General features: G+C 41.8%; 56 protein-coding genes and 2 pseudogenes (2 of these 58 cut by a window edge). 29 read left to right on the forward strand and 29 right to left on the reverse strand.

Features of this window, described 5'->3' with window-relative positions:
* The 6 genes in view from B2727_RS16810 to tssH are tightly spaced (at most 25 nt apart) and all read right to left on the reverse strand, a layout consistent with a single transcriptional unit that may run on beyond the window.
* On the reverse strand, nt 1-368 hold the beginning of the coding sequence (locus B2727_RS16810) for a M15 family metallopeptidase (protein ID WP_162180569.1). 601 nt of this gene lie to the left of the window's left edge; the window shows 368 of its 969 coding nt (coding positions 1-368); its start codon is at nt 366-368; the stop codon falls past the left edge of the window.
* 3 nt (nt 369-371) lie between these two features.
* A complete protein-coding gene (locus B2727_RS16815; RefSeq protein WP_033133150.1) occupies nt 372-992 on the reverse strand; it encodes a hypothetical protein in 621 nt (206 codons plus the stop codon).
* A 10-nt stretch (nt 993-1,002) separates the two neighbouring features.
* Complete coding sequence (gene icmH, locus B2727_RS16820) at nt 1,003-1,809, reverse strand: type IVB secretion system protein IcmH/DotU (protein WP_033133149.1); 807 nt, start codon at nt 1,807-1,809, stop codon at nt 1,003-1,005.
* Between the two features lie 10 nt (nt 1,810-1,819).
* Complete coding sequence (gene tssK / locus B2727_RS16825) at nt 1,820-3,184, reverse strand: type VI secretion system baseplate subunit TssK (RefSeq protein ID WP_005205118.1); 1,365 nt, start codon at nt 3,182-3,184, stop codon at nt 1,820-1,822.
* A gap of 16 nt (nt 3,185-3,200) precedes the next feature.
* The gene (tssA, locus tag B2727_RS16830; RefSeq protein ID WP_033133148.1) at nt 3,201-4,298 is read right to left on the reverse strand and encodes a type VI secretion system protein TssA; all 1,098 of its coding nucleotides are present in this window, start codon (nt 4,296-4,298) and stop codon (nt 3,201-3,203) included.
* A 25-nt stretch (nt 4,299-4,323) separates the two neighbouring features.
* Nucleotides 4,324-6,990, reverse strand: a complete 2,667-nt coding sequence (tssH, locus tag B2727_RS16835; RefSeq protein ID WP_033133147.1) for a type VI secretion system ATPase TssH — start codon at nt 6,988-6,990, stop codon at nt 4,324-4,326.
* A gap of 375 nt (nt 6,991-7,365) precedes the next feature.
* Between tssH and B2727_RS16840 the strand changes: the two genes are divergently transcribed.
* The 15 genes from B2727_RS16840 to B2727_RS16910 all read left to right on the forward strand — a co-directional run bounded on the left by B2727_RS16840 (nt 7,366) and on the right by B2727_RS16910 (nt 23,824).
* Nucleotides 7,366-8,073: a hypothetical protein gene (locus B2727_RS16840; protein ID WP_033133202.1), complete on the forward strand. Its 708-nt coding sequence runs from the start codon at nt 7,366-7,368 to the stop codon at nt 8,071-8,073.
* 19 nt (nt 8,074-8,092) lie between these two features.
* Nucleotides 8,093-8,596, forward strand: coding sequence for a type VI secretion system contractile sheath small subunit (tssB, locus tag B2727_RS16845; protein WP_004805522.1), 504 nt, complete (start codon nt 8,093-8,095; stop codon nt 8,594-8,596).
* Complete coding sequence (gene tssC / locus B2727_RS16850) at nt 8,589-10,070, forward strand: type VI secretion system contractile sheath large subunit (protein ID WP_005190398.1); 1,482 nt, start codon at nt 8,589-8,591, stop codon at nt 10,068-10,070. Before tssB ends, tssC begins: the two co-directional genes overlap by 8 nt.
* A gap of 51 nt (nt 10,071-10,121) precedes the next feature.
* Nucleotides 10,122-10,625, forward strand: a complete 504-nt coding sequence (locus B2727_RS16855) for an Hcp family type VI secretion system effector (protein ID WP_004654761.1) — start codon at nt 10,122-10,124, stop codon at nt 10,623-10,625.
* Nucleotides 10,626-10,702: 77 nt separating this feature from the next.
* Complete coding sequence (gene tssE / locus B2727_RS16860; protein ID WP_004654759.1) at nt 10,703-11,179, forward strand: type VI secretion system baseplate subunit TssE; 477 nt, start codon at nt 10,703-10,705, stop codon at nt 11,177-11,179.
* A 12-nt stretch (nt 11,180-11,191) separates the two neighbouring features.
* Nucleotides 11,192-13,000 carry a type VI secretion system baseplate subunit TssF gene (gene tssF / locus B2727_RS16865; protein WP_033133146.1) on the forward strand — a complete coding sequence of 603 codons (1,809 nt, stop codon included), beginning with the start codon at nt 11,192-11,194 and terminating at the stop codon, nt 12,998-13,000.
* Nucleotides 12,964-13,959: a type VI secretion system baseplate subunit TssG gene (gene tssG / locus B2727_RS16870; protein WP_033133145.1), complete on the forward strand. Its 996-nt coding sequence runs from the start codon at nt 12,964-12,966 to the stop codon at nt 13,957-13,959. Before tssF ends, tssG begins: the two co-directional genes overlap by 37 nt.
* Nucleotides 13,959-15,383, forward strand: a complete 1,425-nt coding sequence (locus tag B2727_RS16875) for a hypothetical protein (protein ID WP_033133144.1) — start codon at nt 13,959-13,961, stop codon at nt 15,381-15,383. Before tssG ends, B2727_RS16875 begins: the two co-directional genes overlap by 1 nt.
* A 28-nt stretch (nt 15,384-15,411) precedes the next feature.
* Nucleotides 15,412-19,233, forward strand: a complete 3,822-nt coding sequence (gene tssM, locus B2727_RS16880; RefSeq protein ID WP_033133143.1) for a type VI secretion system membrane subunit TssM — start codon at nt 15,412-15,414, stop codon at nt 19,231-19,233.
* A gap of 37 nt (nt 19,234-19,270) precedes the next feature.
* Complete coding sequence (tagF, locus tag B2727_RS16885; RefSeq protein ID WP_033133142.1) at nt 19,271-20,230, forward strand: type VI secretion system-associated protein TagF; 960 nt, start codon at nt 19,271-19,273, stop codon at nt 20,228-20,230.
* Nucleotides 20,227-21,000 carry an OmpA family protein gene (locus B2727_RS16890; RefSeq protein WP_081406941.1) on the forward strand — a complete coding sequence of 258 codons (774 nt, stop codon included), beginning with the start codon at nt 20,227-20,229 and terminating at the stop codon, nt 20,998-21,000. The genes tagF and B2727_RS16890 overlap by 4 nt, the downstream gene beginning before the upstream one ends.
* Nucleotides 21,001-21,033: 33 nt before the next feature.
* Entirely contained in the window at nt 21,034-21,297 is a 264-nt protein-coding gene (locus tag B2727_RS16895) for a PAAR domain-containing protein (protein ID WP_004654745.1), read from the forward strand.
* Between the two features lie 442 nt (nt 21,298-21,739).
* Nucleotides 21,740-22,510 (forward strand): molybdate ABC transporter substrate-binding protein, encoded by a 771-nt coding sequence (gene modA, locus B2727_RS16900; protein ID WP_033133140.1) that lies wholly within the window; start codon nt 21,740-21,742, stop codon nt 22,508-22,510.
* Nucleotides 22,511-22,514: 4 nt separating this feature from the next.
* On the forward strand, nt 22,515-23,210 hold the full coding sequence (gene modB, locus B2727_RS16905; protein WP_033133139.1) for a molybdate ABC transporter permease subunit: 696 nt from the start codon (nt 22,515-22,517) through the stop codon (nt 23,208-23,210).
* Complete coding sequence (locus B2727_RS16910; RefSeq protein WP_033133138.1) at nt 23,207-23,824, forward strand: ATP-binding cassette domain-containing protein; 618 nt, start codon at nt 23,207-23,209, stop codon at nt 23,822-23,824. Before modB ends, B2727_RS16910 begins: the two co-directional genes overlap by 4 nt.
* Here the strand turns inward: B2727_RS16910 and B2727_RS16915 are convergent.
* Nucleotides 23,819-24,085, reverse strand: coding sequence for a metal/formaldehyde-sensitive transcriptional repressor (locus tag B2727_RS16915; RefSeq protein ID WP_004805533.1), 267 nt, complete (start codon nt 24,083-24,085; stop codon nt 23,819-23,821). The two genes, B2727_RS16910 and B2727_RS16915, sit on opposite strands and share 6 nt — an antisense overlap.
* A gap of 56 nt (nt 24,086-24,141) precedes the next feature.
* Between B2727_RS16915 and dmeF the strand changes: the two genes are divergently transcribed.
* Nucleotides 24,142-25,089, forward strand: a complete 948-nt coding sequence (gene dmeF / locus B2727_RS16920) for a CDF family Co(II)/Ni(II) efflux transporter DmeF (RefSeq protein WP_033133137.1) — start codon at nt 24,142-24,144, stop codon at nt 25,087-25,089.
* Nucleotides 25,090-25,135: 46 nt separating this feature from the next.
* On the opposite strand, the gene chrA is transcribed toward dmeF, so the two are convergent.
* The 11 genes and pseudogenes from chrA to B2727_RS16975 form a co-directional block, all read right to left on the reverse strand.
* Nucleotides 25,136-26,488 (reverse strand): chromate efflux transporter, encoded by a 1,353-nt coding sequence (chrA, locus tag B2727_RS16925; protein ID WP_033133136.1) that lies wholly within the window; start codon nt 26,486-26,488, stop codon nt 25,136-25,138.
* Between the two features lie 2 nt (nt 26,489-26,490).
* Nucleotides 26,491-27,414 (reverse strand): chromate resistance protein ChrB domain-containing protein, encoded by a 924-nt coding sequence (locus B2727_RS16930; protein ID WP_033133135.1) that lies wholly within the window; start codon nt 27,412-27,414, stop codon nt 26,491-26,493.
* 106 nt (nt 27,415-27,520) lie between these two features.
* Nucleotides 27,521-27,808: a DUF971 domain-containing protein gene (locus tag B2727_RS16935; RefSeq protein WP_033133134.1), complete on the reverse strand. Its 288-nt coding sequence runs from the start codon at nt 27,806-27,808 to the stop codon at nt 27,521-27,523.
* Nucleotides 27,798-28,790, reverse strand: coding sequence for a HEAT repeat domain-containing protein (locus B2727_RS16940; protein WP_033133133.1), 993 nt, complete (start codon nt 28,788-28,790; stop codon nt 27,798-27,800). Before B2727_RS16940 ends, B2727_RS16935 begins: the two co-directional genes overlap by 11 nt.
* A gap of 12 nt (nt 28,791-28,802) precedes the next feature.
* On the reverse strand, nt 28,803-29,624 hold the full coding sequence (locus tag B2727_RS16945) for an ABC transporter ATP-binding protein (RefSeq protein ID WP_033133132.1): 822 nt from the start codon (nt 29,622-29,624) through the stop codon (nt 28,803-28,805).
* Nucleotide 29,625: 1 nt separating this feature from the next.
* Complete coding sequence (locus B2727_RS16950) at nt 29,626-30,468, reverse strand: ABC transporter permease (protein ID WP_033133131.1); 843 nt, start codon at nt 30,466-30,468, stop codon at nt 29,626-29,628.
* Between the two features lie 129 nt (nt 30,469-30,597).
* Nucleotides 30,598-30,798, reverse strand: a pseudogene (locus B2727_RS16955) (nitrate ABC transporter substrate-binding protein); the annotation flags it as partial.
* Nucleotides 30,796-30,987: pseudogene (locus B2727_RS16960) on the reverse strand (4Fe-4S dicluster domain-containing protein); the annotation flags it as partial. The pseudogenes B2727_RS16960 and B2727_RS16955, both read right to left, overlap by 3 nt.
* A gap of 10 nt (nt 30,988-30,997) precedes the next feature.
* Nucleotides 30,998-32,737 carry a fumarate reductase/succinate dehydrogenase flavoprotein subunit gene (locus tag B2727_RS16965; RefSeq protein WP_033133130.1) on the reverse strand — a complete coding sequence of 580 codons (1,740 nt, stop codon included), beginning with the start codon at nt 32,735-32,737 and terminating at the stop codon, nt 30,998-31,000.
* Nucleotides 32,738-32,781: 44 nt separating this feature from the next.
* Nucleotides 32,782-33,534 carry a GntR family transcriptional regulator gene (locus B2727_RS16970; protein ID WP_033133129.1) on the reverse strand — a complete coding sequence of 251 codons (753 nt, stop codon included), beginning with the start codon at nt 33,532-33,534 and terminating at the stop codon, nt 32,782-32,784.
* 252 nt (nt 33,535-33,786) lie between these two features.
* Complete coding sequence (locus B2727_RS16975; protein ID WP_033133128.1) at nt 33,787-34,731, reverse strand: LysR family transcriptional regulator; 945 nt, start codon at nt 34,729-34,731, stop codon at nt 33,787-33,789.
* A gap of 92 nt (nt 34,732-34,823) precedes the next feature.
* Between B2727_RS16975 and B2727_RS16980 the strand changes: the two genes are divergently transcribed.
* Nucleotides 34,824-35,465, forward strand: coding sequence for a LysE family translocator (locus tag B2727_RS16980; protein WP_033133127.1), 642 nt, complete (start codon nt 34,824-34,826; stop codon nt 35,463-35,465).
* Nucleotides 35,466-35,511: 46 nt separating this feature from the next.
* Here B2727_RS16980 and B2727_RS16985 read toward each other — a convergent pair whose 3' ends face one another.
* The 4 genes from B2727_RS16985 to B2727_RS17000 form a co-directional block, all read right to left on the reverse strand.
* A complete protein-coding gene (locus B2727_RS16985) occupies nt 35,512-37,482 on the reverse strand; it encodes a family 2A encapsulin nanocompartment cargo protein cysteine desulfurase (RefSeq protein WP_033133126.1) in 1,971 nt (656 codons plus the stop codon).
* Nucleotides 37,457-38,389 (reverse strand): family 2A encapsulin nanocompartment shell protein, encoded by a 933-nt coding sequence (locus tag B2727_RS16990; RefSeq protein WP_004654714.1) that lies wholly within the window; start codon nt 38,387-38,389, stop codon nt 37,457-37,459. Before B2727_RS16990 ends, B2727_RS16985 begins: the two co-directional genes overlap by 26 nt.
* A 247-nt stretch (nt 38,390-38,636) precedes the next feature.
* On the reverse strand, nt 38,637-39,575 hold the full coding sequence (gene epsC, locus B2727_RS16995; RefSeq protein ID WP_004805539.1) for a serine O-acetyltransferase EpsC: 939 nt from the start codon (nt 39,573-39,575) through the stop codon (nt 38,637-38,639).
* A gap of 62 nt (nt 39,576-39,637) precedes the next feature.
* Nucleotides 39,638-40,147: a rhodanese-like domain-containing protein gene (locus B2727_RS17000; protein ID WP_005205084.1), complete on the reverse strand. Its 510-nt coding sequence runs from the start codon at nt 40,145-40,147 to the stop codon at nt 39,638-39,640.
* Nucleotides 40,148-40,552: 405 nt separating this feature from the next.
* On the opposite strand from B2727_RS17000, the gene tauA reads away from it, so the two are divergent.
* Genes tauA through tauD form a run of 4 tightly spaced genes read left to right on the forward strand, consistent with a single transcriptional unit; the run spans nt 40,553 to nt 44,134 of the window.
* A complete protein-coding gene (tauA, locus tag B2727_RS17005; protein ID WP_171248646.1) occupies nt 40,553-41,593 on the forward strand; it encodes a taurine ABC transporter substrate-binding protein in 1,041 nt (346 codons plus the stop codon).
* A 9-nt stretch (nt 41,594-41,602) separates the two neighbouring features.
* Nucleotides 41,603-42,394, forward strand: coding sequence for a taurine ABC transporter ATP-binding protein (locus B2727_RS17010; RefSeq protein WP_033133124.1), 792 nt, complete (start codon nt 41,603-41,605; stop codon nt 42,392-42,394).
* The gene (gene tauC / locus B2727_RS17015) at nt 42,391-43,272 is read left to right on the forward strand and encodes a taurine ABC transporter permease TauC (protein ID WP_033133123.1); all 882 of its coding nucleotides are present in this window, start codon (nt 42,391-42,393) and stop codon (nt 43,270-43,272) included. The genes B2727_RS17010 and tauC overlap by 4 nt, the downstream gene beginning before the upstream one ends.
* A 16-nt stretch (nt 43,273-43,288) precedes the next feature.
* Nucleotides 43,289-44,134, forward strand: a complete 846-nt coding sequence (tauD, locus tag B2727_RS17020; RefSeq protein WP_033133122.1) for a taurine dioxygenase — start codon at nt 43,289-43,291, stop codon at nt 44,132-44,134.
* A gap of 266 nt (nt 44,135-44,400) precedes the next feature.
* On the opposite strand, the gene B2727_RS17025 is transcribed toward tauD, so the two are convergent.
* Nucleotides 44,401-45,495, reverse strand: a complete 1,095-nt coding sequence (locus B2727_RS17025) for an AraC family transcriptional regulator (protein WP_033133121.1) — start codon at nt 45,493-45,495, stop codon at nt 44,401-44,403.
* A 62-nt stretch (nt 45,496-45,557) separates the two neighbouring features.
* Here B2727_RS17025 and B2727_RS17030 point away from each other — a divergent pair, with 62 nt between their 5' ends.
* Nucleotides 45,558-47,306 (forward strand): neutral/alkaline non-lysosomal ceramidase N-terminal domain-containing protein, encoded by a 1,749-nt coding sequence (locus B2727_RS17030; protein WP_005321902.1) that lies wholly within the window; start codon nt 45,558-45,560, stop codon nt 47,304-47,306.
* Nucleotides 47,303-48,589 (forward strand): D-arabinono-1,4-lactone oxidase, encoded by a 1,287-nt coding sequence (locus B2727_RS17035; RefSeq protein ID WP_033133120.1) that lies wholly within the window; start codon nt 47,303-47,305, stop codon nt 48,587-48,589. Before B2727_RS17030 ends, B2727_RS17035 begins: the two co-directional genes overlap by 4 nt.
* Before the next feature lie 6 nt (nt 48,590-48,595).
* Here B2727_RS17035 and B2727_RS17040 read toward each other — a convergent pair whose 3' ends face one another.
* Complete coding sequence (locus tag B2727_RS17040) at nt 48,596-48,835, reverse strand: hypothetical protein (RefSeq protein ID WP_032859721.1); 240 nt, start codon at nt 48,833-48,835, stop codon at nt 48,596-48,598.
* On the opposite strand from B2727_RS17040, the gene B2727_RS17045 reads away from it, so the two are divergent.
* Nucleotides 48,834-49,997 carry an alanine racemase gene (locus B2727_RS17045; protein WP_033133119.1) on the forward strand — a complete coding sequence of 388 codons (1,164 nt, stop codon included), beginning with the start codon at nt 48,834-48,836 and terminating at the stop codon, nt 49,995-49,997. The genes B2727_RS17040 and B2727_RS17045 overlap by 2 nt on opposite strands.
* A 63-nt stretch (nt 49,998-50,060) precedes the next feature.
* Here the strand turns inward: B2727_RS17045 and B2727_RS17050 are convergent, their stop codons facing one another.
* The 3 genes from B2727_RS17050 to B2727_RS17060 form a co-directional block, all read right to left on the reverse strand.
* Nucleotides 50,061-50,429: a hypothetical protein gene (locus tag B2727_RS17050; RefSeq protein ID WP_033133118.1), complete on the reverse strand. Its 369-nt coding sequence runs from the start codon at nt 50,427-50,429 to the stop codon at nt 50,061-50,063.
* A 145-nt stretch (nt 50,430-50,574) separates the two neighbouring features.
* Complete coding sequence (locus B2727_RS17055) at nt 50,575-51,816, reverse strand: OmpP1/FadL family transporter (protein ID WP_033133117.1); 1,242 nt, start codon at nt 51,814-51,816, stop codon at nt 50,575-50,577.
* 262 nt (nt 51,817-52,078) lie between these two features.
* Nucleotides 52,079-52,519, reverse strand: coding sequence for a universal stress protein (locus tag B2727_RS17060; protein ID WP_033133116.1), 441 nt, complete (start codon nt 52,517-52,519; stop codon nt 52,079-52,081).
* Nucleotides 52,520-52,767: 248 nt separating this feature from the next.
* Here B2727_RS17060 and B2727_RS17065 point away from each other — a divergent pair, with 248 nt between their 5' ends.
* Complete coding sequence (locus B2727_RS17065) at nt 52,768-53,058, forward strand: hypothetical protein (RefSeq protein ID WP_005321921.1); 291 nt, start codon at nt 52,768-52,770, stop codon at nt 53,056-53,058.
* A gap of 107 nt (nt 53,059-53,165) precedes the next feature.
* Nucleotides 53,166-53,657, forward strand: coding sequence for a DUF2505 family protein (locus B2727_RS17070; RefSeq protein ID WP_004654699.1), 492 nt, complete (start codon nt 53,166-53,168; stop codon nt 53,655-53,657).
* Nucleotides 53,658-53,700: 43 nt separating this feature from the next.
* On the opposite strand, the gene B2727_RS17075 is transcribed toward B2727_RS17070, so the two are convergent.
* On the reverse strand, nt 53,701-53,904 hold the full coding sequence (locus B2727_RS17075) for a hypothetical protein (protein ID WP_033133115.1): 204 nt from the start codon (nt 53,902-53,904) through the stop codon (nt 53,701-53,703).
* A gap of 132 nt (nt 53,905-54,036) precedes the next feature.
* On the opposite strand from B2727_RS17075, the gene def reads away from it, so the two are divergent.
* The 3 genes from def to B2727_RS17090 all read left to right on the forward strand — a co-directional run bounded on the left by def (nt 54,037) and on the right by B2727_RS17090 (nt 56,403).
* On the forward strand, nt 54,037-54,519 hold the full coding sequence (def, locus tag B2727_RS17080) for a peptide deformylase (protein WP_004805557.1): 483 nt from the start codon (nt 54,037-54,039) through the stop codon (nt 54,517-54,519).
* Nucleotides 54,520-54,635: 116 nt separating this feature from the next.
* A complete protein-coding gene (locus tag B2727_RS17085) occupies nt 54,636-55,913 on the forward strand; it encodes a glutaminase (protein ID WP_005190294.1) in 1,278 nt (425 codons plus the stop codon).
* A gap of 109 nt (nt 55,914-56,022) precedes the next feature.
* Nucleotides 56,023-56,403 (forward strand): endonuclease domain-containing protein, encoded by a 381-nt coding sequence (locus B2727_RS17090; protein WP_033133114.1) that lies wholly within the window; start codon nt 56,023-56,025, stop codon nt 56,401-56,403.
* A 370-nt stretch (nt 56,404-56,773) separates the two neighbouring features.
* Here the strand turns inward: B2727_RS17090 and metH are convergent, their stop codons facing one another.
* Nucleotides 56,774-57,671 carry the final stretch of a methionine synthase gene (metH, locus tag B2727_RS17095; RefSeq protein ID WP_033133113.1) on the reverse strand. It continues 2,789 nt past the right edge of the window, so only the last 898 of its 3,687 coding nucleotides appear in the window; its start codon lies off the right edge, out of view; it ends in the stop codon at nt 56,774-56,776.

Below are 57,671 nucleotides of genomic sequence, written 5' to 3' on the forward strand. Positions count from 1 at the left end.
GGTGGTGGACTCAGCATTTCACCATTGAGTAGCGTATAAATTTGCGGATCAGTTTCTTTTAAATATTCAGCTTCAATTCGTGTGGAATTGATTGGGCGAGTAAACGCAAAAATCAGGATGCTGGCGAATAAAAAGAAACCTGCAATTAAAATCCACCATTGTTGTAAGTGCCAATGCGATTGTAATTTTTCTGGCGAGGCCGCTTGATGCATATTCTCTGCAAACTGCATCGCATTGGCAATTTTCTTTTTGCTACTTGGAAGTAATGATTGCAACAACTGCTTGCATTTATAACGCAGCTCATATGACATGAGCAGGGTTAATCCGATCGCGACAGCGACAAAGCAAAAGAAAATAAGAAAAATCATGCTTTATTGCAGTTCATTCACAGCAAAAGGCTTTTGTGTGACTTTGATTTGTACCGTTGCCTCAGGTGCTTCCGCTTCTACCTCAGGTGTTTTAGCAGGCGCTGTAGTCTTTGTTGTTTGAGGAGCAGTTTTAACCACTTTATTTGTTGCCGCAGGGACTGCTTCATTCTTCCCTGAAACAGGTTTGGTTGGCGCTACAACTTGTGTGGATTTTGCATTTGGCTCATTGGCAAAAGGGGAAACGTGCTGTCCAGTCGGTGTTGGTGCAGCTGCTGGAGGTGTGCGTTGGAAGAATTTATTTAAATCATTACTACCGGGTTGAGTGAAATTATTATCCTCTACCGATTCGGCTGTTTCATGATGACTAGCTGTCGTTTCCTCTGAGCTTTGAGTTGTCGTTTTGGTATTATGGGCTTGAGCAGGATTATTTTCTTCTACAGCTTGCTCTGGTTGCGTTGTAGCTGTATTGGATCTACTCGAGTCGGTAACAAATAAGAGAAAGAAAACCAGTGCTGCAAAGATAACTCCTGAAAGAAATCCAATCAGTAAATAAATGACAGGCGATAAGGTTTTTTTCTTATTGGTCTGTAATATGCGTAAAGAAGTTGCTCTTTCCTGAGTCATACGTTATCAACTAAGGCAAATGGATGGTGATATGTGCTTCTTCAGCAGGTGCTGAAATCACATTTTGATAAGGAGCTAAAGCACTCTGATTCTGTTTGGATAGCATGAACTTTAAGCCTGCAAAAGTGAGTGCAGCAAACATGAGCAAGAAGATTAGAATCCAGAAAAAGGGTAACTCGTGATGAATAATGTGTTTAATATGGTCAGGAATTGCGGCAAAAGGAGAAAATGCTGCTTTTTTCCCTTTGAGATAATCAATTTCATCTCCAACACGAGCCACGAGGTGATTTAGACTTTCTACAGATTCCAGACGGTATTTGCCCTGAAAACCGAGTAAGAGACAGTAGTGGAAAACCTCAAGTGATGCTAGGCGGTCTTTGCCACGACTGCGCAGTTGTTCCAAGATTTCAAAAAAACGATAACCCGCCAGTTGAGAGCCAAACAGGCTCAATTGCAATGGGCTAATCAGCCATGAATTCTGTAAGTTAAAATAGGCAGCATCCTGTTGCGTCGCAATGGTTTCATCAATCAAGGCACAAAATGCATATTTGGCGTCGTGAATATCATCAGCAGAAAATTGTAAGCGTTTGGCTTGTTGCTCAAATCGGTTCAATAAATCGACAATTTTTTCACGAAAATCAGTTGGATTTGCAGGTATATAGCGATTGCGAAGTAAAAAAACCAGATAGAACCCATCATGTAATAGATCAATCAAGTTAGTCGCTTGCACTTTATTTTGTGGTTGGTCAGACGTAGGGAAGCCTGAACCAATTTTTCCATCATCAAATAAAGAGGGGATGCCTGTTGGTTGAGTCATTGTGATTCTCTTAACTATTCATTACGGCAATGAGTTCAATACTGATATCTTGGAATCCAGCTGGTACATAGACACAGATAGATTCTGACTCAAGCATACGTTGATACAATTCGTGATGTGGTTCGATTTCAAAATAGCTGACACCAGAACGTACTGGAATTGCAGTTGGCACCTGCATTAAATGATGGAGTGGAACCGCTGGAAGAGCGGCAATAACACGTTGTTCTACATCAATTGTACTACCCACTTTAAAGCGCAATGGAACGATCTGGATCAATTCATGGGTTTGCATCATGCTGCTTGAAACCGCAATATAGAGACGAGTGTCACGGGTAATTTTGTCAGACTCAAGACTACCAACCCAATACGATGGTCGTGTTTCTTTTAAAGCAATGCTGAAATAACGGCTCGAAATAATGGTGTCTAATAAATCTCTTAGAATCAGATCAAGCTGTTGGAAACTGTCTTGTAATTGGTGATGCTTATACTGTGGCAAATGATCCACATCATACGCAGTCGAAAAGGTCAGTAAAGATCCAGTTAAACGCAATAATTCTGAAAATAAACGCTCAGGATGGATCAATGGATATTGCAACAGGTGATTCAAGCCTGCATAAGCCGTATTTAAAGCATTGATTAACCAGAACGAAACGATATCACCCGAACGGAATTCAATGAGTTTCTGTTCATTTTCACGATTGTTGCTTTGAATGGTTTTAATTTTTGCCTTAATAACGTTGAGCGTACGCTTTAAATTATTAATTAAAGATTCAGAAGCCGCGATATGTAAAATAGGTGGAATAAACTTATTATCCAGCTCAAAATGACCTGAGCTTTGACGCTTAATCTTGGCGACTGGAATATATAAGAAGCCATCTAAATTTTGACTAGGTTGAATATGCTGTTCTAACAATTTGAATTCGGCACGACGACGTAACAAATTCAGTTCAGCAGGGCTAGCATCAGTAAACAGATCATGTGTTTCAGTCAAATAGTTATGATAACGACTAGACACTGAGCGTGTTTCATCAGCAATGTTTTTCTTATTGGCCTGCAAAATTGGTAGTGCCAGATAAACCGTCATTTCACCTTGTAGATTAAGGTCATCTAATAACAATGGTTCTGGCAATAAGTCTTGTGCAGGCGCATGATAAATTTCACCATCTTGCCAAATGATTTCGACTTCTTGCAAAGCTAGAATATGAGTAGAAAGTTGAACTTCATCGAACTTTAATTTCTGCACACCGTAGGCATGTGGAATCATTGCTCGAATCGTATGATTCAAGCGTTGCTCATGGTAGGTGTCTTGAATCTGGAAATGCTGAGGACGTAAAAATAAGCCTTCACCCCAAAGAATCTTTTCTGCTTTAAACATATTTATTTACCAACAATTATTCGTATTCATTCTTTGGCTGAACACCAAGGGTGTCCTGTAGCATTTGTAAAGGATGTTCATCCTTAATCACTTGGGTTAGCCATTCATGCAACGGCATTTGACTCCACTTGATGGTTTTCTGCAGCATATAGCTGACAGGACTATGCGGCTCATTCTTTTGAAAATAAGTGGCAATTTCTTGCAATACCCGCATTGCCTGTTCGCGATTTTCGACATGCGATTGAACTTGTGGCTGGAAAGACAGCTGGTTTTGGGGAGCAGAAGATTGTGTCGTCACGGGTTGTACCATCGGCGTTGTCGATGTTTCGATTTCAGTAATGACAGTTTGAGTCGGTTGCTCAAACAAATCGGTCTTATAAATCTTTTTCAGTGTGATATGAATGGTGTCTAAGCTTGAATCGATTGCCGCAAAACTCGGCGAGTCTAAACCAAGCAGACCATCTAAAACCTGTTTCAATGTTGCCCATTGTTGTAGGATCTCATTAAAACTTTGATAGTTTTGACGCTGAAAATTTTTATCTGTATTTGATAAGGCTTGTTCGAATTGCTCTAATTCTGTCGAACCACTTGAACCCTCATAATCATCGCTTTGTTTACGACGGATATTCTCGTGATAAAGAAAGTTGTCGTAGTCGAGCAAATGGTAATAAGGCGCATGATTGATCAAAGAAACTTTTTTGATCAATAGCGGCAGTTGGTTAATCAAGCCCTGTAATAAGCCAATACGTTGATCTAGATCCTCATCTTCAACTTCAGGGTGTAGGGTTAACCAATATTGTTCTAATAAGCGATGGCTAAGCTCGAGACTTTTGGAAATTCCTGCAAAACCATAAAGGTTTGCCCAAGCTTCTGAGAGCCAAGTGAGTAAACGGATATCTTTACTTTTCGATTGGAGTAAATCTATAGATGTCGTTGCAACAAAGTCCCAATCGGCCTGTTTAGGTTCAGTGACCCAGTCACCTTGATCAAGCAGTACATCATCTTGGGTCTTTGCTTTTTTAATCGCATGAAACTCATTTGAAAATGAGTAATCCTCACCACAAGGTGACTGCTCATTAATAGGCGTTAGTAAAGATAAAATATCCATATGCATCACAAATTTGGCTCAATCTTAAAATTTACACTTCAGCTTTGGTTTTTTTAGTTGAACGTTTCTTGGTTACTTTCTCAACTGGATCTAACTGATAGGTAATTTCATCATCTTTAGTATCAATCACAATTAGTTTTGGTAACTTATGTTCCGCGAGAGCCACTAAAATTTCAGTTGCCAATGCAGGAAGGACGGTTGAGTTGAGGATGTTGTCCACATTTCGTGCGCCGCTATCCACTTCGGTACAACGGCTTAACAATAATTCGATTAAATCATCAGAATACTGAACCTTGGTTGCATACTGCTTTTCAATACGATCAACAATTTTCCCAAGCTTGTGTTTAATAATCCGAACCAATAACTCATCATGCAGTGGGAAGTAAGGCACAATGCGCATACGACCAATAAAGGCTGGTTTAAACTGCTTATATAAACTTGGTTTTAGATGTTCGATTAAGTCTTCGGCATGTGGCCATTCTTCTACAGGTTGATTTAAGCATGCCTGCATAATTGCACTTGAGCCTGTATTAGAGGTCAGAATGATTGTGGTGTTTTTAAAGTCAATCACACGACCTTCGCCATCTTCAAGCATTCCCTTGTCGAAGACTTGATAGAATAATTCTTGAACATCACTATGTGCTTTTTCAATCTCATCTAATAGCACGACACTATAAGGATTGCGACGAACGGCTTCGGTGAGAACACCGCCTTGACCATAGCCGACATAGCCAGGAGGGGCACCCTTTAACGATGAGACCGTATGCGCTTCCTGATATTCAGACATATTGATGGTGATGAGGTGATTTTCGCCGCCATACAGCTCATTAGCGAGAGCAAGGGCAGTTTCAGTTTTACCCACACCACTTGGGCCAATCAATAGGAACACACCTTGTGGTTTGTTAGGATCTTCTAATTTTGCTTTAGAGGTTTTAATGCCTTGTACCAATTGAGTGAGCGCATAATCTTGACCCATGACGCGTTCGCCAAGCTTGTCCTCAAGGCTTAGAATTTGTTTGATTTCATCATTCACCATTTTCCCAACTGGAATACCTGTCCAATCTGAAATGATTTCATTGATGATTTGTGCATTGACACGTTCAAATACTAAAGGTGTTTGACCTTGTAATTGTGCTAAGTCCGCTCTTAGTGAAGCAATTTGTGTCTTATTGTCCTGTTCTGTATGTGCATTCAATTGCTGGATTTGTTTAACCAGCGCTAGTTCTTGCTGCCATTTAGTTTCAGTGTCTTGAATTTCTTTGTCTAAGTTTGCAAGTTGCTGATTAAGATCATCTAACCGTTCATGATGGATCGGGAACTGTTGATGTTCGTGGGTAATAATTTGATGTTCTAATTTAAGATTATGTTGTTGTGCTTTGAGTTGATCCAGAATTACAGGTTGTGCATTCTGGGTTAAAGCAACACGGGCAGAAGCGGTATCGAGTACGCTCACTGCTTTATCTGGGAGTTGGCGACCGCTGATATAGCGATGAGAGGCTTGAACTGCAGTAATAATGGCTTGATCTTCAATATGTAAATTGAAGTGACTTTGCATCACTGGAATCATGGCACGTAACATATCGATCGCCACTTCTTCGGTTGGCTCTTCAACTTTGACCACCTGAAAGCGACGGCTGAGGGCTGCATCTTTTTCAAAGTATTGTTTGTACTCAGCCCAAGTTGTTGCTGCAATGGTTCTTAATTCACCACGTGCTAATGCGGGTTTGAGTAAGTTTGCGGCATCATTTTGTCCTGCTTGCCCACCAGCACCAATCATGGTGTGTGCTTCATCAATAAATAAGATGATTGGGTGAGCAGAGGCTTGTACTTCTTGAATCACTTGTTTTAAACGATTTTCAAACTCACCTTTAACGCTTGCACCTGCTTGTAACAGACCCATGTCTAAACTATGCAGCTGTACATTTTTGAGCGCTTCAGGTACTAAGCCTTGTGCAATTTTTAAAGCTAATCCTTCAACAACTGCTGTTTTACCGACACCAGGCTCACCCGTCAAAATTGGATTGTTTTGACGACGACGCATCAAGATATCCAGCATGAGTCGAATTTCAAACTCTCGACCAATAACAGGATCGATACCACCATTTTGAGCTTTTTCAGTCAGATTAATCGTGTATTGATCAAGGGCAGGTGTTTTTGCAGCCGTGATAGTAGATTCAGTGTTTGTTGTTTGTTCAGTACTGTTCGAGGTGTTTTCTGTTTGTGGTTGTTCGCTACTTTTTTCACAAATATCGAGAAACTTATGTTTCATTGTATCGATTGGAAAACGTTCAAATAAGCTTGATGCTCTAAATGCGATTTGTTGTAAATCGGGCGCAGTTAACAATGCTATCAATAAATGACTACTACGTATTAAAGGCGTTTGTTCTGCAGAAGCGAGTAACCATGCTTGTTCAAATAACCGAATGATTGATTTTGCAAAGATGGGCGTACGGGTATTACCTTTAGGTAAAGAAGCAATGGTTTCTTTTAAATCAGTAATTAAGGCATCAGCAGAGATATTATTTTTTTTTAATAAAATGTGTAAATCATTGACTATGTTTTGATTTAATAATTCAACGAATAGATGTTCAATCTCAATTTCATAATTTAATTGGTTAATACAATAGTTTGCAGACTTTTCTAATGCAGTACGAGTAGGAGCTGATAGTTTTGTAATTAAAACTTTTAAGTTACTCATTTATTACTCACAGTAATTTTTAAATACCAAGTGCTATTTACTAACTTCTAACTTGGTATGGTTGTTTTTGCTAGAAATATTTTTTGAATAAAATCAAAAACTTAACATAACTCTGCTCGAGTATACAGATTATTCTACAACAAAAAATGTCACTTTTAAACAAAAAATGCACCAGTTTTAAATTTTTTTTTTACAGGAATGTCTGTCATTAAAATTTAATAATGTTAATAAACGTAACTAGTATTGACTTTGTATGTGTTTTTTTTGTTAAATTCGCGGAAATGATGTAAATGTACAAAAATTGACGAGTAAGAGGGTTTTTTAACAATAATTGTCAGCTCTTCAATTATAAGTTAAATAATGACGAGGCATATTTTGAAAAAAGGTATTGTAATATCAATTCTTTGTATAACAGCAGGTTTAATCGGTAATTCGGCTTTTGCTGATGATAAAGAAATAAAACCAATTAAGTTAAAAAGTAAATGTCTAAAACAGAATCCGTTGGCAGTAAACCAAACGGATCATGCTTTATTAGATATTTATCAACAAGTTTGTGACAAAGATAATGCTTCGCGTGTAAACGATTTATTGGCTCAAGCAGCAATGCGTATGTATGAATTAAAGCAACCGATGAATGCTTTAAAACTGGCAACGCAGTTACAAGAGCAAAATGTACGCGGTGCTACTTTAACGGATGTTACTTTTTTAGCCAGTGTTCAAATTGCCAATGAAGCATTGCAACATATGCGCTCAAGCGAAATGCGCTATTTGAGTAATGAACTCACTTATCCACCAGCAAAACAGCTCAGTGACAGCATCCGTGTTGCTTTACCTGCTCCAGATACCTCAACGAGCAAGGCGATCACCGATGAGTCAGTCAAAAATGAGATGCGAAATACGTCGACCAATAACACAACGCGACGCACAACGAACAGAAAAGTACGTACAACCCAACCAACACGTAGTACTGTTACTCAAACAGTTGCACCGGTGAAACGTCAAACGGCTGTAACACCAACAGTTAGCAAACAAGCAAATACTGTTCAAAAGGCAGGTTCGAATCCATTCGATTCGTTGAAATAATAATCAAGGGTGAAAAGTTATGGCAAAGAGAGAAAGCGTACAGAAGAAACTGCAACGCATACGTCCCCCTCGTGTACAGCTGACATATGATGTCGAAGTTGGTGATGGTAAAGAGTCAAAAGAACTCCCTTTTGTTGTGGGTGTGATGGGGGATTTCTCCGCTGCATCAGAGCTAGAAAAGACCAAATTGAAAGACAAAAAATTTATCAATGTTGATTTAGATAACATTGATGAAGTGATGGAATCTTTGGCTCCGCGTGCGGCTTTCCAAGTTGAAAATACTTTGACGGAAGAAGGTGGGCGCATGTCGGTTGACCTTACTTTCAACTCAATGGAAGACTTCCGCCCAGAGCAAGTAGTTCAACAAGTAGATCCATTACGTAAGCTGGTTGCAGCACGTGAACGTTTGACCGATTTACGTAATAAGATTTCAAACAGCGAACGTTTAGAAGATTTGCTGGATGAAGTATTAAAAAATACCGATCAAGTTCGCCAACTCAGTGCGGAGGCTGAAAATGAGTAATTTACAAGCAGCCGCTGCAGCGAGTGTTGAAGCTGAATCAGCAAATTTGTTGGACTCAATTGTTGAGCAAAGCCGTATTGCCCGTAATGACGATGAGCATGTTCGTGCAAAAAGCTTAATTGGTGAGTTGGCAAAAGAAGTCATGGCAGGAACCATTACTGTTTCTGAAAATATGACCTTGTCAATTGATAAGCGTATTGCGGAAATTGATGCATTAATTTCAAATCAATTGAGTGAAATTATGCACCATGAGCAATTCCAAAAAATCGAATCGACATGGCGTGGTCTTTATTATTTCTGCCAAGAAACACCGTCTAACTCAATGATTAAAATTCGTATGTTGAATACGACGAAAAAAGAGTTGGTGAAAGACTTCCAAGGTGCAACAGATTTTGATCAAAGCACCTTGTTTAAAAAGATTTATGAAGAAGAATATGGCTCATTTGGTGGTGCACCTTATGCAGCGTTGATTGGTGATTTCGAGTTCGATCGTACACCGTCAGATATGTATTTATTGGAACAAATTTCTCATGTTGCTGCAGCAGCACATGCGCCATTTGTTTCGGCAGCAAGCCCAAGCATTCTTGGTCTTGAATCGTTCACTGATATTGATCGTCCACGTGATGTTTCAAAAATCTTTGAAACAGCTGAATACGTGCAATGGCGTTCTTTCCGTGACAGTGAAGATTCTCGTTATGTTGCATTGACCATGCCACACGTCTTAGGCCGCTTGCCGTACCATCCGAAAGAAGGCACTGCAACTGAAGGCTTTAACTTCGTTGAAGATGTTTCTGGCGAAAACCATGATGATTATCTGTGGATGAATGCCGCTTATGCATTCGGAACACGTTTAACCAACGCGTTTGATATGCATGGTTGGTGTGCTGCGATTCGTGGTGTTGAGGGCGGTGGTTTAGTTGAAGGCTTGCCAGTACACACCTTTAAAACCTCAGATGGTGAAGTGGTGTTTAAATGCCCAACTGAAATTGCCATTACAGACCGTCGTGAAAAAGAACTCAGCGACCTTGGCTTTATTCCATTGGTTCACTGCAAGAACACAGATTACGCAGCCTTCTTTGGTGCGCAGTCTGCTCAAAAACCAAAGAAATATGACAGTGATACGGCGAATGCAAACTCTGCACTTTCTAGCCAAATCCAATACATCATGGCGGTATCGCGCATTGCACATTACTTAAAAGCAATGATGCGTGACAAAGTGGGAAGTTTTGCATCTGCAGGCAATGTCGAAGCATTTTTAAATGAATGGCTCTCGCAATATGTCTTGCTAGATGATGGTGCATCTCAAGAAGCAAAAGCACAATATCCGCTTCGTGAGGCATCTGTAAAAGTTGTAGAAGATCCAGCTCAACCGGGTCACTACAAGTCTGTGGTTTTCTTAAGACCACATTTCCAGCTGGATGAGTTGTCTGTTTCTTTACGACTCGTGACTGAACTACCTCAGTCCTCAAATTAACAATGAGATCAGCTAGATAATAACTTTAAATAAAATAGAGGTAATTTTTAAATGAAAGATATATATGTTGAGTTTCGTGGTAAGTACAAGGTAGACGGAGAATCTCGCGATTCTGAACACAAAGGTTGGCTAGAAGTTAACTCTTGGTCTCATAACATTCGTCAACCTAAATCTGCGACTTCTAGTAGCGTAGGTGGCCATACTGCTGAACGTGTTGAGCACTCAGACATGATCTTCGTTAAAGATTTGGATGCAACTAGTCCTAAACTTTGGGAAGCTTGTTCTGCAGGTTATACATTTGATGAAGTACAGATCGATTACTACCGTGCAAATGGTGATAAGCGCATCAAATACTTACAAATCAAATTGAAACACGTTCTTGTTTCTAGCGTAACGCCGACTGTAAACGAAGAAGGTGTTCCAACAGAAACATTTGGTTTGAAATACGCTGCTGTTGAGTGGACTTATAACCAACAAGACATTAACGGTACTGCGAAAGGTGCTGTTACTAAGAAATGGTCACTTTCTAATAACACAGCTTCATACGCTGCGTAATCAGTATCGTGATTTTCTGATAGAGGTTAATAGGTGCCTATTAGCCTCTATTTTTCCAAGATGCTGTTCTTATAAAAATGAATTTAGATCATCTATATCCTTATGGATTCAGATCAACATTATTTGATCGTTTAGTACCAGAGCAAGAAGATTATTTAAGAGGGATGTCGATTCAGCAGTTACGAGAGTCTGTTGCTCGTGATTTGGAAGACTTGTTGAATAGTCGGATCGCACAATTTGATCGAGATATGGATGAATTTCCGCTGGCAAAAAAATCAATTTTGCAGTTCGGAATTATCGATTTCGTAGGCTTGTCGACGGCGAATCCATTGGATCGAGATAAAATTTGTCAATCGATTGAGCAGTCTATTGCAGCACATGAGCCAAGATTGCGGCAGATCAAAGTTGAGATGCTATTAGATGGGCATAATATGGGATCGCTATGTTTAAGTATTCAGGCTTACTTAAATATCCACCCCTTATATGAACCTGTTTTTTTCGATGCTTTACTCAAACCAACAACACAACAATATGTTATTTCTGCCAGAACTTAGTGTGAGCGAACAGTGATAGAGCAACTTTTACCGTATTATGAAAAACAACTACAAGAATTCGGTCAACAATCTCGAGAGTTCGCGCAGAAATATCCAAAGATTGCGCAACGTCTATCACTCAACCAAGAACAAATTGATGACCCGCATATTGAACGCTTAATTCAGGCCTTTTCCCTGATTGCTGCGCGTATTGATAAAAAATTAGCCGATAGCTATGAGCTGTTTACTCATTCTTTATTTGAGGTGATGTTCCCGCAATATTTGCGTCATTTTCCAGCCTGTACTGTGGTCAGTTTTGAAGATACCAATAAACTTAAACAATTAACTGCAGTACATTTGATTCCACAAAAAACAGCGTTGAAGTCACGTAGTTTTAAAGGCGTGCAATGCGAGTTTAACACCAGTAATGAGGTTCGATTATTACCGATCGCATTGACGCATTTGGAGTTTCAAACTTCGCCTAGCACGCATATGCATTTGAATCAAAATGCGACCTTGAGTTTGAAATTTGAAATCTTTAATGATGCCCAACAATGGATTTTGGATGAAAAATTACCGATCTATTTAGATGCTATTTCAAATTTTCCACTGCAAGTTTTGGATAGTATTTTCCGTAAAGATACGGGTTTTGCAATTCGGGTAGGGCAGCGCGTCATTGAGGTAAGTAATCCTTTTGAGGTGATGGGCTTTAGTGAACAAGAAAGTTTATTGCCGATTGATCAGCATACCCATCATGCCTATCGTTTATTGATGGAATATTTTTGTTTCCCTGAGAAGTTTAATTACTTAAATTTGGATTTGAGTGTCCTCAAAGGATTATTGCAGCAGCACAACAGCTTTGAAATTTTGATCCATCTCAAACTTAATTTGAATGATCAAGCCGTGGTCCGTAATTATTCCGAGCTCAATATAGCCAACTTTAAATTATTTACCACACCGGCAATTAATCTGTTTGAAAAGCAGGCCGAACCGCAAAAGATTTCACATACCCAATTACAATATCCATTGGTCACGGATGCGCATCATCCTGAGTTGTATCAAGTCTATTCTATCCTTGAGATGAATATGGTGCGTGAAAAGACCAATCAAGAGCAAACGCATCTTCCTGTATTGCCTTTTTTTGCAATGAGTCATTATCACAATGATAAGGTTCAATTTTTCTATTCTTTAAATTATCTGCCTTCGCAGACGAAAATCATGCAAATGGGTTATTCGATTGTTTCCAAGCATTTGAAACCTTATGAAATCAAATCCGATTTTATTAGTACGCGGTTGCTGTGCTCCAATGGTGATTTGCCACATGAAGCATTAAGTCAGAGCAATAATATTCTGAATTTAAATGACAGTAGTTTGGCAAGACGTGCCTTGATTTTAAAGCGTCCGACATCGCCTTTTCATTTTGATAAAAACAGCAATGAGCAATGGCGCATTATTTCGCATCTTTCGTTGAATACCTTGGCATTGATGAAAGGGGATGCACTGAGTCATGTGAAGGAGCTTTTGGCTTTATATAACTTACCGCATTCCAAAGAAAACATTTTGTTGATTGATGCATTGAAACAGCTCAACTTCTCAACCACCAATAAATTGATGAATGCAAAACCTTTCCCGATGTTTATTCGTGGGGTTAAGGCTGAGCTCTCGGTGAATAAGAGCGTTTTCCGTGGACATAGTCTCTATATTTTTAGCCAGTTATTAAGCCATATTTTCAATTTAAAGGTTCAAATCAATAGTTTTGTTGATGTGGTCGTCAAAGACAGTCTTAACCAGCAGGAGATATACCAATGCGTACAGAACGTTGGTGGCAAGACTCTTCTGTAGTCGACCAAGTTTTTAAAAAGTCAGGTTCATTTGAATTTATTCAATCCACACGCTTGTTACGCCATCATCCACAGGCATCTCAAGTACAGGGTTGGTCTGAAGATTTTAAATTTGGCACCTCATTTAGTTTAAGTTTCCCTGCGACTGAAATTGAAGAACTCAGTTATCAAGATCAGCGTGTCTATTTAACCAATCTGGTGGTAGGACTCACAGGAACACAAGGGGCGCTGCCTTATACTTATACCAATAAATTAAAACAAAGTAGCCGACAGCAGCGACTCGAGATTAAAGAGTTTTTAGGTCTGTTCAATCATAAGCTGACGGCCAAATATGTTGATGCCAGCTTAGCCTATAACTTGGCAGTGCGTTATGAGATTGAACAAGACAATCATTATCTGGACATTCTGCATGCCTTAAATGGCTATATTCGTTCTCAGCATCAACAACAAGATCTAGATGAGTATTTTGCCGAATTTTCTGGTTTGATGCAGGGGCAAAACAATACCGCGCATGCGTTAAAAACAGTGTTGTCATGTGTGTTTAATCAACAGGTTCAGATCCAAGAATTTGTCAAAGAAACCTTTCATCTGGCTGATGAACAGAAGACCAGCCTAGGCGGTAGCAATCCAAGCCTACTGGGTGTGAATACCTTCTGTGGCGATACGGTCCAGCAAATTGATGGCAAAATCGAGATTCAAATTGGGCCATTACCTAGAGAACAATATTTAGCTTTTCTACCTGATCAGCCTTTGAATAAAAAGTTAAAGCACTTGATCCAGACATGGTGCAGCCCAACACTGTTTATTGATGTACGTTTGATTTTGGATAAACGTGAAATCAATCCAATCTGTTTGAATTCTGGGCATCAGGTAGGTCTGGGCCAAGGGGCATTTTTAATGCCATCCGAACAATTACAACATAACACGGAAACACGTTATGCACTTTTAGGAGCCGCATAATGGTGAAGAAAATTTTAGCCACACTCATCAGTTGTTTTATCTTGGTCGGCTTGGTGGTGGTTTATTACTGGCGTGATATTCAATACCAACCAGAATCTGCCGATTTAATTAATTATTTCCTGATTTTGCCAGTCGTGATGACCTTGGTGTTACTGTCACCTTGGCTGATCTATAAGGCATATCAACATTATAAAGAAAAAAAGCAACACGCTTTGCAGGCTGAACAAAATGCAGAGCAGAGCTCAACCGAGTCACAGCCGATTGTACTGGAGAGTAAGTGGTTAACACTGAATCTTTATGCGGCAGGCGCATATAGTGCACTGGGTGAAAATGATTCGATTTTGGAGGGAATCAAGCAGTTTACCAGTCCCCAGTTAGATCAGGATCTGGTGAATTTTCATGGCATCCCTATTCTTTCTTATCGCATTGCAGACTTAGATCAACAGGTCCAAAGCGAGGATGATGAGGAATTGCAGTTCTTGTCGGTTCGACAGCAACGCATCATGGCGCTGATCCATCAACAAATTGAACAGCACACGGAACTTTTGGCTTCGATTTCAGACCACTTAAAGCGGTCTAGTTTGTTTTATGAAAGTCAAAACCTACATGAATACCGGATGCACCCTGCGTGGATTGATCCAGGCTTTTCGGATGATGAAGCGCATGAATCGATTCAGGTGGAACAGGTCTATCGTTTGGATAAGTTAAATCTGCACATTTTATTGTCTGAAGATGTGGTGCATACCTGGAATGACCTGAGTAGCAATGAAAGTATTCAGGCCATTTTTTACGATCTTGGCATCATTCCCCAAAAGTTCCATATTGAATATCACTACCTCAGTGCGGCATCGACTGAGCAACATCTGCTGGAGTTGCTTGAGCGGATTCAAAACCAAGCCCATGAAATTTCATTGATCATTGCGGCAGATTCAGAAATTGATCAAGAAATTATTGATGAAAAATCTTGGGGAGCAAGTGCTTATATTCCTGCGGAATTTGTAAGCAGTAGTTGTCTGGCGAATCTTGCGGTGCAGCTAGAACAGTTACAACCCGAGAAGACCTTTAAGCTGGTCAGTAATCAAAATAATATCGATCAAATTTTCAAAGAGCTGGGAATTGATGATTTACCCCAGTATCAGGCTGAAGAACCTTTTGTATTGGTGGTTGAGGATGGTGCTGATGTCAAGGTGTCCAAAAAATTGGAACAGTTTTTTAAGCAAAGTCCAGTCGAGGCACACCATTATTTGTACTGCAAACCTATTTTTGGACACACCCAAAACGTGGCAAAACTGTTTGGATTAATGTTGGGGGCACATTTTTCTGAGTCAGAGGTTGCCTTTGTTTATGGACAAAATTTACAAGCATTTATCCAAGCTGTTCCTGAGATCACACCAGATCAGGAAAGTGTAGCAATTGCTGATTAATTAACTTTATTAAGAATTCGAGAACTCAATGTATATCATTTTAGGTTATCTGTGGCAGTACATCACGAATCCTAAAGCTATTATTGCTTTATCCTTATTCGTGGCACTGATTTCTTCATACTCGTCTATTCCTCGGCATATCTTTTGGGCATTGGCAGCGACCTATGTATTGGGTTTAATCGTCTATGGTATCTATTGGCTGATTCAAAGAAAACGCCACGCTGAACAAGGTGAAGAACTGGCCAATGCGATTGAGCAAGACAGCCAAGCTGAATATGGTCAACACAAAGACAAAGCCGAGCTACAGTTAATTCAGCAGCAGATGAAAGAATCAATTCAATTGATTCGTAAATCTAAATTGGGTGATAAAAAGGGCAATGCTGCATTGTACGAATTACCTTGGTATATGGTGATTGGTAATCCAGCTGCGGGTAAAAGTTCTGCGATCTATAATTCTGGTTTGAAGTTTCCCTTTGAAGAAACCCATCAGAAAATGGTTTCAGCAGGTTTAAGTGGAACACGAAACTGTGATTGGTTTTTTTCTACAGAAGGGATTTTACTGGATACCGCAGGGCGTTATTCGGTTTATTCCGAAGATCATTCTGAATGGTTGGGCTTTTTAAATATTTTAAAGAAAAATCGTTCCAAAGCACCTGTTAATGGTTTGGTCCTGATTGTTAGTATTGCTGAATTGATCAGCCAGAGTCCTGAGAACTCAATAAAATTAGCCAAAAATCTGCGCGCTCGAATTCAAGACTTAACGGAAAAACTTGAGGTCGTGGTTCCTGTTTATCTGGTCTTTTCTAAAATGGACTTGATTGCAGGCTTTACGGAGTTTTTTGATTGCTATGAGTCGCAAGAATATAATCAGGCATGGGGTGCAACCTTACCTTATGAGCAGAACTCGTCCCAGAATGCAGTGGAATTATTCGAAAAACATTACAGCATTCTTTATGACGGTTTAAAAAGTGTCAGTACTACGCATTTAAGTCGTCGCCATTCGCAGAATATTTCGCCAAGTGTCATGACCTTCCCATTGGAATTTAAAACACTCAAACCTGCGCTAAAAAGTTTTGTCGGCACATTATTTGAAGATAACCCATACCAGTTCCAACCGATTTTCCGTGGTTTCTATTTTACCAGTGCCTTACAAGAAGGTGTGATTGAAAGCCCAATGACGGAGAACATTGCGCAAGAGTTTCAACTGCAGCAAGTTCAGGGCAATGGACAAGACAGCGTAAATGCTTCGCTTGCACCCAACCATGGTTATTTCTTACAAGGTCTATTCTCTAATGTGATTTTACGAGATAAAGATCTGGTGAAACAGCACATCAATCCTGCCAAAAAACGCCAGCGTTATATTGGCTTTATTGCGGCATTGGTTGGGGTTTCTTTGGTCTTGGGCGTTTGGGTCTGGTCATATCGCAATAACCAGCAGTTGATTGCGGATGTACAGGCTGACTTAGATAAAGTGGTGCATCTGGAAAAAACCTCTGGGCAGCAATTATCCACTCAACTCGAAGCCTTATTGATTCTGCAAGAACGCTTGCAACAGCTGGATGAGTTTGATGAGCATCGCCCGCTTAAATTCAGCTTTGGCCTTTACCAAGGCAATCAATTACGCGAGAGCTTAAAAGCCGAGTATTTGAAAGGGATCAAGCAAATTGTTCTGACCCCGACACAGCAAAATATTGCGCAATATTTACAGCGTGTTAAAAACAACGAGGCAACTTTAAAAGCCAATCACGTCAATGTTGAAATCAAACAAGTTGCGAAAACACAGCAGTATTTAGAGCCTTCGGATAGCAATCCACAAGATGCTTATAACGCATTAAAAGCCTATTTGATGATGAGTAACCATGAATATATGGATACCAGTCATTTAAGTGATCAAGTGTCTCGTTTCTGGCGTTCTTGGCTGGATGCCAATCGTGGACAAATGCCGCGTGGTGAGATGATTCAGGATGCAGAGAAGATCCTTTCTTATACCATGACTTTGGCCAATCAAGACGGCTTCCCTGTACTTGAAACCGATGCCCAAGTGGTCGATCAAACCCGTCAAGTTTTATTGTCAGTGATTCGTGGTATGCCCGCACGTGACCGTGTCTATAACGAGATTAAGATGCGTGCAGCGGTACGCTTCCCAGCAGTCACGGTTGGGCAAATTGTGGGTGAACAAAACCGTGCCATTGTTTTAGGTAGCTATGCATTACCGGGTGTGTTTACGCAAAAGGCATGGGATGAGTATGTTGAAAAGGCAATTGATGAAGCTGCGAATAAGCCAACAGACAGCAAAGATTGGGTATTGAATAGTCGTCAATCGGATGATTTAACCTTCTCTGGTAGCCCAGAACAAATCCGCAAACAATTGGTCGCATTGTATAAGCAAGAATATGTGGCGGAATGGAAAAAATTCCTGAACGGCATTTATTATGCCAAAAACGATCAATTTGCTCAGCAAGTGAAGAGTATTGATGTTTTAGGCGAACCACAAAATTCACCAATTCGTACTTTATTACAACGCATTGCAATTGAAACCAACTGGGATAATCCAATTGTACAGGCTGAACTGGCTGTTCCTGAAAAAGGCTTTGTCGCTTGGTTTAAACGTAAAGTTCTAAACAATTCAGATGATAGAGCAGCGGCTCAAGCGATGGATCGTGCCCAAGGTGCAATTTCGCAAGAATATCAAATGTTCTATCAATTGGTACGCAAGCGCGATGATTTACAAGATAAGTCCTTATTCGATGAGTACATGAATAATCTTGCCCAAGTGCGTAGTAAGTTCAATGATCTGAAAACAGCAGGTGAGATTGGTCCAAGTGCTATGGCTTTGGTGAAACAGACTATTAATGATCAAACTTCAGTCTTTAATACCACACAGAAATATGTGGATGAAAAGATGATGGTGGGTCTGAAAGACACCGATCAACAGGTATTACAAAAATTGTTGATGACACCACTGACACAATCATTTGCTAGCTTGATTGTGCCGACTCAGGATGAGTTGAATAAATTGTGGGGTATTCAAGCGTATCAACCATTTAAAACCAATTTGAGCCAGAAATATCCATTTAATTCGGGTGTGACTTTACAGGCCACCAGTAGTGAAATTGGTCAAATCTTTGGTGAGACCGGTAGCATTGCACGCTTTGTAAAAGAAGCTTTAGATCCATTTGTGATTCGCCGTGGTTATGTCTTGACCTCGAAAACATGGAAAGACTTAGGCATTAGCCTAAATCCACAATTTGTGGTGGCATTCCAGCAATATGTGGCACCGATCAATGGCATGGCAACAGGCAGCCTCGATCAACCTGCGGCTGCACCTGTATCCAATCAGTCCAACTTCCAGTTCTATCCATTACCGAACCCGCAATACCTATCGTATACCATTGATATTGATGGTCAGCGCATGGTGTTTGAAAATGGAGTTCAACAATGGGTGAACTTTGTTTGGCCAAATCAGGGAGCAGTTCCAGGCGCACGCATCACGGCAGTTGATTTGGAAGGCAAAACCCATACGATTTTTGAAGAGCCAGGTGAATATGGGATTAACCGTTTGATCGATGCAGCGCAGCGTAAAGAACAAAATGGTAGTTTTGAAATGACATGGACCAGCAAAGCTGAACCATCTTTAACACTGAAAGTGAATTTCCGACTCATTAGTGGTAATAGCTCAGGCAGTATTGGCTCTAGCCGTGGTTATGCAGGCTTGCAACTGGTGGATAAAGTGGTGACAGAGAAAGCGGTACGTGTGGTCTCTGCGCAAGCGACACCTGCGGGGGCTGTAGCAGCTGTCGCTCCAAAACCACAAACGCCAGCGCCTGCCCAGCCAGGAGTAACGCCGTAATGTTAGGGATGATCAGGGAACAGCAGGAGGTGCTTGGATGCAACAAGTAAAAACGACAGCTTTGTACTACGGAAAGACACCCGCTCGTGGTGACTTTCTGAAATCCAAAGGGCAATACGCATTAATCCAGGTACTTGATCAGTGGATTACAGAAGCACTTGAACATGCCATGCGCGTCCCTGAGTTTAAGCAGCGTTATGAGTCTTTGCCTTCTTTGGATTTTTTTATTGCCAATCCTGCCGAGTCGATGTTTTTGGCTGCCAATTTAATTGCCAGCCAAGACAGCTCTGGGCGCGCATTTCCGATGGTATTGAGTCAATTGCTTGAAGTTGAGCAGCCTTATCAAAATTTATTATTGGCGCCGTTTTACTACAAGTCAGTTTTGGTCGATTTATTTCAGCGCAATCGGGTATTACGTAGTATTCGTGATACCAATATTATGCTGGAAAAGCTGAATAACCTACCGAATGTGGTTCAGATTTTCACTGCCGAAGAATGTAATGGTTTTTATGAAAATCACACCATGCATTCCTTTGCCCAATTGATGAAAATCAATGTCTATGAACTGGCACAGAGCATGATCGGATTGGGACTTTTACTGCAACCAATCTTAAAAAATGGTACCAGTCGTTTGAATAAGGTGCTGATCCTACCGATCAATAACGCGATGTACTGCTATGAAATCGCAGCGTTTTGGGTCGGGATGATTGGACGCTTCTTAGGCATCAATAATACTGAAATCCTGATTGGCATCTTGCATCGTGAGGAGCCGATATTGTTCATTGGTTTTCAAGGCGCGGATATCATGGCGCTCAGCGATATTTTTACTCAAAACATGCAGAGCGAGCACTGGGTATCCTTAATCCAAGCACAATGGATTGATGCCTATCTGGAGCAGAATGCAGGCCTTGCTACACTCGAACAATCACTTTGTCAGCGTCAGTTGAGCCTTAACCAAGGTTTGAAGCTGTTCAGACAAACTTTTTTAGATGAATGAATATGAGAAATAATCCGAAATCTATCTGGGCAAGTTTACTGTTTGGCTTATGTGTTATAGGTCAAAGCCATCTAGTCCACGCTGCACCGATTGTGGTGGAGGGTGTAGTGCCCAATGAGGAGAGCAAGCAGGCAATCTTGGTCAAAATGCAGTCTGTTTATGGTGCAGATCAAGTCGTGGACAAAATTCAGGTGCGCCCAGTTTCAGCGCCGAGCGGCTGGAGTGATTCAGTGACCCGTGTCATCACTCCTGATCTAAAGAAGATTTCACAAGGGCAACTGAGAGTGAAAGGAACTCAGGTCGATTTAACCGGTAAAATGACCGACCCAAATCAGATTCAGCCGACCACCAGCAGTTTTCAGGCTTTGGTCCAACAACCGTATCGATTCAATGCACAACTTTCAGTGAATCAGGCCGAGCAAAAAATCATTGACGATGCTTTGAAGAACCGAATCATTGAATTTGAATCAGGTAGTGCCATTTTGACTGCGGCAGGACAACAGATTCTGGATGAAATGGCAGTGGCGTTAAATAAGGTGGGTGGCAAGAAAGTCAAAATTATTGGGCATACCGATAGCTCTGGTGATGCCAATAAGAATACGGTATTAAGTCAGCAACGTGCTGCAGCGGTACAAAGTTACTTAGTCAGTAAAAGTATTGCTGCAGATCGTTTAAATACCGAAGGTAAAGGTTCAAGTCAACCTGTTGCAGATAATGCGACTGCAGACGGTCGTAAGAAAAACCGCCGCATTGAATTTGAAGTACTTTAATCATTCATAAATCCAAATGTGAGGGATGTGATTATGGCAACACCGTATATTGTTGTTGGTTGCCCAACCACAGGTGGTGGGCAGGTCATCAGTGGAAATAGCAGCTTTCTCATAGAAGGTATTCCGATTGCTTGTGTTGGGGATAAGGCTACTTGTCCAAAACATAAAACTGTGGCGACGATAGTCGCTGGTGATCCGAATATGCAAGTGATGGGTAAAGCCGCCGCTAGAGTGAATGACCCATTATCTTGTGGCTGTAAATTATTGCCGAAACAGAACTTAGCCGTTAGAGGTTAAGGCATGGTTTAAGCTTCAAATCTCGTAAAAGCTTAAAAATCATTTGGCATATCTTTTGCTAAAACAGCAATAGGGTAGCGATCTAGGCTATCTTTAGAAATAGACAAAGGCGTCTATTCAGCATCATTTGGTTGGTGTTTGGATAGGCGTTTTTTTATTTTGGAAAGCAAAATATGGCTAATCGCTATATTTTTCGGTAAATAACGATTGAGTGAATGTTTGATTGATCGCTTATGTCGGAATTTATATGGAGATGCACTAAATTGGTGAAACACTGATTTTTTGCACCAAATGATGATCATGGTACATATGATTAGATCATTGAGGTTCTAAATACGCAGATGATGGATTAAGGATAACAACACTGGCGAATTGTTATTTTTAGTGTATCTTTATTAAGCGATATATTTTTAAAAACATATCGAAATTCGAGGACAAAACAATGCCAACAATGATGAAAAAAACCTATCTCTGTGCTGCCGCTTTCGGGGCGAGTTTATTGATGCAGACCCACGCAGTAGCCGCGGACGCAATTACAGTGTACGCAGCGGCAAGCTTAACCAATGTAGTGAATGAACTCGATGCAATCTATGAGCAAAAAAATAAAATTGAGGTCAAAACCTCTTATGCAGGGTCTTCAACCTTAGCCAAGCAAATTGAGGCGGGGGCGCCTGCTGATGTGTTTATGTCAGCCGATGTGCAATGGATGGACTATTTACAGAATAAACAGTTGGTTGCGCCAACTGATCGCATGAATTTACTGGGCAATCGACTGGTTGTCATTACGCCTAAAGAGCGTCCGATTAAATTAAAAATGGATAAAAGTTTTGATCCAACTCAAGTGATTCAAGGCAAGCTGTGTACTGGGGACACCAAGAGCGTACCCGTCGGGAAATATGCTAAACAGGCGTTGACCTCACTAGGGTGGTGGGACAAAGTTCAACCACGATTGGTTGAAACGGAAGATGTACGTGCTGCCTTAAACTTTGTAGCGCGTGGTGAGTGTCAGGTGGGGATTGTGTATGCGACGGATGCTGCCATCAGCAAAGATGTGGTTGTGGCGGGTATCTTTCCCGAAAATACGCATCCACCAATTATTTATCCCGTGGGTTTAACCAAGAAGAATGCGGAATCGGTCAAATTCTATAAATTTCTACAAAGCGGACAGGCAAAAACGATATTTAAAAAATATGGGTTTAGCGTGTTGCAGTAACTAAATGATGATCTTAAGCCCTGAAGAAATTGAAGTTCTCAAGCTGTCCTGCAAAGTGGCAGCAGCGTGTCTGGTGTTTAGCTTAATTCCTGCAACTTTAGTGGCTTGGGTATTGGCCCGCAAAGATTTTTGGGGAAAGTCACTATTTGAGACCTTGGTGTTCTTACCTTTGGTTTTGCCACCTGTCGTGCCCGGCTACTTATTGCTGCAATTGTTTGGTAGTCGGGGACTGTTGGGGCAATATCTTGCCCCGCTGGGTTTAGAGTTTGCTTTTAACTGGAAAGGCGCGGTATTGGCATCCGCGGTGATGGGCTTTCCTTTATTGGTACAATCGATTCGGTTGGCGATTGAACTGGTCGATCAACGCTTGGAGCTGGCAGCGAAAACCTTGGGTGCATCTTCCTTTGGGGCGTTTATGCAGGTGACATTACCGCTCGCCAGTAGTGGTATTTTGGTCGGTGCTATTTTATGTTTTTGCCGAAGTTTAGGTGAGTTTGGTGCAACGATTACCTTTGTTGGCAATATTGCTGGCGAAACCCGTACTTTACCGTTGGCAATGTATAGTTTGATGCAGCAACCCGATACCGAAGCCGCGGTATGGCGATTGATTATCCTGTCTTTATCGGTGGCATTCTTTGCCTTATGGTTTGCGCAGTGGTTCAATCGTTATCAGAGAAATAAGCGTGGATATTCAACATGATTGATTGTCATATACAGCTACAGCAAGGGCAATTTTGTCTGGATCAACGCTTTCAATCTGATCAGTCGGTGATTGGTTTATTTGGGGCTTCAGGTTCGGGGAAAACCTCCATATTACACAGCATTGCAGGCTTAATCCGACCTCAATCGGGCTGGATTAAAATTCAGCATCAGACTTGGTTCGATCAAGGTCAGAATATTCATCTCAGTACGCAACAGCGCCGTGTTGGTTTGGTCTTTCAGGATGCGCAATTGTTCCCACATAAAAATGTCAAACAGAATTTACTGTTTGGTTTTAAGCATATTACGCCACAACAACGTCAGTTCGAAGTGGACTATATTGTAGAGTTGCTGAAATTGGCGCATTTGCTGGAACGTATGCCGATTAAGCTCTCTGGGGGAGAAAAACAGCGAGTGGCTTTAGGACGAGCCTTACTGTACTCGCCACAATTGCTGCTTTTAGATGAGCCACTGTCTGCACTGGATACCGCGCATAAAGCCGAGATCATTCCATTTTTTCAACGCGTTAAACAGGAAATCAAGATCCCAATGTTGTATGTGAGTCATGATCATTCCGAGCTTGAACAATTGAGTGACACCATTTGGTATTTATAGATAGCGTTGTAATAAGGTGAAAAACTTTTCGACTTCTTCCTCATCGACATGATCAGCACCTTTTAATACATGTTCTTTTAGGTGTTGTTCGATCAATTGGTTCATTAAACCATTTACCGCACCTTTGACTGCTGCTACCTGCTGTAGAACTTCTATGCAAGAACTGTCAGGATTTGTGATTGATTTCTCGACTGCTGCGAACTGTCCTTGAATCCGCTTAAGACGATTTAAAATTTTCTTATCTTGATGGAGGTGAGACATACTTTTTTTCCTAAAAAAATATATACTAGGGGGAGTATATTGGAAGACTAAAATAAATGCAGCATAGTAACCTAGAACGACGTCATTCTCATCAGTTTGATCAAGGAAATCCCTTGGCTCAAAAAAGAATTTTAATTGCCACCATTCTGACCGCAGTGATGATGGTCTTGGAAATTCTGGGCGGCTGGTTTTTTAATTCAATGGCTTTACTTGCCGATGGTTGGCACATGAGTTCACATATGCTGGCCTTGGGACTGGCTTATTTTGCCTATCGTATGGCGCGACATTATGCACAGGATCAACGCTTTAGCTTCGGTACATGGAAAATTGAAATCTTGGCAGGGTATAGCAGTGCGATTTTACTGATGGTGGTGGCACTGTTGATGGGGATTCAGTCACTTGAGCGTTTATTTAATCCTGTCACCATTCATTTTAATGAAGCAATTCCCATTGCGATTGTGGGGCTGATCGTCAATCTAATGTGTGCATGGTTACTACATGATGGGGGACATGAGCATCATCACCATCATTCACATCATCACTCTCATGGTGACGCAGATCATCACGGCCATGATCATCATCATGATTTGAATCAAAAAGCAGCTTTTTTACATGTGGTTGCTGATGCTGTCACTTCGGTGCTCGCGATTATTGCCTTATTTGCGGCCAAATATTTTGGCTGGAATTTCTTAGATGCTTTGCTTGGGATCGTCGGCGCATTACTGGTTGCAAAATGGTCTTGGGGGCTGATGCAGGAAACAGGAAAAACTCTATTGGATGCTGAAATGGGGCATCCTGTGGTTGAAGAAATACGTGAGGTGATTGCCCAGTTTGCACAGGTTGAAATTACTGATCTACATGTATGGAAGGTCGGGAAAGGCAAGTTCTCTTGTATTTTAGGATTGGAAACCACCATGACTGATCTCAATCCTGATCAGGTTAAAGCGGAATTGACGATTCATGAGGAAATTGTGCATGCCTCAGTCGAAATTCATCATATTTAAGCTAGAACTTCATCGAGTAGCGTTTTGAGCTACTCGATATATTTAATTATGCACCAATATATAAAATGAGACCGCAAAAGGCCGATGCAAAAATTACATATAACACATTGAGCTGAAATTTGAATAAAGCAATCAATGCTGCAATGGTAATAAAGGCCGCTTCATAATTAAAAGCATGATCAAAACCATTTGGCCAGAGCACATGATAGCTAAAGAATAAGGCCAGATTTAAAATTACCCCGACCACAGCAGCGGTAATCGCAGTAAGTGGTGCGGTAAATTTCAGTTCATTATGTGTAGATTCGATAATTGGTGCACCTGCCAGAATAAACACAAAGGAAAATAAGAAGGTAAACCAAGTCACGATCACCGCACCCATTGCGCCTGCTAAAAATAGCTGATCAGCACCCAATACAGCATGGTTATAAGCACCCAAAAAACCAACAAATGCCACCACCATAATCAATGGACCAGGAGTACTTTCACCGAGTGCCAGACCATCAATCATTTGGGTTGGACTTAGCCATGCATAATGATTGACTGCACCTTGGTACACGTAGGGCAGAACTGCATAAGCACCGCCGAAGGTCAGTAAGGCTGCTTTGCTAAAGAACCACGCCATTTGAGTATAAGCATGTTGCCATCCTAATCCTAGAGTCAAAAGCAGCATCGGCACAAACCATAGGAACGCAGCAATGATCAGGATTTTGGCGAGGTTGCTCCAGCGGAAAATGGCATGGGCCGGCGTCGGTGTATCATCATCAATCAGGGCGGTCCCATAACTTTTGTGGTTATTTTGATGGGAAGCCTGAGCCGTAAATAAATCGGGCTTTTGCTTACTCAGTACATAGCCTGATATTGCAGCTGCTAACACGATCAGGGGGAAAAGGACATTAAACATGAAGATGGCAATAAATGCGGCAGCAGCAATACCCCATAAAAATGGATTCTTTAATGAGCGACTGCCAATACGATAAGTCGCATGAAAGACAATTGCCGTGACCGCAGGTTTAATCCCATAAAACAAGCCTGCAATGATGGGGACATCACCAAACTGCACATAAATCCATGACAGGGTAATCAGGATAAATAACGAGGGGAGAACAAACAGAATGCCTGCTACAAGCCCACCCGTAGTTCGATGCATGAGCCAACCAATATATGTGGCGAGCTGTTGTGCCTCAGGACCAGGGAGTAACATGCAGTAATTCAGCGCATGTAAGAATCTTTTTTCAGAGATCCAACGTTTATTTTCAACTAGTTCTTGATGCATTACTGCAATTTGTCCAGCGGGTCCGCCAAAGCTAATAAATCCTAATTTCAGCCAGAATAAAAAAGCCTGCCAGAAAGGGACAACGGGTATTGGCTGATCGAGTACATGGTTTTGTTTTTGTTGCATGATTATTCTCGAGAAAAATTGGTATATAGGCCATCAAAAACATAATTGGAAAGTTCAAGTAACTGATCATCATCCGTAATTTTAGCTCTTAAACCTTGAATGACTTTTTCAATCCCGATTGCTTCAGGTGGCTCCACACCACCGACATCGAGAAAATGCACAATTTCCGCAATATGCTTTAAAGCAGATTGTTGATAAAGGTCAAAGCTGTGTAATAAGGTTTCAAACGTGACCCAATGATCAAGATGGCTAAAGCTCGCACCATCAAAATCAAAACCCAAGGCTGTAGCAGGACAATCGTTGGGTGTGTCTAACCAAATGAAGGTTGCATCAGGATCAATAAAATTTTGGATCAGCCAGGCGGAAGCTAAACGATCAATCCATGGGCGTTTTCTTGTGGCCCAAATTCTATTCTGAAAGTCCTGTTTGCGTAGTACTTGAATGTCACTGTGTAGAGCATGGGGTTCATCGGTTTCGCCAAAACGTAAAATGCTCTGTTCAACCGCATTCAGTTCCCGAATAGTTTGCTGCTTTGCCTCGGTTGGGAAATAGTCAATTTCAATTAATGCATCAAGCTGTTTACGTAATTTACGAATCTGTTTAAGAAGCTCTTTTTTATTGGTCTGATTTAACTCCTGTCGAAGTTGTGTGAGTTGTTGATAGAGCGCATCGTATTCTTCTTTTCGGTTAAATAGCTGTATCAGATCCAGATTTTCTGCGGCAATGGTCTGAAATAGATAGGCACTGCCATTTTCTGTAATTAAATCCTCAGCAATCGCATCAAACTTTTCTGAATGTTGCTTAGGTAAAGCATAAACACCATCGCGTAGTGTTGCAGCACCACTGGCTTTCAGTGCTCTCCAAACTCGCATACGCGTTGTCGTGTTCTGGGTTGGCAGGGATGAAATGAGTAAGGTTATTTTCATGTAATATACTCAACTTATTTGTTAAATATATTACACATAAATTTTATTTTATAAATCTAAAAATTTCATATCGTTTGAGGGTTTATACATAAGTCATTTGAATGTTTCATGACGAATTCAACGTTTTTAAAAAAGCCCAAGGGAAAATCCCTTTGTCATGTCCATCATCAAAACAGATCTGAATCCCATAACCTTGTGAGTAGATGGCAGAGATGGCAACATGATCTGGATATTGAACATCTTGTTGCCGTAGACGCTTTGCTCGACAAAACCCACAAGGGCAGCTGGCTCTCAGCTGAGCATGGCTAAACTCCTTTTCTGTACCATCCTCCCATGAAAGAAAGAGGCGTTGCTGTTCGATATCGACGTTCAGTTGGTGAGGTTCAAGTGACATATTGTCTCTCCTGAATCAGTGCCAGTCCAATACGAATCGATTTACGTACTTCTGGATCTGGGTCTTCGGCATGTTGTAATAAAATATGCTGAGCTGATTCACCGCCAATTTCACCTAAGGCAATCGCGACTTCTTTGCGTAGGTTGCTGATGTCATGCTGGAAATTTTCTTGGAGTTTGGCAATTGCAGCTTTTGATCTAAGGCGTCCTAAGCTGCGTGTAACAGCAATCCGAACTTGCCAATAAGTATCATCCAGTTGCTGTAAAAGCGGTTGTTCTAATTCAAGGACTTTTAATTTTCCAATGGTCAAGGCAGCTTCGACCCGTAGTTGCCATGCCTCAGCAGTGAGAGAACTGTGTAAGGCCGATAAAATTTCGGCTGTTGACGTGTGAGTTGCCGCCAAGCCACCTGTGGCGATACGACGGATTTCGTTATCAACATCATGCTGTGCGATCTGTGCCAGCGTTACTAAGCCTTCCTGTTTCTGCAACCAGCTCAGGGTGCTCACAGCTTCTTTACGTACTAAGGGATTGCCATGCTGAACATGTTCGAGGATGGCTTCAAATAACGGTTCAGCCCGTAGCTCCTTAATTGCTCTCAAAATTGCAGCAAGGACAAAGTCATCATGATGCTGCAAATATGTCGCCAGATGATGGGCAGATTCAGCATGTTTAATTTCACTTAAGCTTTGTGCTGCTGCAACACGCACATTTTCATGTGGATCACTCAAAGCTTGAGCCAAAGTATGTAAAGATGTCGCATCCTCCCATCCTTCTAAACGAATAGCAGCTCGCTCACGTACTTTGCTTGCTGGGTCATGTAACACTGCGTGCTGTAACCAAGCCAATAATTCTGTTTGTTCCTCATCGGCAATATTCATAATTGCGACAAAGCGGATATTTTCATCATCCTGATTAAGCTGAAACAGATAATCAGCATAATCCTCATCAATATCCGTCAGGACTGGGTAGTTTAGATTCATAGTTTATTGTTCCTAAACGGCGACTTTCTGATTTAAGCCGAGGGGGTTTAACCGACTCAGTTCAGCTTGAGTAGCGTGTTTTAATACCTGAATGCAATGTTTCTTGATTTGGGTAAATTCAGTCGAGGTCACCAGATCAACATGTCTTGGACGGGGGAAATCCAGTTTGATTTCTTCAATAATACGTCCCGGACGATGGCTCATGATCAAGACCCGATCTGCCAGAAATAAAGCTTCATCAATATCATGGGTAATGAACAGCACTGAGGTTTGAACGCTTTGCCAAATTTCAAGCAGCAGTTCCTGCATCTTTAAGCGGGTTTGCGCATCCAGTGCACCAAAGGGTTCATCCATTAGCAATACACGCGGTTGATTAATCAGCACCCGTGCAATTTCAACCCGTTGTTGCATACCACCTGATAATTCAGCGGGATATTTATGTTCAAAGCTTTTTAAGCCGACCAGTTCAATCATTTGTTGGGCTTGTTCTCGTCTTTGGGCTTTAGAGATGCCTTTCATTTTTAAGCCAAAGCACACGTTCTCTAGCACACTTTTCCATGGAAATAGGGTGTGTTGCTGAAATACCAAACCACGATCAGAAGAAGGTTTTTCAATGGCTTTTTGGTCCAGCAACATGGTGCCTGAACTAATCGGCAAATGGCCTGCCAGTGCACCGAGTAAAGTTGATTTACCGCAACCCGATGGCCCAAGCAAACACACAAACTCACCCGCCTGAAGATCAAAAGAGACATGATCCAAGGCTTGAAAGCGTTGTTTGTCTTGCCCAAGGTGTAGGTTGATATTGTGTAAATGGATATGACCGTATTGATTCATGTTATGCCTTCCTTAACTGGTACCATGGGGTAAGTTTTTTGCCGAGATAACGCAGAAAAGCACTGCTGAACATACCTAATGCACCGATTAACAGCATGCCAACAATGATGTCTGCATAATTTTGCAAGGTGAAGGATTCCCAAGTGAAATAGCCGATACCGAGCTGACCAGAGATCATTTCAGCCGTAACCAGACAGAACCAGCAAGTGCCCATGCCAATGGCTAAACCCGTGGTGATACTGGGTAATGAACCTGGAATAATCACTTCGTACAAAATGGCAAACTGACCCGCACCTAGACTTTTTGCGGATGCAATGAGGCGTTGATCAACCGCCTCAACCCCGTGAATGGTATTGAGTAAGATTGGAAATAGTGCACCTAAAAAGGTAATAAAAATCATTGAGGCTTCTGAGGAAGGAAACATCAGAATCGCCAAGGGAATCCATGCCACGGCTGGAATCGGACGCAAGATTTCTAGCGGTGGCATCAATAGGGCTGCCAAGGTTTTGGAATAACCAATCAATAATCCGAAAAGGACACCGACCACTGCGGCGAGTAAGAAGCCAATCAACACTCGAGTGATACTGGCTTTGACATGGGCAAGGGCAGTATCCAGTTCGCCAAAAGCAAGCAGCGACTGAATAACATCTCGTGGCGAAGGCACATTGGCAAAGTTGATCAGTCCCAAATTTAAATGGTACTGCGAGGCCAGTTGCCAAAACACAAGACTGAATACCAGTGACACGGCACTCAAGCTGTATGAAATCACTCGGCTTTTTGAGAATATCAGCACAGGGCGGATTGCCTTAGACTGAATTGGTTGGGTATCCGCTAAACTATTCATATTTATTTCTCCTGAATCTCAAAATTCCCCCTAAATCCCCCTTTAAAAGGGGGACTTTTCACGAGTCTAAAGACTGACTAAGATTCGTGAGGCTCCTCCCTTGCTAAAGGGAGGTTGGGAGGGATTTGATCACTTCACCAGCTTTTGGGCATTATTAAAGTCATAGACTTTACCGCCATGTGTTTTGGCCCAATTGTTGGCATCTCCACGCAGTAAGAAGGCACTGATCTGACCGTTTTTATCGGTGGCATACCATGCCAGATTGGCCAGTAATTTGATTTTTAAATTACGGTCTTGGTTGTAGATCACACGGATATTTTTACCGCTCTCGCATGGCATGCAATACCAACATTCATCAAACTGCATATAGGCTTTTTTACTTTCTGGATGAATCGCCAATAAATCCATTGGGCAAACATCAACACAGACGGTACAGCCTTTGTCCGCAATACATTTATCTTCATCCACCAACACAGGTGCGGCAGTGCGGTGGGCAATTTCTTTAAAAATAAAAGCCATGTGATGTTCCTTATTCGACTGTTTCAGCGACTAATTTTTTTTGAATACGCAATAGGTTGTAAGCGTTGGCTTCATCTTCCTCAATTGGGATGAAATAAGGCTCAACTGCTTTTTTAAAACTGACCATATTGCCGTGCTGATCTTTTTTCAGATGGGTATGACAGAACCAGTCCCGATCATTTTTTTCAGGGCAATCTGCACGGTAGTGATAGAGTCCCCAACGGCTTTCTTCACGGAAGAGCGAAGCACGCGCGGCCATTTCAGCACAGTCACGAATCACCGCGACTTCTGCAACACGCATCAATTCATGTGGATGGCTGGCATTGATCTGCTCAATATCGCTTTTGATTTCTTCAAAGCGTTTCAGCGCAATCTCAATTTTTTGTCGAGTTTTGGGTGGCTGTAAGTAGTCATTGACCATACGACGCAACTTGTATTCCACTTGTTCTGATGACAAGCCTTCTGGACGGTGTAAAGGTGCAAAAATACGGGCTTTTTCAGCTTCAATTTGCTCAGCATTCAGTTCTGAATCGGCTTGTTCTACGACATATTCAGCGGCATTGACCCCAGCAAACCAGCCATAGGTAAAGGCACCCAGCATGTAGTTATGTGGAACGGCTGCCATATCGCCCGCGCTATACAGGCCTTTGACGGAGGTTTCGGCTTTTTCATTGACCCACACCCCAGACGCACTGTGACCACTACAGAATCCAATTTCTGAAATCTGCATTTCCACCATATCTTGTCGGTAATCGGTACCACGACCTTCATGGAAACGGCCACGACTTGGGCGTTCATTGGTATGCAGAATTTCTTCAATGGTTTGAATGGTTTCTTCCGCCAAATGATCCATTTTCAGGAACACTGGGCCATTGCCACTTTGCAGTTCCTGATAAAATTCCCACATCATTTGGCCCGACCAGTAGTCACATTCAATAAAACGTTCGCCTTTGCTGTTGGCGGTATAACCACCCAATGGACCGGTCACATAGGCACAGGCAGGGCCGTTATAATCTTTAATCAGCGGATTGATCTGGAAGCATTCCAAATTGGAGAGTTCAGCCCCTGCATGGTAAGCCATGGCATAACCATCGCCAGCATTGGTTGGATTCTCATAGGTGCCCATCAAATAGCCAGATGCAGGTAGACCCAAACGTCCAGCAGCCCCACAACATAAAATCGCAGCCTTGGTCTTGATCACATAGAAATCACCATTGCGACAGTCAAAGCCGAGGACACCGTTGATGGCTCCCTCGGCATTTTTCAGTAGGCGAGTAGTGACAATGCGGTTATTGATTTTGACCTGAGCACGTTTCAGTTGGCGATACAGGACTTTTTTAATGTCATGGCCTTCAGGCATCGGCAGTACATAAGCACCCATGTGATGGACCTTTTTGACCGCATATTCACCTGTTTCATCTTTTTCAAATTTCACCCCCCATTGATCCAGTTGCTGAATGGTGGTGAAACTGTGTTTGGCATAGGCATAGACGGTGGCTTGATTGACAATGCCATCATTGGCAATGGTAATTTCTTTGGTGTATTGCTCAGGCGTGGCATAGCCCGGAATAACAGCATTATTCAGGCCATCCATGCCCATTGAAATTGCACCGCTGCGTTTCACATTGGCTTTTTCAATCAATAAAACTTTCAGGTTGGGGTTGGCTGTTTTGGCTTTGATGGCTGCCATTGGGCCAGCCGTCCCCCCACCGATGACGACAATGTCATAGTCCAGTGTAATCGTATTCATGTTGTGCCTTTTTGAGTGCGTTTTAATTCACAAGGTTGGTGACGTTAGGTATTTCTTTTTCGATCTACTCTTAAACGGTATTGGAAGGTCTCTCCTGAGAAGTAGAGATATTCGAAGTCAATTGGGTGTCCAGCATGATCGTGAGTCAATCGCTCCACTCTTAACAGCGGTGCATTGATATCGACTTGCAGCAGTTCACTGAGTTCTTCATCAGCAAGGGTGGCGTCAATGTTTAAATCTGCATGTCCCAAGGCAATTGATAAATCTTCTTCAATCGCTAAAAACACATCGCGCGTGGAGAGGTTGATCTCTTGCAAAGCTAAACCAATCGATTCGGGTAAATAAGTCAGTTCAAATGAAACCGGTTTACGGTTAAGTAAGCGAATGCGCTTAATTTCCACCACATTGCTATTCACTGAAAGTTTTAATTTCGATGCAATTTGCGGTGTGGCAGGAATAAAGCGAAATTCTTTGACCACGTTAAACACCTCATGTCCCATATTGGTCATGGCTTCTGCAAAGCCTTGCAATTGGGAAATGTTTTGGAAGGTTTTCGGTGCGCTGACGAAAGTACCTTTGCCTTGAATCTTGTAAACCAGGTGTTCGAGCTGAAGTTGATTGAGTGCCTGACGAATGGTGATACGACTGACATTAAATAATTCACTCAGTTCTTTTTCAGATGGCAACTGCTGATGAATCTGATAACTACCCTCGACGATCTGCTGAAGCAGGGCCTGATAGACTTGATCATACAATGGGCGTTCGCCACTTACTTTATTCACAATCGGTTGGTTCATTGCACTTAAACTTGTTATAACAACTTGGTTGTTAGATTAGCGATTATGCAAAATGAAGAAAAATAACTTATGCAGCAAAAAATATCTGTTTTTGTGAATTACCTATCATGCAGGATGAAAATAAAGATGCTTTTTATTGTTTTGCGAATGGATAAGTTCCATTGATATATATTTTTAAATCAATATCTTAAGATTTATTGATTTTCATTTGGTTTGCTATTGTCTCTAGATTTATAAATGAAAGTGATCGTTTTAGCTTGGCGTATTTTGCGGAAATAAGACTGGTTCTGCGGCTAATTTTTCCGCTAGATATTGAATGAAGACACTCAATTTAGGTGGCACATGACGGGTAGGTGGATACAGCAACCATGCGCCACCACTGTAATGGGTTTTAAAATGCCAATCAGGTAAGACCTGCACCAAAGAACCTTGTTCTAAGGCATGGCGTGCTACGAAGTAAGGCAAACTGGCTATGCCTAAGTGTTGTAAAGCGGCACTGAGGCGTACGCCAGTATGATTGGCTGCATAACGACCACGGACTAGCACCGTAATCGATTTCTGTTCTTGCTGGAACTTCCATTTCGAGTCATTCGGTTGTTCACCCAAATAAATACATTGGTGCTGCTTTAAATCATGTGGATGTTGCGGTATGCCATGTTGCTGTAAATATTCGGGTGTGGCACAGATTAAATGATCAATATCAATCAGTTTCCGTCCCATCAAGCCACCTGGTGGTTGTTCGGTAATACGAATGGCCAGATCGACACCATCATCAATCAAGTCAATATAGCGGTCTTCCAATAGCAGTTGAATATCAATTTGAGGATATAGTGCCAGGAATTCGGGCAAATGTGGATGTAGCATAAAATGCCCAACGGCTTTAGGCACACTGATCCGAATCACGCCTTGTGGTTCAATATGAAACTGTCCCGAGCTTTCCATTACCGCTTGTGCCGCATTGACCATGTCGACACAGCGTTCATAGACCTGCTGACCACTTTCACTTAAGCGCAGTTTACGTGTGGTGCGATGCAATAAGCGTGTACCTAAGGCCCGTTCTAAACGGGCAATGGCGCGGCTCACAGCAGATGGGGTTGAGCCGAGCTGACGTGCCGTTTCAGAAAAGCTTTCCGTTTCGACAACTTTGACAAAGGTTGCCATTTCATTTAACAGAACCAGACTTTGATTTGTGCTCATGAAGCAAAAGTTATTTGGATTTTGATTGGATTATCGCGCTTTAAAAATCGCAATACAATCTTTTTCCTGTAGTCATGATGGAGATAAATCAAATGTGGCAGTTGTATGGACATGAGTTTCTGGCCTTGGCATTGATCCATTTTATGGCAGTCGTTTTACCAGGTCCTGATTTTATTATTACAGTACGGCAGAGTGTGCGATATGGTTATTTAATTGGCTGTATCACTGCAATCGGCATTGGTGTCGGCATTTCGGTACATGTGTTTTATACCTTGGTGGGTGTTGGCGTGCTAATCCAGCAAAGTGTCTGGTTAATGTCGTTATTACGTGTTGCAGGCGCGGCTTATTTGATTTATTTGGGCTGGCAATGTTTACGTAGTCAACCGAATGCCAATCTGGATATTCTGGCGGGGGAAGCGCTGGGCAAACCGAGCTTAATTCAAGCCTTTAATATGGGCTTTTTGACCAATGCACTGAACCCCAAAGCGACCGTTTTCTTTTTGGCGATTTTTACTACCATTGTGAATCCCGCAACGCCGTTAAAGGTTCAAATTGGTTATGGCGTCTGGATGTGTCTAGTCAATGCCGTATGGTTTATTTTGGTCAGCATTATGTTTGCTCAGCCTGTTGTACGGAAACGCTTTTTAGAGTTTGGCGTGTATTTTGAACGGGTAATGGGGATTATTCTCAGTGTAGTTGCAATACGATTGATTTGGAGTGTTGCCTTTGCCTGAACATAAAAAAGACTGCGCTGAGGCAGTCTTTTTTATTGGAGAGGGGTTAGGCACTGCGTTTGTTTCTGGTCAGTTGATGTAAGACTGACACTAGCAAATCAATTTCTTCCGTGGTGTTGTAAAACGCCAAAGATGGGCGCACCGTCTGTTCCACACCAAAACGACGCAAGATCGGTTGAGCACAATGATGCCCTGAACGCACTGCAATGCCATGTTGATTCAGTGCTTTACCTACTTGCTCAGTCGAATAACCTTCAAGTGTAAAAGACATCACGCTGGCTTTGTTTCTTGCCGTACCAATTGGTCTTAAACCTGAAACCGTACTCAATGCATGCTGGCCATATTCCAGTAAGTCATGTTCATAGCGGGCAATATTATGAATACCAAGGCGTTCCACATATTCCAGTGCTGCACCTAAACCCACGGCATCGGCAATATTGCCTGTGCCTGCTTCAAATTTATTTGGAGCAGGTTGGTAAACCACTTGTTCAAAGCTCAAATCCTGAATCATATTACCGCCGCCTTCCCACACAGGCATCGTCTCTAGGATTTCAGGCTTGGCATAGACAACTCCAATACCTGTTGGCCCAAACACTTTATGCCCTGAGAATACAAAGAAATCGGCATCAATCGCTTGAACATCGGTTGGCATATGTGAAACCGATTGGGCACCATCGACCAAGACTCGTACACCTTTGGCATGCGCGATTTTGATCACCTCAGCCACAGGTGTCACTGTACCTAAGGCGTTGGATACTTGAGTAATTGAGATCAGTTTAGTCCGTTCATTGATCAATTTTGGCAATTCTTCCAAAATGATTTGACCGGTATCATCGACTGGAATGACGCGGAGTTTGGCACCGACTTTTTTGGTGAGTTGAAACCACGGTACGATATTGGCGTGATGTTCAAGATGCGAAACAATAATTTCATCACCTTCACCAATATTCTGCTCACCCCAGGTCTTGGCAATCAGGTTAATGCCTTCAGTGGTGCCGCGAACAAAAATGATTTCCTTGGATGATTTTGCTCCAATAAAACGAGCTACTACATTACGCGCATGTTCATAGGCATCGGTTGCACGTGCTGCCAGTTCATGTGCGGCACGATGAATATTGGAATTTTCGTGCTGATAAAAATAGGCAATACGATCAATCACGCTTTGTGGTTTTTGCGTGGTCGCTGCATTATCAAACCAGACCAGAGGTCGACCATTGACGCGTTCTTGCAAAATTGGAAAATCACGACGGATCGCTTGAATATCCAAAGGTTGAGCTGCATTGGCTATAAACTGTGGTTGTGAAGGCTGGTAATTGCCATAACCCGTATTGCTTTGTGGCAAATCAAGAAAGTAGAAACCTGTAGAGACAGGACTTTGGGGTTGGGTTGAACTTGCCTGATCTTGCTGCAATAAGCTTTTTAGTGCATCGCCATGTGGTAATTGAAATGATTGAGCAGTCGCAAAACTGGCTGCATCAAATTCAGAATTTGATGTGCTGGGTGCTGCAAAATCATTTAAAAAATAAAATGGTGATGCCTCACTTGCCGATGGATGAGAAGGTTCAACCAAAGGCACATTCGGTGCACTATGAATGGCCTGTGGAAAATTTGGTTCAATTGGTGGGCGAGGTAAGTTCGCTCCACCAACCATTGGCGCAGAAGCAATCGCACGACGTTCAGGATAATCGGGATAGTTTGGGATATGCTCAGGATATTCAGGATTCAAACTTTTTTCATAAGCAATATTCGGCGCACGACCACTTAACGCTGCTAAAGGTTCAGCAGGCTGAGGTTGATGTGGCGGTGTACCGATATTGGGCAAGTCCAAATTCAAACCAGAAGGGTGGCTACTGCCTGAGCTTGGCAGCGCAGCAAAAAATTCAGAGGCAAGCCTTGAAAGTGTTGCTTCATCTGGGAAGTTGGACGGTGGACTAACACCGACCACTTCAGAACCCGTTGGACTACCTTGCCCAGTACCTGTAGAAGATAGGTTACTTGTAGTTAACTGGGTAGTCATGATATTTGTCCACCTCCACATCTTCGAGCACAGCCAACGCATCCTCAGTCAATACCGCCAATGAGCAGTACAGTGAGATCAGATAAGACGCAATCGCATTGCGGTTGATGCCCATGAAGCGTACAGAAAGGCCAGGAGATTGCTCACCTGCCAAGCCTGGTTGGAATAAGCCCACCACACCTTGGCGTTTTTCACCCACACGCAGTAACAAGATTTTGGTTTTACCATCTTCCACCGGAATTTTATTCGATGGAATCAGTGGGACACCACGCCATGTGATGAACTGCGAACCGAATAAACTGACGGTTGGTGGTGGCACGCCACGACGGGTACATTCACGGCCAAATGCGGCAATCGCATCTGGATGTGCCAAGAAGAAACCGGGTTCTTTCCAGACTTTACGCAGTAAATCATCAAAGTCATCTGGTGTTGGGGGACCATTTAAAGTTGAGATACGCTGTTCATCTGCGACACTGGCCAATAAACCATATTCAGGGTTGTTGATCAGCTCGCTTTCTTGGCGTTCTTTAATGGTTTCAATGGTTAAGCGTAATTGTTCTTTAATTTGATCATGTGGGCTGCTGTAAAGATCGGCAACGCGAGTATGAATATCCAAGACGGTAGACACACCATTTAAGAAATATTCACGCGGTTGCGCATCATAATCAACAAAGGTTTGCGGCAAAGTCGCTTCATCACGTTGTGTACAGGCCACTTGGATATCATCGGTGTTGCTGACACGGTTAACGCGATAAATACCTGCTTCAACAGGAATCCATTGCAATAAATGTGTGAGCCAACGTGGGGTAATGGTCGAAAGTTGTGGAACGGTCTTGGTGGCATTGGCAAGCTGTCTAGCTGCATGATCTCCAAGCGCAAGTTGGACTTTATCTGTGGTTTTTGCCATGAATAAGTTTTCCTGTTGTCTTTGGCTTTGTTAATAAAAATTGGTTTTATTGCAATAATATTTAATGATTTATTTCGTTAGACTAGAGGCTATTTAGTTTTTTTAAAAATATTATTATGAGATAAATAATCGTGAATTATCTGCTTATTACTCATAAGAATATAATTATGAAAAATAAATATAAGTATTGAATATACGTTATTTATTCTTACGCCTTTTTATTTACTTGGTTAAATACCTCATTAAATTAAACTTTACTATTGTGTAATGACTCACTTGGTGACTGTAAAATCTGACTGCCTGCTGCAACACTATGGGTAAGCCACACATTGCCGCCAATAATTGAGCCTTTACCGATGGTGATACAGCCTAAAATTGTTGCACCTGCATAAATCACCACATGGTCCTCCACGATCGGATGACGGGCATAATCTTTTTTCAGTGCACCGTCTTCATTCAGTTCGAACCGTTTTGCACCGAGCGTCACCGCCTGATAGATACGGACATATTCACCAATCACTGAGGTTTCTCCAATCACCACACCTGTGCCGTGATCGATAAAGAAGCCTTTCCCAATTTGCGCACCCGGATGAATATCAATACCCGTTGCTGAATGGGCCAATTCAGAAATAATCCGTGAGAGCAGCGGTACACTGTGATAGAGCTGATGTGCTACACGATGATGAATAATCGCTAAAATACCTGGATAGCAGAGTAAGACTTCATCAACGCTATGCGCTGCGGGATCACCTTCATATGCTGCACAGACATCGGCATCCAATAAGCGGCGAATGTCAGGTAAGGTATTGGCAAAATCCTGTACGATGGTTTGGGCCAAAGCGACTTGCTGTTCATACAGCAGACGTTCATTGCTAGAAACAGGGATCGGTTTGACTCGACTTTTGGCTTCGTAATTTAAAGCCAACTTGACCTGTGCAAACAGTTCATTCAAGACACGGTCAAGGGTATAGGCAATATAGTAATCCTCAGTTTCTTGGCGTAGATCGCTCGGCCCAAGTCGCATTGGAAATAAGATCCCACACAGATCATCTAAAATTGACTTCAGCGCATCCTTAGATGGGAGTTCACGCCCACCAAATTCTTTGATGCGATGTTGACGCTCTCTCCATTCATGTCGTGCTTGTTGTAGGCCTTCGACGACAGGCTGTATTTTCCATTGACTCACGCGAGTTCCTTGCAAAACGAGATCTTAAATAAATCGTAAAATAATTGCTTAAAAAAGCAGCATTAGTCTTGTAACCAAGGTAACTGATGTGTACGCCAGCCATTGCTTTGATTACGTTGTTGTTGCTCGTTTAAATCACCTTCAAAGCCTTCTTGCACGTTATAAACTTGGGCAAAACCTGCACTAAATGCTGCTGCAGCTGCTAAAGCAGAGCGTTTACCACTACGGCAGAGCAGCAGAATGGTTTTGTCTTTGCCAACTTTGCTATCCAGTTCTTTCAGAAAGCGTGGGTTTCGGTTAAAAGATGTGCCCGTTGCCCATGCGACGTGGATACTTTCAGGGACATAGCCGACAAATTTGCGTTCTTCATTGGTACGTACATCGACCAATACCGCTAGGCCTTGTTCAACCAAATACCAAGCTTCAGGTGGGGGAACGCTGCCAGTGAAATCGAGTTCATTTTCTTCAGCATAATGTTGCGCACGCGCCAAGATATCTTGTGGATTTTTTGATAAACCGTGAATCGTAGATGTCGATTCTGCTAGATCAGTAGAATCAAATTGAGCATTCATTTTTATAACCTTTCATACATCAGCGGGATGATGTTTTTATCTTAGGACTGTTTTTATATTCAGGAAAATAAGCAAAATTTATTTATATATCTATTTTTGATAAATAATAGGTTTTTATTAATTTATTCGGAATATAGTTTGGAGCTATATTTTAAAATGAAAATGCTTATTTAATTTAAAGATGAAATTATCAGGATTAAATATTTTACTTTTCAATTAAACAGCGGGATAAATATTTAAAAGGCTTAGTTGGGAAATTAAATGAAACAACACTAAAAATAAACCAATTGAATATAAAAACAGCAAAAATTGCCTAAGTCTTATTCTTATCTCATAAAGGAATAAGCAACTCACTTTTTCTTATTTTTAATCATAAAGCATGCCGCATACCATAAGCCTATATTGTTGAAAGATCATCTAATTATGGGCATCAAAAACTCTAAGCCGCTAATTGTTACAGCGATCGTCCTTGTGGCGATTGTTGCTTTTATTGTCTATCAAAATCAAAAAGATGCTGCACCTGTTCAGTCTAAAAATAACAAGGCAGTGGTGATTGCCTATCAAACTGGTGTGGATCCAACCAAGGTTGCACAAGCCAATGGTGATTATGAACGTGATAGTAATCAAGCAATTCAATGGCGCAAATTTGATGCAGGTTCAGATGTGGTTAATGCATTGGCTTCGGGTGATGTGGTGATCGGCAATATTGGTTCTAGTCCTCTGGCTGCTGCTGCAAGTCGTGATTTACCGATTGAAGTCTTTCTTGTGACGGCTAAATTAGGCGGTTCAGAGGCATTGGTGGTGAGTAACAAATCAGGCATTCAAAAACCTCAAGATTTGATTGGCAAAACCATTGCCGTACCATTCGTCTCAACCACGCATTACAGTTTATTGTCAGCACTCAAGCATTGGAATATTGCGGATAATCAAGTCAAGATTATTAACTTACGTCCACCAGAAATCACAGCAGCTTGGGAGCGTGGTGATATCGATGCAACTTATGTTTGGGAACCTGCATTAAGTAAAGTCAAAGCCAGTGGTCATGTATTAACAGATTCGAAACAAGTCGGCGAGTGGGGCGCACCAACCTATGATTTATGGGTGGTTCGTAAAGATTTCGCTGAAAAAAATCCAGAGTTCTTAAAAGCATTCGTAAAAACCAGCTTGAAACAAGTTGAAGCGTATCAGCAAGATCCAAAAGCATTTGAACAAAATGCGGACAATATCCAGAAAATTGCTCAGCTGACAGGCTCTGATGTGAAAGATATTCCTTTACTGTTATCAGGCAATATTTATCTGAATGGTCAGCAACAACACGCAACATTAGCGGGTGAGTTCGCCAAAAATATTTTCGACACAGCAACATTCCTCAAAAGCCAAGGCAAGGTGGATCAAGTAAAACCTGATTATCAAGCGAATGTCACCACCCAATTCTTACAGCCCTAGGAGATCTAAATGAGCGTATTAGCTGCCGAGCATCTTCATTTAACCTTTCCAAAACAGACCGTGCCTGTATTGCAAGATATCAATCTGAAGATTGAAGAAGGCACTTTGACTGTGATTTTGGGTGAGTCTGGTTGTGGTAAAACAACATTACTGAATATTCTGGCGGGTTTTCAAAAGCCAAGTTCGGGGCAGATTACACTGGATCATGAAGTGGTGACTGCGCCAGATGCACGCCGTGCGGTGGTATTTCAGGATCATGCGCTATTACCTTGGTTAAATGTCTCTGAAAATATCGGTTTTGCTTTGCAGCTCAAAGGTTTAAAAGAGCAAGACATTCAACAGCAAGTCGATGCAATTCTTAAAATTGTCGGCTTGAGTCATGTGGCTAAAGCCAATATTTGGGAATTGTCAGGTGGCATGAAACAGCGCGTCGGTATTGCGCGTGCTTTGATTAGCCACGCAGCCTTTATTTTATTGGATGAGCCTTTTGCTGCGCTTGATGCTTTTACTCGTGAAACCATGCAGCAGTTGGTCCTGGACTTATGGATTGAACAAAATAAATCCTTCTTCCTGATCACCCATGACATTGAAGAAGCACTATTGCTGAGTAATCAATTGGTGTTGATGACCGCTCGCCCAGGTAAGATTGTCGAAACTTTAAAACTGGATTTTGCAGAGCGTTATAAGCAAGGTGAATCCATTCGTGCGATCAAATCGGATCCTAAATTTATTCAATTACGCGAGCAATTGTTTGAACGCCTACGTGTGCAGAAACAAGCAGGGCATGAGGTGGCTGTATGACGGGGCAAGCAAAAAATACAGCCTATGAGGTGAGCAAGGCCGAGGAACTGCAATCGACGAATCAAACACAGTCAGGTTCGGTTTTTAGTCCAATTGGGTCCTTTTTTACTCGCCATCGTAGTTTAGCGCTCAGTTTTTCCAGTGTCTTGAGCGTACTGGTGATTTGGTATTTGATCACGGCATTAAAAATTGTCCCAAGTCTATTTTTGCCGAGCCCACAAGCGGTATGGCAAAAATTTCTAGAAGTCAGTCAACAAGGTTTTATGAAAGCCACCTTATGGCAGCATTTGGCAGCAAGTATTTCTCGTGTCTTATTGGCTTTAGTTGCTGCGATTGCGATTGGTGTACCTTTAGGTTTATGGATGGGGCTGAATAAGTGGGTTCGTGCCGTGCTTGATCCATTGGTTGAGTTATTGCGTCCGATTCCACCTTTGGCTTATTTGCCACTATTGGTGATCTGGTTCGGGATCGGTGAAACCACCAAAGTCCTTTTGATTTTCTTTTCGATCCTTGCACCTGTGATTATCAGTAGTACCCATGGTGTGCTGAGCCATCAGCTCAATCGTGAACGTGCTGCCTTATCTTTAGGGGCAAGCCAATCACAAGTGTTTTGGCATGTGATTCTGCCGACAGCCTTACCGCATATTTTAACGGGTATTCGTATTGGTTTAGGTGTGGGCTGGTCGACTCTAGTGGCTTCGGAATTAGTTGCAGCAGATCGCGGTATTGGTTTTATGGTGCAGTCTGCAGCGCAGTTCCTGATCACCGATACCGTAGTTCTGGGCATTATTGTGATTGCGATTGTCGCCGTTAGTTTTGAATTGTTTTTGCGTTGGTTACAGAAGCAATTATCTCCTTGGTATGGCCAACAGTTATAAGTGTGAGTAGTAGAAGATGACCTTAAATATTGAAGTTATTAAACCAACGATTGGTGCCATTATTCACGATGTTGATTTAAACACGGCTGATGAAAATACGACGCAACAAATTCAACAGGCTTTGCTGGATCATCATGTAATTTTCTTCCGTAATCAGCAGCTTGCACCTCAGGCACAAGCGGAGTTGGCACGTAGTTTTGGTTCTTTGCATATTCATCCGATTTACCCATCTATCGATAATGTGCCTGAAATCATTGTATTGGACAGCTGGAAACAAGACTTACGTGATAATGAGCTTTGGCATACTGATGTGACTTTCAGTCAGAAACCGCCATTGGGTTGTGTATTGCAAGCGATTAAGATTCCACCTGTCGGTGGTGATACCCTTTGGTCAAGCGGGGCAGCTGCATTTGCTGCCTTGGATCAAGGTTTGCAGCAAAAGTTAAAAGGCTTAACCGCAACGCATGACATTCGTCAGTCTTTCCCGATTGAACGTTTTGCGCATAACGATGTTGAGCGTAAAAAACTGGAAGAAACCTTTAAGCGTAATCCACCCGTTGTTCATCCGGTGGTGAGAACGCATCCGGTAACGGGTCAGCCGATTTTGTTCGTGAGTGAAGGGTTTACCACACGTATTAATGAACTGGATGAGACGGAAAGTGCTGAATTGCTAAAGTATTTATTTGCGCATGCCACCAATGAGCAGTTCCATTTGCGTTGGCAGTGGCAGGCAGGTGATGTAGCGATTTGGGATAATCGTTGCACACAGCATAAGGCGTTATTTGATTATGGTGATGCGCATCGGATTATGCATCGTGCCACGATTAATGGTGATGTACCGTTTTATCAAGCAGCGAGTTAAAATTTAGTTTTAATTTTTTTGCTTCGGTGGAATCTTATAGAGATCTCATCTTATTTTTAGATAAGCCTTCAGCTGGAGTTACTTTTGTTTCAGCAAAAGTAACCAAAACCATTGTCATCCACAAAACCTGTCTTCTTCCGGTATCTCTTTAAATTAATCGCAGAAATAGCATCTGATTAATCTCACGCAGGTTGTGGATGACCTGTAGCACCAGTAATTCCTGAGATATGTTCATTTTATATGAGTAGGTATTACGAACTAATCATTTAAGTAAGGTGAGTCTCTTGTTTATAAATAGAAGGCGCTTGCCCTGTCCAGCGTTTAAAGGCACGTCGGAATTCACGTAATTCGCTAAAACCCAATTGCAGGCTAATCTCACTCAGGGATAGGTTCTGTTCAATAAGTTGCTTGGCTTTACGCTCCAACACATTTTGCCGAATTTGTTGAAAGCTCAGACCTTCTGATAACAATTGTCGTCTTAAATGGCGTTCGCTGATCCGTAATTGTTCAGCAGCTTGTTGCATCTCAAAGCGTTCAGGTAAATGCTGTTCAATCAAATGATCGAGTAGATGCACATAACCCACTTGGTTGAGCTGGTCTATTTCTTTTAGGGCTTGTTCACAGATGTGTAGTGCAGTTGCATAGTTGGCTGGACTATAATTTTTTAAGCTGCGCTGCAATAGGCTAGTGCTAAAACGCATGATATTCCTGTCACGATTAAACTGGATCGGGCAGCCAAAGAGTTCGTTATATTGTTGTTGATATTCGCGTGGTAAATAGCTGAGCTCAAGACTGATCACATCATCATGATCGCCCAACATCGCATTTAAACAGGTGATGATGCTGCTAAATAATTCATCATAGAAAAAGGCTTTGAGTTCATTGCAGGGATAAGGTTCGGTGACTTCCAATTCACAAAGATCAGCGTGGATAGAAAAGTCGATATTCAAGACACTGCCAGAAATCCTATGGTAGCGCAGCGCAATGTCTAAAGCATCTGCAACCGTTTTACAGGATTGCATGGCAAAGCCCAAAATCCCCATCGAAATCAGACCTTCGCTACTGCCAAGCTTTAAGCCTAGGTTCGGTTGTTGATAGGTGGTCATGGCTTGACCAACCACATCACAGAGTTGGCTAAAACGAACCACAGCTTGGGTTTGCTGTATTTGTGCAATGTCTAAACCTGAATTCTGAAACCATACAGCATAATCCCACTGTTGCTGCTCTGCATAATGGATTAGGCTCGCCAGAATGGTGGGTGGAATAAATTGCTGTTGTTCATTTTTACAGTTGCTGCGTATAGGCATAAGTCCGTTTTGCCCCCCAAAGAAAAGTGTCTTTAACCCTGTTGGGTATCGCATAATTTTGATTAACTTTCAACATGCTTTAATACAGTTAGAAAAAGAATTGAAAGGAAGTCGTGATGTATCAGGTGGGTTGGGACAAGCAGCAAATCAAAATTACACCGAAAGGCTATGCCATGTTTGGTTATGGGCAATGGTCACATCGAGCCTATGAACAGCGCACAGCTTTATTTGCACGTTGCGTGAGTATTGTCGATCAGCAACATAACCGACTCCTGATCTGTTGTCTGGACGTAGGTTGTATTACCCATGCCATACGCAGCCAAACAATAGCGCGACTCACACAAATTCTAGATTCACCATTTGATGAAAATCAATTGGTCCTCATGGCAACCCATACCCATTCTGGCCCTGGTGGTTGTGGCTATGAAGCTTTATACAATATGCCAACCCCTGGTTTTGTGCCTGAACATTTAACTGCCATTGTTGAGGCGATTGTACTGAGTATTCAAAATGCGATTGCATCTGAACAAGACACCGAGATTTTCTTGGAGACTCAACATTTTCCAGAGCGTACCGCTGTCGCATGGAATCGTTCAATTAAAGCCTATAATCGTAATCCAGAAGTTCAGCCACGTACCGAAGCGGAAACGCATTTAGCCTTGAACCGAGAAATGCAGTTGATTGGTTTCTATCGTGAGCAAAAACTGCAGTCCTTTATTTCCTTATTTGGGGTACATGCAACCTGTTTAGGAAATTCCTTAAACGCCTATGATGGCGATAATAAAGGCTATGCAGCCGCATTCTCTGAGCAGGCTTTAATTGAGCAAGGGATTCAAAATCCAGTCACGATTTTTGCACAAGCAACTGCGGGAGATGTATCACCGCATTTTCATGGCAAAGATCAGCTCAAGATTCGCAATAAGATTAAAGGCGAGCAGGAATATCAATACGCGCAACAAAACGGGCGATATCAAAGTGAACTGGCTTTGACGGCTTTACAGTCAAATATTCCTAAAAATTTACATAAAGTCGAAGGCAAGATCGATGCGGTTTTGTCCTATGTAGACCTGAGTAATATTGAAATTCCAGATGAGTTCGCAGCGGGGCAAAAGCATGCCAAGACCAGTCAGCCTTGTCACGGTACCGCATTTTTTGCAGGTACGCCTGTCGATGGCTTAGGGGCGCCCAAACCCTTAATTATGGGGATGCAATTTTTAGCGGATCAATTTCGCAAACAAAAAACCAAGCACCCAAAAGCTGCTGATTTTGCAGACTATCAGCAGTTGTATGCCTCTCAAGGGCCGAAACAGATTTTACTGGAAGCAGGTGCCAAAAAGATTTTAGGGCAGCCGATTGGTTTTCCACCGAGTATGCTTGATCCGTTGATTGCAGAAATGAACCGACAAGTGAAAGCGGGAGCGATTCAGCACAGTCCTTTAGTTCCAAGCGTGGTTCCCTTACAGATTCTGCGATTAGGTCGATTGGCTTTGATTTGCTGTCCAGGAGAATTTACCACTATTGCAGGGCAGCGTGTCATTGATACGGTTAAACAGACGCTTGCCGCACAGGCTTCGGTTGAAAGGGTTTGGTTAGCATCCTACTGCAATGATTATATGGGTTATGTCACCACCTATGAAGAATATCAAGCGCAAGCCTATGAAGGTGGACATACCTTATTTGGTCAATGGACGCTAGCTGCCTGTCAGAGCAAATTCAAAGGTTTAGCTGAACAATTGTTATTAGAGAAAAATAAACGTCATTACGATGAAATGACACGACCACAACCGATTCCAGCACAGGAACTCGCAAAACGCAGCAATCATGGCAATTTAAAAACTGCCGTTAGCCAAGGAGAGGCAGTATGAGTGATTTAACACAAGGCATCTGGACGAACTGGTCAGGCTTCCAAAAATCTATGCCGCAACAGGTTTTACAACCAGCCAATGTGCAAGAACTACAGTCCATTGTTAAAGCGCAACAAAAAATACGGGTAGTCGGTGCAGGACATTCATTTACGCCCTTAGTCTGTACTGATGCCACCTTATTGTCTTTGGATCATATTGCAGGCATTGCATCGACAGATCTTGAACGATGTCAGAGCAGCATTTATGCGGGTACACGTTTATATGACCTAGATCAACATCTGCAACAGCAATCGATCAATCAGGCTTTGATGAATCAGGGCGATATTGATCAGCAAAGTCTAGCGGGGGCTGTCTCCACAGGCACACATGGGACAGGAGCAGATTTACATTGTATTTCGGCCTATGTTGAAGCTTTTGAGTTATTGACGGCTTCTGGTGAAATCCTGAAATGTAGCCGCACAGAATATCCTGAAATCTTTGCCGCAGGACGGGTGTCTTTGGGAAGCTTGGGTATCCTGACTCAGATCACCATGCAGAATCGCCCTCGCTATAAGCTGAAAGAGCATATTCAACTGTGTCCGGTAGAAGACATGATGCAGCATATTCAGCAATGGAAGCAGCAGCATCGACATATTGAGTGCTTTGTGTTTTCCCATGAAAAGCAGTTGATGCTAAAAACTTTGGATGAGACTGATGAAGCGGTTTTGCCGCGGAAGGAAAATTTTCCATCGGATGATACCTTGCTGACTTTGTGTTCAGAACTGACCAAAAACTTTCCTTCGCTGAATCCTTATTTACAGAAGCTATTAGGCATCTTTGTCAAACCGACAACCTATGTTGATTGGTCGAGCAAGATATTTCCAACGCCGCGTAATACCAAATTCAATGAAATGGAGTATCAGATTCCTGTTGATCGTGGAATTGAGTGTTTGGATGAAATATTGCATGCCTTAAGAAAGTATAAAGTGGCCACCTTTTTTCCGCTCGAATTTCGCTTTGTGAAGGGTGATGATATTTGGCTTAGTCCGTTTTATCAGCAGGACTCCATTTCGATTTCAGTGCATCAATATCATAAGCAAGACCCGAAGTTGATTTTTGATGTGGTTGAGCCGATTTTGCAGAAATATCGAGGGCGTCCGCATTGGGGTAAAATGCATCATATGACCAGCACACAGCTTCGGGCTTTATATCCAAAGTGGGATGATTTTATGGCTTTGCGCCAGCAGTTGGACCCAGAAGCCAAGTTTTTAAATCCCTATCTGGAAAAGCTGTTTTTAGGTTAAATAGAGTTATTTTATAAGCTGAAAGTGCTTAACGGAGTCATGTCGAGTTCTCATCCAATTAAGGGTTAAGCTTTCAGCTGGAATTACTTTGGTTTCACCCTGAGAAGCATTTGAAGCTTGGTAAGATGTATTTAAACTTCTTGCACTCAAAGCTTTAGTCGCTTTGGCTTGCTCAGGTTGTAGATGACATTCCCTCGTATAAGATGGTTTTTTAGAATCACAATTAAATAAAAAAGGTATAGCCATGTTGGATCATTATTTTAAACAACTCAATCTCGACCTAAAAAAGCAGGGGATTGCGATTCCGCAACTGATCATCGATGAAGCAGCGTTAAAACAAAATATCCAACATGTTCAGATTCGTCTTGCTCATGCCAAACATTTAAAAGCACGCTTGGTGGTCAAGTCATTAGCAAGCCTAGACCTACTCAAGTTGCTATCCGAACAGATGAATACGCAACGCTTTATGGTATTTCATCAACCGCATATTGTTTCGATCCTAGAAAATTTTGCCGAAGCCGATATTCTGTTGGGTAAGCCTATGCCTGCCCAAGCTGTACGTCATTTTTTTGATCAGCATGCGGAGTGGTCGAATGCCAAAATTCAGTGGCTGATTGATACCAAGCAACGCTTACAGCAATATCTCGAGATTGCCCAGCTCTATTCTCTGTGTTTGGATGTGAATATTGAAATTGATGTCGGCTTACATCGTGGTGGGGTACAGTCGACACAGCAACTGACCGAAATTTTAAAGCTGATTCAGCAGTATCCGCAGTATTTAAAGCTTTCTGGTTTGATGGGCTATGATGCGCATGTCACTAAAATTCCAGCCATCATTAAAAAACCTGAATTGGCTTATCACAGTTCACAGCAGACCTATGCCCATTATCAACAATTGATTCAAAAGCAGTTTCCATCGCTGTGGCATGATGCGCTGTGTTTTAATGGCGGTGGTAGCCCAACCTTTAGCTTTCATACCACTGAAAGTGTCTGCAATGATTTGTCTTTTGGTTCAATGCTCTTAAAACCAAGTGATTTTGACAGTGATTTTTTAAGGGCATTACAACCTGCGTTATGGATTGCTGCGCCTGTATTAAAAATACTGCCATTTACTCAGCTTCCTTCTATGTCTTTATTAGATAAATTGCCACATAAATGTAAGGCGCTGTTTATTTATGGTGGCTATTGGCTGGCTGATTATGTCTATCCTGATCAAGCGCATACCCATGCATTGTACGGGCGTAGCAGTAATCAGGAATTGATCAATGTACCGAAGGATTGTGATATTCAAGTCGATGATTTTGTATTTTTAAGACCAACCCAGAGTGAAGCAATTATTCCTCAGTTTTCTAAGTTAAAGCTGTATCGCAGACATGCTTTTGAGACATGGCAAACTTTTAGTGAGTGACGATGAGTCACTAAGCTTTGCTCATCAAGATTCGAGCTAAAAGTCTGCCATGTATTTTGAGCCTTAAAATAAATCGCTTAAATGGCAGCTTTTCGCTTCAGTCAGATTTTCAATGGAATCAACCAAGAGAATATTAATATCTTTTTCGCTTTTATACGCTGCAATCACTTCTACATAGATCGGCTGTTTTAGTTTTGTGGCTTTGGAGAGAAAACCTGATACCGCCTTTTGCTTAGACCAGTCCGCATCTTTCAACACATATTCATTCTGAGCAATATCGCATCGCGTTAAAATGGCTTTGTTATCCTGAATGGTTAGGGTGCCAATAAAAATATCCATGCTTTCTTTGGGATCAGGTGAATTGGCAAAAGTAGTAAAAGGAAAAACGAAGCTAGATATAAATATTGAAAAGACAAGAGGGATTTTTTTCATTGGATTTTTCCTAGAGATGACATTCATTATTAAAATAATGCTTTGAGATTCTAAGCTAATCCGCTGATTGAATGCCAGAAAAGAGCCAAGTAGGAGCAAGACTAGAGGTAGATCTGTTCCTACTTAGCATGATGAGTTTTTGTGACTAAAAACGATAGCCCATTTTCAAACCATAAGCGATTGCACTGTTATCTTTAAAATCGGCCTGTTCAGCAATGGGTTTAATTCCTGCTACAGGAATGTAATAGGTGCCGTCTTCGGCAATCACATCACCTAACCAGAAGTATTTAACGCCAGCCGCAATAAAGTAGTTCGGGGCAGGATTAAACTGAGCACCTAGACCAATCCCCCAAGACCCTTTGGTCGGATTCAATGTGGATGCAGGGTCGCCTGTACCAGAGTCCCAACTGACTTCAGTGGATGCACTCCATTTCTCAGTAAACTGATGTCCAAGTCCGACATTGACCGTCCATTGATCTTTTTGATAGCTGTCTAAATCAAAACCACCTGTATAGGTTCCTTCGCTGATTACGCCAGTGAGATACTCCGTCACTGCGCCAAATTGCGTCGGTCGAATATGAAAATCTTTCCAGTTGACCCAACGTAGATTGGTATAGAGCAGTGTGTCTTTATACACACCTGTTTGAAAATCAACATTCACCGATTGTGGCGTGGAAATTTTGGTTTTACTTGGGGTAGTCACTTCTAAAGGCTGACCGAACATGGTCTCAGTCACTTGCATATCGTGGTCGATCTTGGAGCGATAGGTCAGCGCAGCTTTTAAGGCAATCTCTGGGATTTGATAACTCAGGCCTGCCAGCCAACCGACTGCATGATCCTGTTTAAATTTGGCATCATAGCCATTAAAGGCTTCACTGTATGAATTACCACGCAGCGCGACATCACCTTTGACCGATTGATAGACAGCGCCGCCATAGAGTTGAACATTGCTAAAAGGACTGACACCCAAAATCATGCTAATGCTTTCAGTATCAACATTGACCGATGTGCCTTGCTGGGTAAATTCATTGTCCGAGAAGGTGTTATTCGATTGCATCGGATAGCGAATATCAGCACCAAAAGGCTGGTCATAGAGTAGACCAAAGCTGATTCGATCAGTCAGTTGAAGTTTGAGCGCGGCACTATAATATTGAAAGCTATTGCCCATATTGCCTGAGTTCAGGTTCTGTGGATCATTGACCAGTTCAGGACGATTACGGATTTTCCCCGAAATGTCAGCATCAACGGCTGTTGCACTGACTTCAACATAGTTACCATTTTCCAGAAAAGGGAGAATGGATTGTCCTGATTGGTCCAGTGCTGCCGCGTGATTCAATGTACTGATACATATCCCACACAGGCCAATCACCATTGGATTGAGTTTCATATTGATCATCCTTGTAAAACCGTGTCTTATTCTTAAACATGCTGTTTTTATTGACGGTCATTTTTTCTGGCGATAGTAAGCTGATTCGACTCACTATTTTGACTTGAAAATAAATGTCCAATTGCTAGTGAAGCATCTTTTTAAATCATGGAACAGGGTTATAAATGATCAATATGGGGGGCGAATCGGTCATCTATGCAACTTTGAGACAATAAAAAAACCTTGTATCGAGACACAAGGTTTTTTCAATTAAAGCAAATCGTTATTGCTTCACAATCAGCACTGGAATATGTGATTCTGTTAAAACGGCACGTGCCACACTACCCAGCAATAAACGTTTTACCCCTGTGCGGCCATGTGAGCCCATCACAATCAGATCTGCACCAACTTCATCAGCAACAAAGATAATGCCTTCACTGGCTGAACCATGATGAATTTTGGTATTCACCTGAATACCATCACGGACAAAGGATTGAGAAATGTCTTGTAGTTGTGTTTTGGCTTGTGCTTCGGCTTGCATAAAGTAATCGGTCACCGCAGGGGCAACTTGATAAAAATCCACACCGACAAATGGGTCAACCGCAACCACACTCAGAATGGTGACTTTTGCCCCAGATAGTTTTGCTAAAGAAAGCGCATGTTCGACTGCGGCATAGGAAATTGGAGAGTCATCAACAGGAACTAAAATATTTTGATAAGACATATTTACTCCTTATAGTTTATCGTTGTAAAAAATAGAAAACATAACAAGGTGATAACATATTGAGCCTGTGCTAGCAAATCAGCACAGCTTAAAAATATATGATAAAACTGAAAATAATGTAGAAAAACAGCGTATTCCGCAGCAAAATAGAGATATAAGAAAATCACTGTATTTTTGTAAGTCAGTTAAAGATTAGGCGGAAAGTTAACCATGCAATTCAAGCACAATTTAAATCAGAAGGACGCTTTGTGTTACTCAGTTTAGAGGCATTTAAACAACAAAAATTCGATCAGATGGCAGCTAAAATTATGGCCGATCCTGAGCACTACCTGACTTTTGATTCGGTTTCAGACTTTTACAAAGCGGCATGGTTAGATGAGTTTCCGCAAGGCACAAGATGGTCAGCTACAGGTTTGGATGATGGTGCGGAGCAGTTTTATGCGGTGATTGAATATGGGGATCATTATCTGTATATCAGTCGTATGGAGCGTGTCACGGTCAAATTAGGCATACGGCATCATTACAATAGAAATAACTAATCCGAGCAGTCATCCATTTTTGTCTGATCAGATTTAGAGATGCAAATGAGAATGCTATACTTTTGCGCAATGATGAAATCCTAATAAAACGAAATGGACATTTAAAAATGGCACATCAATTTACGGTTAATGAAACAATTCATGGTGTTTCAATTGAGGACTTTTCAAGACTGGTCGCGGATACTTCATTGCATGAAGCAGTGTGTAAGCGTATTCCAGGTGAAAATTTGGAAATTATCGAATCGAATATTCAGGGTGATATTTATACACTACGCCGTGAATATAATCTGGATGTTAATATTCCAGAGGTGGCGAAAAAATTATTAAAAAATGCGTTCCGTTTAAAACGTGCTGATATTACCCATTTGAAAAACTTAACCTCGACGGTTGAATTGGGTGCAAACTTACCTTTGGAAGCGAAGGGTGAGCGCAGTGTCACGGGTGACAGCGAAAAAGTGAATATCTCTTTAACATGGACTGTCAAAGTAAAAGTGCCGTTGATTGGTGGTATGTTAGAAAAGCATGCAGAAGGCGAAATCCGTAAATTCAGCACGCTTGAAATCGAGATCGTTGCAGATGAATTAAAGAAACACCTTTAATTTCTCAATGAAAGAAAGCTCTCCATTTGGGGAGTTTTTTTATTTAGAAGCGCAGAAAATAGGGAACAATTGAAAGCGCCACGCCAATGATACTGATCATGGCTGTGCTATCAATAAAATAGGTAAAGAGCATCAAGATAAGACCACATACCAAAGGCACGGTCATTTTCTGCTTTTTGCCATACATAAAATAGCCTAAGCCAATCGAGCTAAAGATGACACCTAGAAATAGTTGGGTTGCATTCATGTGCTTTGCCATTCATTATTTTTTTCGCGAATATATTATGACAAGATTCTTAAATGAAAATTATGGTAACGCGATAAAATATCCAATACGATAATATTCACTATTCGGTCAAAACAACGATAAGGGCGTGGGATGAGTGTAATTCTACCTGTAGCACAACGTGGTGAAGAAGTTTTAAAAATTAAAGCGGCAGCTGTCGCAAACGGGGAATTTAATAGTGAGTGGTTATTACAATTGGCATCTGCCATGCATGCGACCATGTTGGAGCGTAATGGTGTTGGGATTGCCGCACCACAAGTCTATATTTCTAAACGCTTAATTATTGTGGCATCTCGTCCGAATCCACGTTATCCCGATGCACCCGAAATGGATGCGGTAGTGATGGTCAATCCTGAGATTTTGGCATTTTCTCAAGAGTCTTGTTTAGGTGAGGAAGGCTGTTTAAGTGTGCCAGATGAGCGTGGGCAGGTTGAACGGGCGCAAGCGATAAAAGTGCGTTATTACACCTTACAAGGTGAAGTGATTGAAACCGCTTTTGAAGGTTTCCCTGCACGGATTGTTCAGCATGAAGTGGATCATTTAGATGGCATTTTATTTGTAGAACGTTTGAGTTAATTATGTATGTAAGCTCATAAAATCATTACAAAAGCTATAATTTTAATATGATCCGTACTCTGTACTATAAGCACTTATTTAAATTAAAACTTGAAACATTTAAAGGCTAGATGACCATGAAAACTCCACTTCCTGATTATTTGGCACATGTGATTGATGCCTGTGATATCGATAACAGTGGGCATCTCGCCGATTATATCCCTGAGTTAGCCAATGCCAATCCCGATCGTTTGGCGCTGGCCTTGTCTACCGTCGATGGTGAAATCTATTCCGTTGGGGATGATGAGATTGAATTTACGATTCAATCGATGTCTAAACCGTTTACTTATGCCTATGTGCTGCAACAGCTTGGCATTGATGCGGTATTAGAGAAAGTTGGGGTTGAACCTTCGGGCGAAGCCTTTAATGAAATTTCATTGGGTAAAGATCGCCGTCCTAAAAATCCGATGATTAATTCAGGTGCAATCACCACGCATTCATTGATTCCAAGTAAAGAGGATCTATCAGGCGCAGAAATTTTACGTCGATTTATGAGCGAGCTGGCAGGGCGTGAACTGCAATTTGATGATGCAGTATATGAGTCTGAGGTAAAAACAGCCTATCGAAATCTCTCGATTGGTTATATGTTGCGTACCGTCGGGATTTTGGAGTCCGATCCTGTCGATATTGTGAATGGTTATATCCGGCAATGCGCGATCTTGGTGACGGTCAAAGATCTAGTGAGGATGGGCAGTGTTTTTGCCAATGGTGGGGTTGATCCTAAAACTGGAAAACGCTTATTGAATCGTGCTGTGGTACGTCAAGTTCTGAGCGTGATGATGAGCTGCGGTATGTACGATGCCGCGGGGGATTGGCTCACAACGGTTGGTATTCCTGCCAAAAGTGGTGTCGCTGGCGGAATCTTGGGCGTGTTACCTGGTCAGGTCAGCATAGCGGCTTTTTCTCCTCGACTCGATGAACATGGCAATAGTGTACGCGGCATAGATATCTTGGAGCGACTCTCTCGTGATATGGGCTTGCATTTGATGGAAGGCACACCTTCCGCACAAACCATTGTGCAGAGTCATTATCGCACTGGAAAAGATGCTTCTTTGAGTGTCTATGTACTTCGCGGTGTATTGAAATTTACTGAAGCGGAAATGTTGTTACGGACGTTGCAATGTGAGCCTGTCAATAAAAGTTCTATTGTGATTGATTTAACTCAGATTTCCTTGATTCATGATGTCGGGAAACGGATGTTTCTGGAAGGCATTGATCGTTTGATCGATGATGGGCACACTTTGCTTTTAGTTGACCCTGAGCAGCGTTTGGATCATGCGCGAACGCATAAAGATCGAGTCTTGCATGTTTATCAGAATCTTGAAGATTTGATTGAGAAACATAAAGAGCTGTAAAGGCAAAGAACCTATATTTAAATGGTATAGGTTCTAAAGAGAGTTTATATATTGTGCTAGAGATGCTCGGATTTGGTTAAGCATGCGTCTGTTTTAAACGTAGGTATTGATGAAGCCTTATAATAAAAATCTAAAGCAAGCATCTCGAAATTTAAGAAGTAATATGACAGATGCTGAGCAACTGCTATGGCAAAGAATCAGACGTAAACAGATTTTAGGATTACAGTTTTATCGACAGAAGCCGATTCTAAATTTTATTGTGGATTTCTATTGTCCAGCAGTGAATTTGGTCATTGAATGTGATGGTGGGCAACATTATACCGAAACAGGGTTGGAAGCTGATCAAAATCGTGATCATGCTTTAAGTGAATTAGGGTTGATCACTTTAAGATTTAGTAATCATCAGATTTTGACTGAGATTGATGCTGTTGTAGAGCGGATTTATTATGTGGTTCGGCAAAGGTTAGAATCCCCCTCTTGCGAAACGTAGTTTCCCACCTTTTCAAAGAGGGACTTTACCGCGAATTGAATGTAGATATTGGATTCATGATACTCCCTCCTTTTTAAAGGAGGGTTGGGGAGGATTACAAGTTTCTGAATCCATTTTAGGTACAATAGCTGTATGTAGTTTTCTATGTATTTCCTTATATGTTATATAAAATTAATAATATTAAGCTAAGAGTCATGAGTATCACACTCAGAAAATATTTATTTTATAAATTATATATTTTTTATTTAAATATCAATTTAATCCCTCCCAACCTCCCTTTTCAAAGGGAGGAGCTGTCACGTAATTCATTTGATACGCAAAAGTTCCCCCTCTTTTTTAAAGAGGGGTTAGGGGAGATTAGAAGTCTAACTTAAGCAATCGAATCATCTAAATTTGGTGCTAACCAACGCTTCGCTTCATCCAATGTCCAACCTTTACGCTTTGCATAATCCTCAAGCTGATCTTGAGAAATCTTGCCTACGTTGAAGTATTCACTTTCAGGATGAGAATAATAGAAACCACTGACAGAAGAAGGCGGCATCATCGCAAAGTGTTCAGTCAACTTGGTACCGATCTTCGCTTCTGAACCTAACCAATCAAATAACACTGCTTTTTCAGAATGCTCTGGGCAAGCAGGGTAACCTGGCGCAGGACGAATACCGATATACTTCTCTTTGATTAATTCTTCATTGCCCAAAGTCTCATCAGCTTTATAGCCCCAGAATTCTTTACGGATACGCTCATGCAAGTGCTCAGCAAATGCTTCTGCAAAACGATCGGCCAAAGACTGAACCAAGATTGCTGAATAATCATCACCTTTGGCTTTATATTCATTTGCCAATTCTTCAGCACCGAAAATCGATACCGTGAAACCACCGAGATAATCGGTATTGTCTTTAGAAGTGCTAATAAAGTCCGCTAAAGATAAATTCGGTTTGCCTGTCACTTTGTCAGATTGCTGACGAATATGCTCAAAGGTATGCGTAACATTCTGACCTGCTTCATCAAACACGCTGACGGTATCCGCAGCTGTACGCTGTGCAGGATATAGACCAAAGACCGCACGCGCATCAAAACGATTATTCTCGATAATGTCTTTCAGCATCGCTTGAGCTTGGTTATACAAATCAGTTGCCGCTTCACCGACAACTTCATCTGTCAGGATTTTCGGGAATTTACCTGCCAAGCTCCAAGAAATAAAGAAGGGTGTCCAGTCAAAGTATTCAACCAAGGTCGCTAATGGATAGTTAGTAATAACTTGCGTACCT

The sequence above is a fragment of the Acinetobacter sp. UBA991 genome, assembly GCF_002292065.1.
GTDB lineage: Bacteria > Pseudomonadota > Gammaproteobacteria > Pseudomonadales > Moraxellaceae > Acinetobacter > Acinetobacter higginsii.

Excerpts from the sequence above, each read along its gene's own strand:
- B2727_RS16815 (WP_033133150.1), bottom strand. The coding sequence starts at position 992 with ATGACTCAGGAAAGAGCAACTTCTTTACGCATATTACAGACCAATAAG.
- icmH (WP_033133149.1), bottom strand. The coding sequence starts at position 1,809 with ATGACTCAACCAACAGGCATCCCCTCTTTATTTGATGATGGAAAAATT.
- tssK (WP_005205118.1), bottom strand. The coding sequence starts at position 3,184 with ATGTTTAAAGCAGAAAAGATTCTTTGGGGTGAAGGCTTATTTTTACGT.
- tssA (WP_033133148.1), bottom strand. The coding sequence starts at position 4,298 with ATGCATATGGATATTTTATCTTTACTAACGCCTATTAATGAGCAGTCA.
- tssH (WP_033133147.1), bottom strand. The coding sequence starts at position 6,990 with ATGAGTAACTTAAAAGTTTTAATTACAAAACTATCAGCTCCTACTCGT.
- tssB (WP_004805522.1), top strand. The coding sequence starts at position 8,093 with ATGGCAAAGAGAGAAAGCGTACAGAAGAAACTGCAACGCATACGTCCC.
- tssC (WP_005190398.1), top strand. The coding sequence starts at position 8,589 with ATGAGTAATTTACAAGCAGCCGCTGCAGCGAGTGTTGAAGCTGAATCA.
- B2727_RS16855 (WP_004654761.1), top strand. The coding sequence starts at position 10,122 with ATGAAAGATATATATGTTGAGTTTCGTGGTAAGTACAAGGTAGACGGA.
- tssE (WP_004654759.1), top strand. The coding sequence starts at position 10,703 with ATGAATTTAGATCATCTATATCCTTATGGATTCAGATCAACATTATTT.
- tssG (WP_033133145.1), top strand. The coding sequence starts at position 12,964 with ATGCGTACAGAACGTTGGTGGCAAGACTCTTCTGTAGTCGACCAAGTT.
- B2727_RS16875 (WP_033133144.1), top strand. The coding sequence starts at position 13,959 with ATGGTGAAGAAAATTTTAGCCACACTCATCAGTTGTTTTATCTTGGTC.
- tssM (WP_033133143.1), top strand. The coding sequence starts at position 15,412 with ATGTATATCATTTTAGGTTATCTGTGGCAGTACATCACGAATCCTAAA.
- tagF (WP_033133142.1), top strand. The coding sequence starts at position 19,271 with ATGCAACAAGTAAAAACGACAGCTTTGTACTACGGAAAGACACCCGCT.
- B2727_RS16890 (WP_081406941.1), top strand. The coding sequence starts at position 20,227 with ATGAATATGAGAAATAATCCGAAATCTATCTGGGCAAGTTTACTGTTT.
- B2727_RS16895 (WP_004654745.1), top strand. The coding sequence starts at position 21,034 with ATGGCAACACCGTATATTGTTGTTGGTTGCCCAACCACAGGTGGTGGG.
- modA (WP_033133140.1), top strand. The coding sequence starts at position 21,740 with ATGCCAACAATGATGAAAAAAACCTATCTCTGTGCTGCCGCTTTCGGG.
- modB (WP_033133139.1), top strand. The coding sequence starts at position 22,515 with ATGATGATCTTAAGCCCTGAAGAAATTGAAGTTCTCAAGCTGTCCTGC.
- B2727_RS16910 (WP_033133138.1), top strand. The coding sequence starts at position 23,207 with ATGATTGATTGTCATATACAGCTACAGCAAGGGCAATTTTGTCTGGAT.
- B2727_RS16915 (WP_004805533.1), bottom strand. The coding sequence starts at position 24,085 with ATGTCTCACCTCCATCAAGATAAGAAAATTTTAAATCGTCTTAAGCGG.
- dmeF (WP_033133137.1), top strand. The coding sequence starts at position 24,142 with ATGCAGCATAGTAACCTAGAACGACGTCATTCTCATCAGTTTGATCAA.
- chrA (WP_033133136.1), bottom strand. The coding sequence starts at position 26,488 with ATGCAACAAAAACAAAACCATGTACTCGATCAGCCAATACCCGTTGTC.
- B2727_RS16930 (WP_033133135.1), bottom strand. The coding sequence starts at position 27,414 with ATGAAAATAACCTTACTCATTTCATCCCTGCCAACCCAGAACACGACA.
- B2727_RS16935 (WP_033133134.1), bottom strand. The coding sequence starts at position 27,808 with ATGTCACTTGAACCTCACCAACTGAACGTCGATATCGAACAGCAACGC.
- B2727_RS16940 (WP_033133133.1), bottom strand. The coding sequence starts at position 28,790 with ATGAATCTAAACTACCCAGTCCTGACGGATATTGATGAGGATTATGCT.
- B2727_RS16945 (WP_033133132.1), bottom strand. The coding sequence starts at position 29,624 with ATGAATCAATACGGTCATATCCATTTACACAATATCAACCTACACCTT.
- B2727_RS16950 (WP_033133131.1), bottom strand. The coding sequence starts at position 30,468 with ATGAATAGTTTAGCGGATACCCAACCAATTCAGTCTAAGGCAATCCGC.
- B2727_RS16965 (WP_033133130.1), bottom strand. The coding sequence starts at position 32,737 with ATGAATACGATTACACTGGACTATGACATTGTCGTCATCGGTGGGGGG.
- B2727_RS16970 (WP_033133129.1), bottom strand. The coding sequence starts at position 33,534 with ATGAACCAACCGATTGTGAATAAAGTAAGTGGCGAACGCCCATTGTAT.
- B2727_RS16975 (WP_033133128.1), bottom strand. The coding sequence starts at position 34,731 with ATGAGCACAAATCAAAGTCTGGTTCTGTTAAATGAAATGGCAACCTTT.
- B2727_RS16980 (WP_033133127.1), top strand. The coding sequence starts at position 34,824 with ATGTGGCAGTTGTATGGACATGAGTTTCTGGCCTTGGCATTGATCCAT.
- B2727_RS16985 (WP_033133126.1), bottom strand. The coding sequence starts at position 37,482 with ATGACTACCCAGTTAACTACAAGTAACCTATCTTCTACAGGTACTGGG.
- B2727_RS16990 (WP_004654714.1), bottom strand. The coding sequence starts at position 38,389 with ATGGCAAAAACCACAGATAAAGTCCAACTTGCGCTTGGAGATCATGCA.
- B2727_RS17000 (WP_005205084.1), bottom strand. The coding sequence starts at position 40,147 with ATGAATGCTCAATTTGATTCTACTGATCTAGCAGAATCGACATCTACG.
- B2727_RS17010 (WP_033133124.1), top strand. The coding sequence starts at position 41,603 with ATGAGCGTATTAGCTGCCGAGCATCTTCATTTAACCTTTCCAAAACAG.
- tauC (WP_033133123.1), top strand. The coding sequence starts at position 42,391 with ATGACGGGGCAAGCAAAAAATACAGCCTATGAGGTGAGCAAGGCCGAG.
- tauD (WP_033133122.1), top strand. The coding sequence starts at position 43,289 with ATGACCTTAAATATTGAAGTTATTAAACCAACGATTGGTGCCATTATT.
- B2727_RS17025 (WP_033133121.1), bottom strand. The coding sequence starts at position 45,495 with ATGCGATACCCAACAGGGTTAAAGACACTTTTCTTTGGGGGGCAAAAC.
- B2727_RS17030 (WP_005321902.1), top strand. The coding sequence starts at position 45,558 with ATGTATCAGGTGGGTTGGGACAAGCAGCAAATCAAAATTACACCGAAA.
- B2727_RS17035 (WP_033133120.1), top strand. The coding sequence starts at position 47,303 with ATGAGTGATTTAACACAAGGCATCTGGACGAACTGGTCAGGCTTCCAA.
- B2727_RS17045 (WP_033133119.1), top strand. The coding sequence starts at position 48,834 with ATGTTGGATCATTATTTTAAACAACTCAATCTCGACCTAAAAAAGCAG.
- B2727_RS17040 (WP_032859721.1), bottom strand. The coding sequence starts at position 48,835 with ATGGCTATACCTTTTTTATTTAATTGTGATTCTAAAAAACCATCTTAT.
- B2727_RS17050 (WP_033133118.1), bottom strand. The coding sequence starts at position 50,429 with ATGAAAAAAATCCCTCTTGTCTTTTCAATATTTATATCTAGCTTCGTT.
- B2727_RS17055 (WP_033133117.1), bottom strand. The coding sequence starts at position 51,816 with ATGAAACTCAATCCAATGGTGATTGGCCTGTGTGGGATATGTATCAGT.
- B2727_RS17060 (WP_033133116.1), bottom strand. The coding sequence starts at position 52,519 with ATGTCTTATCAAAATATTTTAGTTCCTGTTGATGACTCTCCAATTTCC.
- B2727_RS17070 (WP_004654699.1), top strand. The coding sequence starts at position 53,166 with ATGGCACATCAATTTACGGTTAATGAAACAATTCATGGTGTTTCAATT.
- B2727_RS17075 (WP_033133115.1), bottom strand. The coding sequence starts at position 53,904 with ATGAATGCAACCCAACTATTTCTAGGTGTCATCTTTAGCTCGATTGGC.
- def (WP_004805557.1), top strand. The coding sequence starts at position 54,037 with ATGAGTGTAATTCTACCTGTAGCACAACGTGGTGAAGAAGTTTTAAAA.
- B2727_RS17085 (WP_005190294.1), top strand. The coding sequence starts at position 54,636 with ATGAAAACTCCACTTCCTGATTATTTGGCACATGTGATTGATGCCTGT.
- B2727_RS17090 (WP_033133114.1), top strand. The coding sequence starts at position 56,023 with ATGAAGCCTTATAATAAAAATCTAAAGCAAGCATCTCGAAATTTAAGA.